We start from the raw sequence: 48,611 nt of genomic DNA on the forward strand, positions 1-48,611 counted from the left end.
GTTTACAGACGAGCTCGGGCGACTCGTCGCGAACACGCGCGGATGACGTGGACGTGGACATACGTCACGATTGATCCCCGGTCGGATAATAACTGTTGGTTTCAGTCGGTGAGTAATAGAAACTACAAAAGTAGTTAGCGCCGCACCGGGACGCCGCGATCGTCGAGGTACGCCTTCGTCTCCTCGATCGAGTAGTCACCGAAGTGGAAGATGGAGGCCGCGAGGCCGGCATCGGCGTCCGCCTCGGTGAACACGTCGTACATGTCCTCGGGACTGCCGCAGCCGGAGGAGGCGATGAGCGGCGTCGACACGGCCTCGCCGACCGCCTTCATCAGGGGGACGTCGTAGCCGTCCTTCGTGCCGTCCTTGTCGATGGAGTTGACGAACAGCTCGCCCGCGCCGCGCTCCTCGGCCTCCTTCGCCCACGAGACGGCGTCGATCCCGGTTCCCTCGCGGCCGCCCTTCTTCGTACACTCGAACCACACCGTCTCCCCGTCCTCGTCCTCGTAGAAGTGCTCGCCGGCGTCGTCGTACCGCCGCCGCGCGTCGACGGAGATGACGATACACTGGCTGCCGAACGCGGCCGCGCCCTCCTCGATGAGCGCCGGGCGCTCCAATGCGCCGGTCGTGATCGAGACCTTGTCCGCGCCCGCCCGGAGCGTCTCCTTGATGTCCGCCTTGGTGCGGATACCGCCGCCGACCGTCAGCGGGATGAAACACTCGTCTGCGACCCGGTTCACCACGTCGAGCATCGTCTCGCGCCCCTCGGCGCTGGCGGTGATGTCGAGGAAGACGAACTCGTCGGCGCCCGCCTCGTTGTACTTCTTCGCCAGTTCGACGGGGTCGCCGGTGTACTCCAGGTTCTCGAAGTTGACCCCGGTGTACACCGCGGCGTCGCCGTCCTCGTCGAGGTCGACGTCGATACAGGGGATGATACGCTTCGTGAGTCCCATTCGTTGTCGGTTCGTTGACCGCGCCCTCGGTTAAAATGCGCGGGGCTCACTCGGCGTCGTCGATCGCGGCCCGCTCGTCGCCGTCCTCCGCTCCTTCCGTTTCGCCGCGGTCCCGCTCCGCCCGCCGGTCGTACTTCGCGACGGCGCGGTCGGCCCGCGTCGAGATGCCGTTCGGGTTCCGGGCGGGGCCGCGGTCCCGGCGCCGCGCGACCAGCCCGTCGGAGGTCCCGCCGGCGAGGCCTAAGAGTACGTCGCGCCCGGTCGCGGCCCACCGCGTGGGGGTCGACTCGCCGCGGACCACGTCCTTCGCTGCGGCAACCGCGTCGGCGAGCGCGTGCGACCCGGTCCGGAGGAGGGCCGTCGGGCGGGCGCCGTAGTTCTTCAGCAGCCGATAGGCGAGCCCCCGGTACTTCCAGCCCCACTCGCTCGCGCTGCGTCCGCCGTCCGCCGCGGTCGGGGTCGGGAGCTCCTCCCGCGCGGCGAGTCCCGGCCGCCATGCCACCTCGCGGTCCATGCGGGCGAGCCGGTGCGCGGCGTCGCGCGCGCCGCCGACCCGGAGGTACTCGTCGAAGCCGTCGAGCTCGTCGAGGGCGTCCCGCCGGAACGCGACGTTCCCGCTCTCGAAGTAGGTAACGTTCTGCCCCGCGATCCGGCTACGCTCAGGCGCGCTCCGGTCGCCGGCGTCCGGGACGTCCGGAATGGCCGACCCGGTCTTCGCGGCGTCGGTCCCGCCCCCCGACTCCACCGCGTCCGCCTCGATTCCCGGCTCCGCGGCGCTCGTCCCGCCCGGCGGGATCGGCGTCACCGGCCCGGAGACCACGGGCGCCGCGTCGAGGCCGTCGTCGACCGCGTCGCGCCACCCCGGCTCGATCCGGTTGTCGTAGTCGACCAGCGCGACCGCGTCGCCCGTCGCAACCTCGATGCCGGCGTTGCGGGCGACGTTCACCGTTCGGTCGGAGATCTCGACCAACACGTCGACGTCGTCGCGGTCGCGAACCATGCCGGTCGTGCCGTCGGCCGAGGGCCCGTTGACGACGATCACCTCGGTGTCGGGCGCGTCGGCCGCCAGCGCGTCGAGGCAGGCGGCCAACCGGTCCCGGCCGTTGAGCGTCGGGACGACGACCGAGAGGTCCATACGTCTCGTTATCGGGGCGAGGAGGTAAAAAGGACTGTGTGTGTGTCCGGTCCGCGTCGGCTCCGAACCGATCGCGGGCCGGGGGCAACGGCGCGCGAGCCGCTCAGACGGTCAGGTAGTACACCTGCTTGCGCGCGTCCTTGAAGCTGTACCGCGAGTCGACGAGACCCTCCTCCTCGAGGCGGTTGAGCGCGTAGCGGACGGTGCGGTCGGGCAGCAGCGACTCGTCGGCGAGGCCGCCCTGCGAGAGGGGGGCGTCCCCTTCCAGCACCTTCGCCACGAGCTTCGCGCTCGGGGGGAGCTCGCGCAGGCGGTCGCGGTACTCAGACTCGGACAGGCGGTCTTGGTCAGCGGTCTCCGCGGGACTGGTACTCATGTCTCACACGAATCCCACGGGTAGTGGTAAAGGTTGGCTACATATAGGGGAATCCGCCTGTGATAATATAATGTGTTAATATCACGTCTCACCGGGCTATCATAGACGATCGATCAGGCGAGTTTTCCGGGGGCGGCCCGTCATTCACCCCGTGATCCCCGAGTCTCACGTCGACATCCTCGAAGCCGAGTCGTACGCCCACTTCGCGACCGTCGGGCCGGACGGCCTCCCGCACGTGACGCCGGTGTGGGTCGACCACGAGGACCGCGAGTACGTCCTTGTGAACACCGCCCGCGGGCGGCAGAAGGAGCGGAACGTCCGCGAGAACCCGAAGGTCGGCGTCAGCGTGCTCGACCCCGACGACCCGTACCGGTACGTCTCCGTCCGCGGCGAGGCCAAGCTGACCGAGGAGGGCGCGCGCGAACACATCGACGAGCTCGCGCGTCGGTACTTCGGCGTCGACGAGTACCCCCACCACGACGAGGAGGAGGGCGCGCGAGTCATCGTCAAGATTCCGGCCGAGAACGTCGCCACGAGCGGCTGACAGTCCGGGCTCTCGGCGAACGTTCGAGCGCTCGCCCCGACCGCCGTCGCGTCGAAGCCGACCGACCGCACCGGGGTCGGCGCCGGACCGCATCCAGTACGGTTTTGTCGGTCCGGCGTTCATCACGGACAACGTGAAGGGACAGGACTGGTACCAGGCCGACGAGGTCGCCGAAGAGTACGACGACGTCCGCTTTTCGGGAGGCGGGCGGCTCATCGACCGCCGGGAGAAGGAGGCCGTCCTCGCCGCGTTGGGGCCGATGGATCCGGGCCACCGCGTGCTGGAGGTCGCCTGCGGCACCGGACGGTTCACGACGATGCTCGCCGACCAGGGCGCGGACGTGGTCGGCCTCGACGTCTCCCGCGAGATGCTCGAACAGGCCCGCAAGAAGGTCGCCGCCGCCGGCCACGCCGACGCAGTCGAGTTCCTCCGCGGCGACGCCTCGCGGCTCCCGTTCCCGGACGACCACTTCGACACGGTCGTCGCAATGCGCTTCTTCCACCTGATGGACGACCCGGTCCCGTTCGCGGAGGAACTGCGCCGGGTCAGCCGCGATCAGGTGTTCTTCGACACGTTCAACAGCCGCAGCCTGCGGACGCTGTACACCTGGCTGCTCCCGATGGGCTCGCGGCTCTACTCGGAGCGACAGGTGGCCGCGATGCTCGGCGAGGCGGGTCTCACGCTCGCGAACGAGGAACACGACTTCGTGTTGCCGTACGGCTTCTACCGCGAACTCCCCGGCCCGGTCGCGAGGCCGTTCCGGGTCCTCGACGAGCTCGCGGGCGACACGATTCCGGGCGACTACGTCGCCTCGGTGTCGTACTGGGACGCTCGGGTGACGGACGAGGAGTGAGCGCGACGCGCCAGGCCTGTCCCGTCGACGACACCGCGGCCTGCCGTCTCGTTTTCACCGGGGCACTTCCCCGCTTCGCCGCCGGTCAGCCGGCCTCTTCGACGACCTCGCCGACGGCGAAGTTGGACTTCACTTCCGTCACTTCGATCTTCACGCGCTCGCCCACCTCGGTGTCGGGGACGATGATCACGTACCCCCGCTCGACGCGGGCGATCCCGTCGCCCTGCTTGCCGAGGTCCTCGATCTCGACGTACCGCATCTCACCCGGCTCGACCGGGGGCTGCGGCCCGTCGTCCGCTTGCGAGGCGGTCTCGTCGGCGTCGCCAGCCGACGCCTCGGTCCCGTCGCGGGCGACGAGCGCGACGCGGTACGTCTCGCCGGGCTCCAGCGATCCGGCGTCGATCTCTCGGTTCGGGACGTCGACGACGTACTCGCCGTCGTCCGTTTCGCGAACTTCCGCGCTGAACAGACAGAGGAGCTTCTCGGAGATTTCCATAGTAGACTCCATCGAAGGCTAGTCGCGGGCCAGTATAGTTGTACCGCCGACACAGTCAGGCCGGATCGACCCGCGTCGCGATCGGGACCGGATATACCCGTCGCGCGTCGCGACGCTACTCCCACCGGCCAACAAACGCGTCGACCAGCGCCGCCTCGGCCTTCCGGAGGTGTGCGCCCGTGGTCGACGGCGAGCAGTCGATGGCCGCCGCGACGTCCTCCACAGATCCGGTCCGCGGGACCTCGTAGTAGCCGACGCGNNGCACGGCCGCGAGCGCGTCGCGCAGCTGCTCCGGCGGGCCGACCAGTCCGAACGACAGCCGGCCCGCCGGCCGGAACACGACGGGCGGGACCGAGAGGAACTCGGTGTCGACGAACGCGTCGAGGAACGTCTCCGTCGGCCCGCCCAGCCGCTCGTACGCCTTGAGGTAGAAGGGTGGCTCGCCGGGAGACGTCTCGAACCGCTCGATCGCGGCGATATCCCGCAGCCGGTCGAGGTACCGCTCGCGCGGGGCCGCGACCCGGAACAGCGTCGCGAGCGTCTCGTCGGGCAGCCGCCGCCACGTCACCAGCTCGCTCCGCCGGTCGTCGCCGCCGTCGAGGAAGTCGTGCATCGGGTGTCTGACTCCCGGCGGAAACTCGAAGTCGACGTGGACGTAGCGCATGGGTCACTCACGCGGTGCCGGTCGCTTCCTGTTAAAATACACGGACAGATGCGTGCCAAGACTCAGTCCGCCGCGCCGCGGATCGATCCGTATGGGCGAGCAGCCGACGCGAGTCGACGACGCCGAACCGCCGCCGAGACGCGCCGCCGACGACGCTGGTCGTTCGACCGATCGCGGCGCCGACGGCTCCAGCCCCGCGACCGATCGCGGCGCCGACGGCTCCGGTCCGTTGCCCGAGCGCGGCGCCGGCGCCGAACCCGACGCGCCGCGTCCGCCGGCGCCCGGGGGGCTTCCGCTGCTCGGAAACGTCCACGAACTGGCGAGCGACGCGCTCGGCTTCTACGGGCGCCGCGCCGCGGCCCACGGCGGCGTCGTCCGGTACGACGTGTTCGGGACGGAGAGCTACCTCGTCACCGATCCCACGGCCGTCCGCCGAGTGCTCGTCGACGACCACGACCGGTACGAGAAGGGCGAGATGCCCCGATCCCGGCTCGGCGGGCTCCTCGGCGACGGCCTGTTCCTCGCGGAGGACGATGACTGGCGGGAGCAGCGGACGACCGTACGCTCCGCGTTCTTCCGCGAGCGGGTGGCCGAGTACGGCGACGCGATGGTCGACCACGCGCGCCGCGCGGCGGCGCAGTGGGACGACGGCGAAGTCGTCGACGTCCACGCCGCGGCGACAGACTACGCGTTCGCCGTCCTCGCCGAGAGCCTGCTCGGGAGCGACGTCGAACGGGAGCGCGAGACCGTGCGGGCGGCCGCCGAGAGCGTCACCGAGCGGTTCGACACCGGGCGGATGACCTCGTTCCTCCCGGAATGGGTGCCGACCCCGGCGAACCGTCGGTACCGGCGGCGGATCGGGGCGCTCCGGTCGACGATCCGAACGCTCGTCGCCGAGCGCCGCGCGGCCGGCCCGCCCGCCGACCCGGGCGCCGCGGACGACCTCCTCGGCACGCTCGTCGCGGCCGCGGAGCTCGGGGCGATGGACGACGACCGGCTCGTCGACAACGCTGTGACGTTCCTGTTCGCCGGCCACGAGACGAGCGCGCTCGGGCTCACGTACGCGCTCTATTGTCTCGCCGACAGACCCGAATTTCAGGAGCGGGTCCGGCGCGAGGTCGCGGCGCTCGACGGCGACCCCCGCCCCGCCGACCTCGGGGCGTGCCCGGCGTTGACCGCGGCCGTCGACGAGGCGCTCCGGCTGTATCCGCCCGTCCACACCTTCTTCCGAGAGCCGACCGAGGCGGTGAGGCTCGGGGGGTACCGCGTCCCCGCGGGGGTCGTCGTGACGCTCTCGCCGTGGGCGGTCCACCGCGACGGGCGGTGGTGGGACGACCCGACCGCGTACCGCCCCGAGCGCTGGCTGCGCGACGGGGCGGCGGGACCCGCCGACGGCGACGAGGCGGGAGGGCCCGTCCACGGCGACGAGGCTCCCGGTCCGGCGGTCGGTGAGCGCCCCGAGTACGCGTACTTCCCGTTCGGGGGCGGCCCGCGACACTGTATCGGGATGCGCTTCGCGAGACAGGAGCTCCGACTCGCGACCGCGACGCTGCTCCGGCGGCTGCGGCTGGAGCCGGTGACGACCGACCTCTCGGTGCGGGCGAGCGTGAACACGCGACCGGACGGACCGGTCCGCGTCCGCGTTCGCACGCTGGAGGAACCGCTCGACGCGAACGAGCCGTCCGATACCAGTTGACAAATACACATATGTACTTCGACAGAGATTCCTCGCGTATGGTCCGCTCAGACAGCAGCACGCGCCGTCGGATCGCCCTCGTCCTCGCGGCGGTGGCGCTCCTCTCGCCGCTCGCGACGGGAGTCGCGGCGGCCCAGTCGGTACAGAGCCCCTCCGGGTCAGTCGTCATCGCCGAGGGCGAGACGGTCGACGGCGTCGAGACCGTGGCCGCGACGATCGTCGTGCGCGGCACCGTCGAGGGGGACGTCTCCGGCGCGGCCGGGTCGATCCGGATCGCCGAGACGGGCCGCGTCGGCGGGAACGTTCAGGCCGCCGCCGGGACCGTCGTCGTCGAGGGGACGGTCGGCGGCGACGCAGAGGTCGGGGCCGGCTCCTTCGAGTTGACGGAGTCCGGGCGGATCGACGGCTCGCTCGACGTCGGCGCGGGCTCGATAACGGTCGACGGGGCGGTTGGCGGCGACGTCCGTGCGGGCGCCGACTCGGTCGTCCTCGGTCCGAACGCGGCCGTCGACGGCGAGTTCCGGTACGACGCCGAGACGTTCACCCGGAGTCCGGACGCGTCGGTCGCCGGCGGCGTCGTGGAGGACCCGAGCCTCGGCGACGGCGGCGGGAGCGGGATCGCCGGCGGCGGTGACCTCCTGCCCTCGTGGGTCGGCACCGTCTACGGCGCCGTCGCCAACCTCGTACTGGGTGTGGTCCTCCTGTTCGCGTTCCCTCGATTCTCTCGGGCAGTCGGAGACCGCGTCGGCACCGACCCGCTCGTCAGCGGCGGGGTCGGGCTCCTCGCGCTCGTCGTCGCCCCGGTCGCCCTCCTGCTCCTCGCGATCACGATCGTCGGGCTCCCGCTGGCGCTCGTCGGCTTCGCGGCCTACGGCGTCGCGATCTGGGTCGGGTCCGTCTACGGACAGTACGCCCTCGGCTCGTTGATCCTCGGCCGGCTCGGCAGCCCGAGCCGGTGGCTCGCCCTGCTCGTCGGCGTCGTCGCGGTCGCGCTGATCGGGCTCGTTCCGTGGGTCGGCGGGATCGCGGAGTTGCTCGTCCTACTCCTTGGGCTCGGCTCGCTCGGGCTCGGACTGTACGACGGGTACCGCGGTCGCGACCGCGGAACCGACCCCGATCCGGGGGCAGTGAGCGTCGACTGACGGCGCGGTCCAGGTCGCGCTTTCGACGCCGACGCTCCCCTCCGTGGCGGCAAGGACTTTTTCTCACCCCGTCGAACCGGGGCGCATGGACGAGATGGACCTCCCGCGCGCCGCCGTGTCGCCCCCGATCGTCACGCCGTTCGACGCCGACGGCGGCGTCGACGCCGACGGCGGCGTCGACGCCGATGCCCTCGCGAACCACGTCGACGCGCTCGTCGAGGCCGGGCTCGACGGGATGGTCCCCTGCGGGACGACGGGCGAGTTCGCCAGCCTCTCCGACGGCGAGCGCCGGACCGTGGTCGAGGCGGTCGTCGACGCGGCCGACGGCCGAGTCCCGGTGATCGCCGGCGCGGCCGACACCGCGGTCTCCCGGGTCCGCGACCACCTGTCGGCCGCCGCGGCGGCCGGGGCCGACGCGGGGCTCGTCACCCTCCCGTACTACCACGCGTCGACCGAACCGGCGGGCCAGCGGGCGTTCCTCGAGGCCGTCGTCGACGACGCCCCGCTCCCGGTGCTCCTGTACGACATCCCGGCGACGGTCGGCGAGTCGATCGACCTCGACGCCCTCGCCGGCCTGGCGCGTCGCGAGTCGGTCGTCGGCATGAAGGACACGACCGGCGACCTCACCGACCTCGAAGCGAAGGTCGCCGCGACGCCGGACTCCTTCGCCGTGTTCCAGGGCGTCGACGCGCAGCTCTACCCGAGCGCGAGCATCGGCGTCGACGGCGGAATACACGCCCTCTCGCAGGTGATCCCGGAGGTATTCGTCGCGCTCGCCGAGGCGATCCGCGACGGGGACGACGACCGCGCGCTTGCGTGCCATCGCCGCGCGGTCGCACCGCTTTTCGCCCGCTGCGCCGACCACGGCTTCGCGCCGGCGACGAAGGTCGCGGCCGCGCACCGCGGGTTCGTCCCCGACCCCCGCGTCCGGCCGCCGCTCACGCTCCCGGACGAGGCCGAGCGCGAGCAGATCCGCGCGGACGTGGACGCGGCGCTGGACGTGGTCTGAGAACGCTGCGGACGGGCCCTCCGAACGACCGCGCCCGCGACCGCACCTCGCCCGCTACCCGTCGCCGATCAGTGTCCCGTCGGCCGCCTTCGGCCCCTCGGAGTCGAAGACGACGACATCGCCGTCGGTCCGCTTGCGGGCGGTCGGGTCGTAGCCGTCGCGGACGCCGATTGCCTCCTCCAGTTCGCGCACCGCGCGCTCTTTCAATGCGGCGGCCAGCTCCTCGGCGTCATCGCGGGAGATGTCGCGGCCGAGCCCCTCGCACTCGTGGGCGCGGACGACGCCCGCCTCGTCGACGGCCTCGCCCATCGGCTGGCTCGTCCCGTCGAGGGCGACGCTGAACGGGTAGGTCCGGCAGATCAGCGGCCGGGCGTCGTGGACCGTACACGCGCCCTCGCCGTCCGACTCCTCGTAGAAGGTACAGTCGCCGCAGCCGTCGGTCGCGAGCGCCCACTCGAACGTCTCGCCGCGCGGCTCGCCGTCGGCGTCCGGTTCCAGCCCGAACGGCATCGGTCGGGCCACGTCGCGCCAGTCGTACGCCTCGCCGGGCTCCGCTTCGGCGGCGTCGGCGACCCGGCGGACCTCGTCCGGGAAGACGGTCGCGGTGTGGGGCTCGCGGTCGCCGTCGTCGTCGTGACAGCCCGACTCGGAACCGGCACCGTCGTGACAGCCCGACTCGGTCTCGTCGACTCCCTCACCCGCGGGCGCACCGCCCGGCTCGTCGGGGGCGTAGCCGGTACAGCAGCCGCCACAGCGCGTACACTCGAAGCCGATGGACTCGATGGCGTCCGCGAGATCGCCGACGTCGAGGTCGCGGGCGGCAGCGAGTTCGGCTTCGAGCGATTCCATACGCCCCCGTTGCGACGCCTCGCGGTTAACCTCGTCCCTTCCGATCACCGGGGCGCCTCGGTGGCAGGCGCGCTCCGGGCGAAGGAGCGAAGTGCGGCCGCTGCCTACCGAGGGGGCGTGAAGGAGTACGAGCGAAAACAGCTCCTAGAACGGGTCAACCGGGAGTCCTCGACGGTCGGCGTCGAAATCCCGGAGTCGATCGAGATCCAGGGCGAGGCGATCGACCTCCGGTCGTTCGTCTTCGAGATCAAGCGCCGCGACTCGATTCCGCCCGGCGAGCGCGACCGCGTCGACCGCGCGAAGCGGAACCTCCGTCGCGAGCGCCTCGACCGGCTCGAACCGATCGAGGAGAACGAGGTGAGCTACGAGGAGGGCGAGGCGCTGGCGTCGTCGATCATCGGGATCGACCGCGCGCTGGAGGCGCTGGAGGGGCTCGACGCCCCCGATCCGGAGACGGAAGCGAAGCGGCAGGAGGCCGCGGACCGGAAGCGCTGGATGAACTTCCTGAAGAAGGCGCTCGGCCGCGACGACGCCGGCGGCGGCGGTCGGACGCGCTTCTGATCGGGGCGCGGCGGCGGCGGCGCTCGCCGGCCGAGGGCTCAGTTCCCGGTGAAGTCGATCCGCGAGCCGCTACCGTCGCCCTTCCCGGCCGAGGGGCCGAGCCGGACGAACTCGTAGGCGTCGTCGTCGAGGTACACCGCGTCGTCCGCCACCGCGACGCCCACCGACTCGAGGACGGCCCCCTCGCAGGGCCCGAAGTTACAGTAGCCGCCGTCGGCCTCGAACGTGGCCCCGTGCTTCTGGCAGAACACCTCGCCGTTGCGCACGAAGGCCCCGTCGTCCTTGTCGAGGCGCACGTCCGTCCAGTGCTGGCAGTAGTTCCGGAACGCGCGCACCTCGCCCGCGGCCCGGGTGAGGACCGCCTCGACCTCCGGCGCGCCGTCCTCGCCTTCGCCGAGGTCGCCCTCGCCCTCGTCGACCGCCTCGGAGTCGACAGGGCGCAGCGTCGCGAGCAGCGTGCTCTCCTCCGGGACCTCCTCGACGCCGGCGATCCGGCGGCTCTCGTCCATGTCCGTGGGAGGCCGGCGACCGGCTTGAACGTTGCGCGTTCCCCGGCCGCCGCCCGTCACAGCCGCTCACCGTCGTAGTACCGCTCTTCGACGCGCCGGTCGAACAGCCGCGAGAGGAGCGTCGTGAGCGGGCCGGCGACCCCCTCGCCGTCGCCGTCGACCGCGATGCCGTCGACGGTCGCCACGGGGCGGACCTCCCACGTGGAGTTCGTGAGGAAGGCCTCGTCGGCTTCGCGGACCGCGTCCGGCGCGTACGTCCCCTCCTCGACCGGGATCCCCTCCGACTCCGCGAGTTCGATCACCGTCGTCCGGGTGACGCCGGGCAGGATCGGTCCGTCCAGCGAGGGCGTCTTGAGCGCTGTCCCGTCGGCGAAGAAGAGGTTCGCGGTCGCGCCCTCCGCGACGTTGCCGTCGGGGTCGAGCATGAGCGCCTCGTCCGCGCCGGTGACGCGGAGTTCGAGCCGGGCCAAGATTCCGTTGAGATAGTTGTGCGTCTTCGCCGCGGCCGGGAGCGCGCGGCTCGCGGGCTTGCGCGTCTTGGTCGTCTGGAGCGCGGCGGGCCCGCCGTGGACCGGATCGCTCCCGACACCGCCCCGGGGGAGCGGCTTCGCGATGACGACCACGGTCGGGTCGACCTCGGGCCGCGGGTCGAGCGTGCCGGGCTGCGTCCCGCGCGTGATCGAGAGCCTGACGTAGGCGTCCGCGAGGTCGTTCGCGGCGAGCGTCTCGTCGACGCGGCGTTTCAGCTCCGCGTCGGTGATCCCGTGGTCGAGCTTCAGCGTCTCGCAGGTGTCGGCGAGCCGGGCCGCGTGCGCGTCCCACCGGAAGACGTCGCCGTCGTACGCGCGTATCGTCTCGAAGGCGGCGTCCCCGTAGGCGAACCCGCGGTCCTCCACCGAGACGGTCGCCTCCGCGGCCGGGACGAGGTCGCCGTCGACGTGGTACAGTCGCTCGCCGTCGCCGGTCGCCGCCGAGCGGTCGGTGTCGTCACTCATGCTCTTCGCACACCTCCACGAAGTTCCGGACCATGCGCTTCCCGCGCGGCGTGAGGATGCTCTCGGGGTGGAACTGGACGCCGACGTGCGGCTTCTCGCGGTGGCGCACGCCCATCACGACCTCGCGCTCCTCGTCGGTTCGCGCGGTCTCGACCAGCTCGTCCGGGAGGGCCTCGCGCTCGACGGAGAGCGAGTGGTACCGCCCGACGCGGAGCCGGTCGGGAAGGCCGGCGAAGACGCCCTCGCCGTCGTGGGTTATCGTCGAGGGCTTCCCGTGGACGACCTCCGGCGCGTGGCCGACCCGACTCCCCCGGCTCGCGCACAGCGCCTGGTGGCCGAGACAGACGCCGAACACCGGGCGGTCGAGCGCGAAGACGGCCGTCGAGACGCCCGCCTCAGCCGGGGTTCCCGGCCCGGGCGAGACGACGACGCCGTCCGGGTCGAGCGCGCGGATCCCCGCGAGGTCGACCGCGTCGTTGCGGCGCACCGTCACCGCGCCGGCGACCTCGCCGACGTACTGGACGAGGTTGTACGCGAACGAGTCGTAGTTGTCGACGACGAGCACCCGCGCGTCGGCGTCGCCAGCGCCGGGACGCCAGCCGGCTCCCGCCGCCGCGGGCTCCGAATCGGGCCCAGCGCCCGTCTCGGCCTCGTCCACCGTCATCGCTCCGCCACCCCCTCAGCGGGTTCGTCGACCGCCATCTCGCCGGCGACGAGCGCCTCGTCGACCGCGCTCACCAGCGCCCGAGCCTTCGCGAGCGTCTCCTCGTACTCGGCGTCCGGGTCGGAGTCATGGACGATCCCGGCCCCGACCCGGAGGTGGTACTCGGCGGCGCGGCGCACGAGCGTCCGGATGACGATGTTCAGCGTCGCGCGTCCGTCGAACCCGGCCGCGAACATCGACCCGGTGTACGGGCCCCGTCGGGTCGGCTCCAGCTCGTCGATGATCTCCATCGTCCGGGGCTTGGGCGCGCCCGTGATCGTCCCGCCGGGGAAGCAGGCCGCGACCGCGTCCGCGAGCCCAACGTCGGGCCGCGCCTCCCCCTCGATCAGGCTCACGAGGTGCATTACCTCGCTGTAGCGGTCGACGCGGCGGTACTCGCTCACCTCGACGGTACCGAACCGCGACACCTTGCCAAGGTCGTTGCGTTCCAGGTCGACCAGCATCGCGTGTTCGGCGCGCTCCTTCTCGTCGCCGGTCAGTTCGGTCTCCAGCCTGGCGTCCGCCGCCTCCGTCTCCCCGCGGGGGCGCGTCCCCGCGATCGGTTCGGTGACGAGGCGGGCGCCGCGGTCGGGGTCGTCGGTCGGCTCGCGCTCCAAGAGGAGCTCCGGGCTCGCGCTCACGAGGTCGACTCCGCTCGGGCGCTCGCCGAACTCGACCAGCCCGGAGTACGGGGCCGGGTTCACCGTCCGCAGGGCGTCGTACGCGTCGAGCGGGTGGACCGCGGCGGGCGCGGTCAGCCGCTGGGAGACGTTCGCCTGAAACGTGTCGCCCTCACGGACGTACGCTTTGACCCGGCGGACCGCGTCGGCGTACCCCTCGCGGCCCACGTCGCTCTCGAAGGTCGCGCCGGCCGCGGCCGGGTCGGGCACTGGCCCCGAACTCGGGTCTCCACCCTCAATACGGTCTATCAGCGCCGCCGCCCGCTCGACGCCCCCGTCGAACACCGTGTCGAGCGCGTCGCGGTCGGCGTCGGGGTCGTCGAGTCCTGCCGGGACGCGCGGACAGGCGGTGACTCGGAGCGTGACGGACTCGGAACCGCCGTCGGCGTCGACAGGGCACTCCCACGCCGCGATCCGGTCGAAGAGCGCGGCCTGGAGCCGCGGGAGGCCGCGGTCGTCGACCGCTCCGGGACCGTCGGACGCCGGCGGCGGGAAGTCCTCGAGCTCGCGGGCGGCGTCGTAGGAGAGCCAGCCGAACGCGCCGCACGGGTACGGCACGTCGCAGTCGCCGCGGGCCAGCGTCTCGCCGTCGAGGAGTCCCTCTAGCGCCGTCAGCGAGGGCGACGGGCGCCGGTAGTCGCCGGTGGAGGCCGTCCGCGCGTCGCCGCCCGACCCCTTCCCCTCGCCGCTCGCGGTCGCGACGACCGCCTCGTCGGAGACGGTCAGCCGCTCGACCGGGTCGACACCGAAGTAGCCCCAACCGGACTGGCCGCCGGTCGTCTCGTAGAAGACGCCGCCGGGGCCGCACCGCGCCCGGCGGTAGGCCGCGAAGGGGTCGTCGACGTCGACCCGGAGTTCGACCGGGACCCGGGCGCCGTCCGGCGCCGCGGCCGCGACCGCGCGGAACCGGCCCCGGTCGGTGCGTACCGTTCGGTTCATGCGACTCTCTTCGGCGGTGGCGGTGAAACAGTTGCGGTCGACCGGACCCGTCCCAGCCGTCAGAACTCGCTCGCGCGGTCGATCCACGTCGCGGCGCGCTTCTCGCCGACGCTCGTCCCCTCGGCCACGGCGGCCGCGTCCGCCGCGGCGAGATCGTCTATCGTCTCGATCCCGATCCCGGCGAGGCGCTCGGCGTACGCCGGGCCGATGCCCTTGATCTCCTCGACACTCGGCCCGCGGTCGTCGTTGTCGACCGCGACTGCGTCCCCCTCGCCGGCCGCGGCCTCCGCCTGTTCGGCCGCCTCGTCGGTCGCGGTCTCATCGGGCTCGGACGCCTCGCCGTCGACGAGCGACCCGGTCGAGGCGGCGGCCTCCGTCTCGGCGGCGACCGGTTCCGCGTCGGCCTCGGCGTCTCCGTCGTCGGCGTCGGTCGCCGCGGGGTCGCCCTCGTCCGCGGCGGCCGCCGACTCGCTCCCGGCGGCCGGCTCCGTAGCCGTCGCGTCAGCGGCCGGTTCCGACTCCCGCTCGACGGTCACTTCTGTCTCGCCGGACTCCCGCTCGCTCGAACCGCTCCCGAAGCCGAGCTTCTCTTTGAGCTTCTGAAGTAGGGCCATTGCCCGCGGCTACACGTGCGAGATATTTAAAAACCGTCGCCGGGATCCGGTCGTCCCGTCTCGCGTGTTTATAAGTGGGATCGGGCCGTTCCGGCGGTATGGACGTTCTCAACCCCGTGATGTGGTCGGTCCACGTCGGCTTTGCCGTCCTCTGGGTCGGCAGCGTGCTGTTCGTCACCCTCGCGATTCTCCCCGCCGCGCTCCGGGGCGACATCGGCACGACCGCGCTCGGTTCGGTCGTCGGTCGGCTGCGCTGGATCACGCGGATCGGCGCCCTCGCGTTCGTCCTCACCGGCGGTCACATGGCGGGGACGCTGTACACCTTCGAGGGGCTGACGGGAACGCCCCGCGGCCACCTCGTGTTGACGATGCTCGGCCTGTGGTTCGTCGGCACCGGCCTCGTCGAGGTCGCCGGCTCGAAGCTGGCCGACGGGCTCGACGTCGACAAGCTCCGCGAGCCCGCCCGCGACGCCAAGCCGTTCCTCTACGGCGCGTCCGCCGTCTCCGTCGGGCTCATCGTCACGGCGGGGCTGCTCGCCAGCCCGGGACTGTTCTGAGGAGCGCGAGCGGCGGCGGTCGCTGACGGATGTCCGCGCCGCACCGGCCGGGCTACGCCTCGAAGAGCCGCTCGGCGTCGTCCGCCTGTCGGCGGTAGATCCCGCGCCCCTTCAGCCGCGGCACCTCGTGGCGGTGGAGCCGCTCCGCCGCCGTGTCGTACACGAGCGGGAAGACGTTCGTCCGCCCCCTCGCAACCGTGAACCCGGACATCGCCCCGAGGAGCGACGCGTCGGGGTCCGGCGTCGCGAACGTCACATAGCCGATCGGGGTGGCCGACTCGCCGCCGTCGGCGCGTTCGGGTCGGGCGTCGATCCGGTCGACGAGCACGTCGCGGAACGCCGACGCGGTGTCGACGAGCGTCTCCGCGTCCGTCTCGTCCGCCTCGACGAGCGCCGCGAACACCGCCACGTCGCCGAGCGTGTCGTCCGTCTCGCGAGTCTCCCACAGGTGGTCGAGTCCGTCTACGTCCGCGTCGACCGCCTCGAAGCCGTGTCGGCGGCGGTTCGCGGCGACCGCCTCCCGGTAGGTTGGGATGTCCATAAGTCGTCCACGATCCGCATGGTAAAAAATGACACAGGTAGCTCCGGACCGGAAGGCGTCCGCGAGACCCGGCGTCTTCCGCGTCGGGTATATACCACTCTATATCCCTCTTAGAAACCCTTAATCGGGCGTGACGGGACGCGCAGGTGTGAGCGAAGACGACGTCGCCACGTTCGGGTTCGTCTGTGTACAGAACGCCGGTCGTAGCCAGATGTCGGCCGCGTTCGCCGAACGCGAGCGCCGCGAGCGCGACCTCGGCGACCGCGTGGAGGTCGTCACCGGCGGGACCCACCCCGCGGACGAGGTCCACCCCGAGGTCGTGGCGGCGATGGCGGAGGTGGACATCGACCTCTCCGACCGCGTCCCCCGCGAGGTCTCGACCGCGGAGCTCGACGCGTGCGACGTGGTCGCGACGATGGGCTGTTCGACGCTGACGCTCCCGGACGGCGTCGAGGGGCGCGACTGGGCGCTCGACGACCCGCACGGGCAGGATATCGATCGTGTCCGGGATATCCGCGACGAGGTCGAGGGGCGCGTGCGCGACCTCTTCGATGAGTTCTTTGGCGAGGAGTAGGCGGCTCCGGCCGCGTATCCGTGCGACTCGGGGGTTTCTCTCGACGGAAATAGTCCCGGGCGGATTCGAACCGCCGTCAATGGCTGACTTCGGGCATCCGACGGGCGTTCTTGATGGAACACCCGACAGCCGCGCGTGAGCCGCAGACGCGGACGGATTCCCTCCAAAGGCCATTATGATTGGCCACTACACCACGGGACTTCGTATTCGGCTAACCGACGGGCACTCAAGTACGTTACTCTCCGCGACGAGACTGGGACGGCCCCGGCTACGCCCCCTCCTCGATCCGGTCGAACCGCTCCTCGAAGTTCTCGCGACAGGAGCCGCAACAGAAGTGGTACAGCGTCCCGTCGATCCGGGCCGACTCCCCCTCGGCGGTGACGGTGTTGCCGCACTCGACGCACTCGACCGCGAGGTCCGCGTCGCCGACCGCGGGCGACCACTCGTGGGCGTCGAGCAGCCGCACCGACAGGTCGCGCACGGCCGCCAGTCCGACCGCGTCGTCGACGAGGTCACGAGCGATCCCCTCCTCGACGCGTGCGACGACCGTCACCTCGCCGTCTGCGGTGAGGAACGCGTGCTCGACGCGCTCGTGGCTCGCGACCGCCGCGTGAACGCGCTCGGCGTCCGCGGGCGCGACAGCGAGCGTCGCGAGGACCCGCAGCCCGTCAGAGAGCGCGTCACCGTCGATCCGAAGCGTGAATCCCTCGATGACGCCCACCTCGCGTAGCCGGTCGACCCGGTCCGACACCGCGGGCGCGGAGAGGTCCACGCGCTCGGCGATATCGCTGTACGGGCGCCGCGCGTCGGCCAGCAGCAACCGGATGATCTCCCGGTCCGTCTCGTCGAGCGTTCGCATGGGCGAGCGTTCACCCGGCGCGGGCAAAAGGCGTCCGGGAGGGGCGGGCGGTCGCGGGACCCGGTCGGCGTCGGGAACACGGGACGGTGGCGGGGAAACCGGTCGGCGTCGGGGGCGACGGAAAGGCAGTTGTGCCCGGGACGCGAACGGGCGCCCATGACGACGATAGACGTCGACGGGATGTCGTGTACCGGCTGCGAGGACAACGTGACCGACGCGCTCGGCGAGCTGCCGGGCGTCGAGTCCGCGAGCGCGGACCACGAGGCGGGCACCGCGACCGTCGAGGGCGACGTGGACGTAGACGCGGTCGTGGCCGCCATCGAGGACGCCGGCTACGAGGCGTCGGCGTAGGAGACCCGACGTGCGGACGGAGCACCGCACACCCCGAACCGCCGACTTTTTTCGCCCGAGCGCGCTCGCCGAGACATGGACAGCGTACTCGTCACCGGGGGCGCGGGCGGCGTCGGCGCGTGGACGGTCGACGCGCTCGCCGACGCGGGCCGCGAGGTCGTCGCCGTCGACCGCGAAGCGCCGCCGACTGAGGAGCGCCGGGACGGCGTCGACTACGTGGCGGCGGACCTCACCGACTACGGCGAGACGCGACAGGTGGTCGACGCGGCCGCGCCCGACGCGGTCGTCCACCTCGCCGCGATCCCGCACCCCGAGGACCACGCCGGGTCGCGCGTGTTCGCGAACAACGTCGAGAGCGCGTACAACGTCTTCGACGCCGCCGGGGCCGCGGGCGCGCGGATCGTCTGGGCGTCGAGCGAGAGCTGCTACGGCACCGTCTTCGCGGCGGACGACTGGCTGCCCGACCGGCTCCCGATCGACGAGGAGACGCCGACCCGGCCCGAGGACCCGTACGGCCTCTCAAAGGTCGTCGGCGAGGAGGTGGCCGCCGCGGCGGCCCGCCGACACGGCGTCCCCGCCGTCTCGCTGCGCCTCTCGTGGGTCACGTTCCCGGGCGACGAGCGGCGCCGCGAGGCGCGCGAGACGTTCGACCCCGCGACCGCGGCTCCGAGCGGGAACTGCTGGTCGTACGTCGACGTGCGCGACGTGGTCGCGGCGGTCGAGGCCGCGATCGACCCCGAAACAGCGGTCGACGGCCACGAGGCGGTGCTGATCGTCGCCGCGGAGAACTTCCTCGGTCGCGACACCGCGGCGACGATCGAGGCGGTCCGCGGCGAACTCCCCGCGGAGTGCGACCTCGACGGCGACGAGTCGATTTTCGACTGCTCGAAGGCGAAGCGCCTGCTCGGGTGGGAACCGGACCACTCGTGGCGCGACGGCGCAGAGCGGGGAGCGGAACGCGACGACGGGTGATCGAGGCGGGGGGATCGCGGTCGAGCCGGGGTGTTCGGGGGACGTCAGGCTCAGTCGTCGGCCGGGTCTTCCGAGTCGGCCGCGTCACCCGGCGAGTCGCCGTCCTCGGCGGGCGCCGCGCCGGCCGCGGTCGAGTCCGCACCCTCGGTCATGGCCGTCATCGAGTCGGCGGCGCCGACCGCTCCCGCGTCGTCGACCGTCTCCTCATCGCCGATCGCTCCCTCACCGCCGACCGTGTCCTCGTCGGCAGTGTCACCGTCCTCGACCGTCGGCTCGGGCGGGCGATAGGTATAGACGAACTCCCCGGCGACGGCGTGGAACGCGCCGGTCTCGGGGTCCTCCACGACGCCGGTGTCGTTGTCGATCGCGAAGTCGACGAGGTCGCGGAGCGACCCCGCCTCGGCGGTCGGACGCTCGTGGACCGACGCGGGGAGGCGGAACGTCGTGATCCACTCCGCGAACTCGGAGCGGTCGTCGCGGTACGAGAGGTACGCGCGCTCCGCGGGCGTGAGCGCGAGGTCGAACTCCCGCGTCGCGTACGCGGTGCCGCCGGCGCCGACGAGCCCCGCGAGCAGGAGGAGGGGACCCCCGAGCGACCGGAGCACGCCGTACTCCCGCTCGACGCTCACCGACTCGGTCCGCTCGGTTGTGTCGGACCGGACGCCGGGCTCGGAGACGGAGTAGGTGTCGCCCCCGTGCGTGACCGTCATGTCGAGCGTCTGCGTCGACGCGGTCGGAACCCCGCCGATCGACCCGTCGACGGCCACCTCGGTCGTGACGAACGTCTCCGTCTCCCCCGGCGAGGCGCCGAGCTGCTCTTCGATCGACGCCACGCGCCCGTCGATCGCGGTGCTGTTGAGTTCGAAGGAGGCGTCCACCGTCTCGCCGGGCGCGACGTTGGCGGCCGTCTCCGACGCGATCGGTTCCGTCTCGCGCCAGTAGACGGTCCCCTCATCGCCGACGTTGCGGATGACGAGCGCGGAGTCGAGCTGGACGGTGACGTTCTCCGCGGTCGACGCCGCGTAGCTCGTCGTCACGTTCACGTCGAGCTCGGGCGCGATCCGCGTGAAGTACGTGTCGCGGCCGTCCAGCACCGCGCCGGTCTCGAAGACGGTGTTCGGCTCCGTCACGGTCGCGCTGTGGCGGTACTCGCTTTCGACGGTCAGCGAGGAGACCGTCCGGCGCTCCGTCTCCGTGCCGGGGTCGACGTGCGTCGTGTACACGAGCCCCGCGCCGGCCGCGGCGAGGAGGAGGCAGACCGCGAGGATCGCGGCGGACTGTGCGTTCAGCACGGCGCGGAGTCTGAGTCGACGTTCGTTTGGTTCTGAAGACATGTGTTACCTGTAGAGCTCGCGGAGGAGTCGCTTGTAGAGCGGGGGGCGCTCGCGGGAGTCGCGAGACCGGATCCGCGCGGGCTCGCCGCGTAAGAGCAGGAGGCCGACGCCGACGATACCGCCGCCGAGCAGCCCGTTTATTTCGACGAGCGGCGCCCAGGGGTGGACGCCGTACAGCTCGTCGACGATGCCGGGCGGCAGCACGGCGAGGTAGCGGTGTTCGACGACGAACAGCCGATAGTATCCCGTCTCGTCGGGCGCGGACAGCGTCACCGTCGTCGAGGCCTCGCCGCGACTGGCGACCGAGAGCCGCTCCGGCTCGACGTCGACGCCCGGGCTCGCCGGCGTGACGTACGCGTACACGGGGACGAGCCCCGCGTTGGGGACGACGTACTCGATCTCTTGGCTCGTGCCGCGCTCGATGACGGTCGGGTTCTCGGACTCGAACTCGGCGCTCACGACGCCGTACTCCTGCGTGCCGGCCGGGAGGACCATCGCCGCCGTCGCGGTGGCCACCAGCACCAGCGCCAGCGCGCCGAGGATCGCCAGCACGGAGGTGCCGTCGTCGCGCGACCGGTCGCGCGAGTCGCGGTCGCGCGAGTCGCGGTCGCGCGAGCCGGCGTTGAGATACCAGTCGACCGCGTAGGCGACGAGCGACAGCCCAAAGATGATGTACGCGAGCCCCTGCGTTCCCTGGAACGAACGGACGCCGAACGTCACCGCGAGCCACGTCTGGACGGACTGTAACGCGGACTGGAACCCCATAGCGACGGTCCCGAGGTGCGGGATCACGACGACGCTGCCGCCGATCTGGAGCGCCTTCGCTACCACGTCCGCGTCCTGAACGACCGGCTCGCCGCCGTCCTGATCGGTGAACGGGTTGTTGTCTCCCCGAGTGATGTAGCCCCGCTCGGCCTCCTCGACGACCCGGTGGGTCGTCAGCCCGCCGCCCTGGATCTCCTGTGCCTCGAACGTCACCACGTCGCCCGGCCCGATCCCGCCCGCGAGCTGTGCCGGGATCGCCACGAACCCGTCGCCGGGAGCCAGCGTCGGCTGCATGCTCCCGGTCTCGACGTAGCTGAGGAGGACCGGTTGGCCGAGGAGCTGTCCGACGACCAGCGAGACGACGACCAGCACCGCGGCCGCTTGGAGCGCGACGGACAGCGTTCGTTTGAGTGACATGGTGTCGAACTCGGCTCGGAGACGGACTCGGGGCGGCGACCGCCGCGAGGCGGTACCTGTCGCGCGGCCGTCAGGTAGTCGTCGATCGCTGAACGGCGGCGTGTCCTTATAACTTCGTGGGTGGCGGCGAACCGGATCGGGCGGCCGCCGTCGGCCCTACTCGTCGAAGGCGCCGGCGGCGAGCAGCGCGAACGGGCCGATGAACCCGAGGCAGAACCCGAGCAGGTGGACATACAGGTTCACGACGCTCCCGCCACCCGAGGGGTCGGACGGGAAGCCGACAACGGGGTAGCCGACGGCCACCAGCCCGCCGACGACCAGCAGTTCCCCGTAGCCGGGACGCGACGCGACGGCGGCCGCGTGCGTCCGGACCGCGGGCGGGAACCGGACCTCGCTGCTGGCCGCGTACAGCACCGCGAGGAGCGCGCCCGCGACGCCGATCGCCAGCCCCGCGACCCCGATGCCCGTCGTCGAGACCGGCAGCGCGAGGAGCGCGATCCACCCGACGAGCGCGAAGAAGACCGCCGGCAGCGCGCGCAGCGAGGCCGCAGGCGCGAAGTGTTCGCGGGCGTAGCAGTACCACAGGATCGGGAGCAGTCCGGCGAGCGCCATGTTGATCCCGGAGAAGCCGAAGCCGATCGCGTCCCGCGGGACGGCGAGGTTCAGCGCGGACAGCGCGAACGGGAAGGCGCCGAGGTACGTCGCGAGCGACGTGAAGAAGAGCCGCCGTCGCCCGCCAAGGACGGCGAGCGCGTAGCCGACGCCGGCGAGGAGCCCGTATCCGACGAGGTTCCCGAGGAGGTGATCGGTTCCGAGGTGGACGTAGTGCGCCGCGAACGCCGACGGCACCGTCGGGTCCGCGTACGCGAACGCGAGCGAGCGGCGGGTCGCCTCCGGCAGCGCGAAGACCGCGAGCAGGACCGCGGGCACCGCGAGCAGGACGAGCAGGTCGGTCGCGCGGACGCCGGCGAGCATCTCCTGACTGAACGTGCGGTCCGGCCGACTACCGTCGACGGAGCGATCCGACGGGCCGCCGTCGACGGAGCGATCGCGCTCGTCGGTCGCAGACGTGCTCACGGCCCGTGGGTCGTCGACCAGCGGTTAAGACCTGTCGGCGCGCGCCCCGGATGCGACCCGGGGCTCACGACCGCGGCATCCGGCGGAACAGCGCGAGTCCGGCCACCGCGAGGGCGAGCGCGGCCAGCAGCCCGCCGAGTTCGACGAACTCGATCCCCCCGGGTTCCTCGGTCGGCCCGGCCTCGGTGTCGGCGGCGCTACTCGCCGCATCGGAGCCGCTCGCCGTCTCGGCGCTCTCCCCGTCGCCGCCAGTCGCCTCGGAGTTACTCCCCTCACCGCCCGCCGGGTCGCCGCCGGGGTCGCCGACGAGCAGGGTCCCGGCGGGGGTCCCGCCGACCGCGAGGTCGTACGCGCCGGCGGCCGAGACCGTCTCGTCGAACGAGAGCGTCGCCGTCTCGTTGGGCGCCAGCGCGACCGTCTCGCTCGCGACCGAGTTACCGTCGACGGTCAGCGTCACCGCGCGCTCGCCCGCCGCGCCGCCCCCGTTCCGCACGGTCGCCCGGACGGTGACGTTCTCGCCGGGGTCGATCGCCTCGGGCGAGACGGTCGCCGCGGTCACGTCGAACCGGGGCTCGCGCGTCGCGACCGCGAACGTCGAGAACTCGGTCGTCGTCGCGCGGAAGTGGACGCGGTCCTCGGGGAGCCCCAGGATATCGACGACCGCCTCGTCGACGACCTCGACCGACACCGCCTCCCAGTCGCCCGCGTCCGTCTGCCGGTAGAGCGTCACGTCCGCGGGGTCGGTCCCGGTCGCGTTGAGATACGCCGGATCCGCGCTGAACCGGATTGTCATCGCGTCGACCGCGTCGGGCGCGAACTCGTGCGCGAGCGAGAGGTACCCGACCGGACGGGGACGCGTGGGCGCGGTCAGCGCGCTCCCGTTCGCGAAGGGGACCGGGCTCCCCGCTGCGTTCAGCTCGACGCGCTCGTTCCGGACGCCCGCCAGGTCGATCCCCTCCAGCGTGACGTTGTCGCGGTCGATGGGCATCCCGTCGGCCCGGAACCGGACCTCCGCACCGGACTCGACGCCGCTCGCGACGAACTCGCGGCGGTCCGCGCTCGGCGAGGCGACCGTCTTTGTCAGGCCCCCGTCGCCGGTCCCCGGAGTCGACGCGCCCGTCACGGTCGCGTCCACTTCCTCGGGCTCCGCGATCTTCGCCTCGATCGAGAACTCGTCGGCGCCCAGCTGCGCCCCGGCGGCCGTCCCGCGCGTGTCGAGTTCGAGCCCGACCGTGACGGTCTCGTTCGGCGCGAGCGTGACGTTGTTCGCCTCGCCTTCGATCGAGTCGCCGCCGGCGACGAAGGTGACGTTCTCGCTCGCGTACTCGATCCACACGTGCGCGTACTCGTCGGCCGTGTACGTGATCGTGAACACGTTGTCGATCCTTCCGGTCGTGTCGACGTTCACGCCCTCGAAGGAGGGATCCTCGATGTTCGGATTTGACGCCGAGACGTCGATCGCGATCTCGTCGTCGTTCAGGTAGGCGTACCGCCCGTTCGGGCCGTCGGCCGGTTGGACCGCGAGGTCGCCGTCGGCGACGGTGTCCGCGTCGCCGTCGATCACCGCCGCACCCGTGGCGAAGGCTAAGGAGCCTGCGGCTACGAGGAGGAGGGCGAGGGTCAGGGTGCGGCGGGTGGCGGTCATCGGTGAATGTATTAACTTTATAACTCAAGTGTCTTGATAACGCGGTGCTTGAAATTACTGAAGGGGTTGCTTGTAGCGGGACATCTACCAGACAAACGTTGGGGTGGTCGCTAAGGAAATGAACTATGAGAAATGATCACCGTCCGACTCTTCATCGGTTCCAAGTACATCGCCAGCAAGCTGGTTTAGTATTAAATCGGGTCCATGCCAATCTCGGGACCTACATTAACCGGTTCGAGTCATAGAGTGCTGTGCTGGACGTCGCTGGGATCGATTGAGACGGGTGTAGCTAGACGATGAATACTCTCGGAGGCAGTCACACCGATCCAAACACACTGTGGGCACATCTTGGTGTGGGGGTGAATTATCTCTGAAGGGACCTCAGGAACACTCGGCCTACACTACCTCCGATATATATTTGAAAACAGTGGCAAATCGGATGAAAAATTACAGCTCAGGGGGATTACTGGGTGAGACAGGCGATGGCTCAGAAACTGGATCTGCGTGAATATCTAAAGAAAGATCATAATCAATTATTTTCGCGTCGTCAGCCTCGATGAGCAACCCTGCCGAGAAGCTCTCACCCGGCGTGAGTTCAGTTGCGTTGTCCTCTTTATTTAGGAGTGTCTGTCGATCGCTGTCGATAAGCAGGAGTCGTTCGAACCCGCTTGGAAGCGTCGGCGCATCGCTGTATACCTCAACAGGATCCTCGCTGCGATTCTCAATTGTAGCAAGATCGTGGAAAGTGTACGTCGAGTTTGGTGCGATACCTTCTCCTTTCGGGCCACCAAGGTCTGCTCGCTTTTTTAGTCCGGGGATATAGAATTCTGTAGGCCCACTCGCCGTCGTGGCCCGAAGAAATTCTGACTTGGCGTCAATCATCAGGTAGGCATCATCATCGTCGGTAACCTGAATAGAGACTTGGCGTTCCGCCGAGACACTCGTGAATGCGCCAGTACCGACGGTACCGGATACTCCAGCTACCCCGGCAAGCGCCGCCAACAAGCTACGTCGTTTCATATTAGATTATTTGGAAGACCCACTACCGGCGTCGAACCGTTGTGGGAATGTGTAGTCGCTGTTTAGGTGTCCGGATTATCACGCGAGATGTCCGGGTCAGCAGCTGCGACGGTGATCCGTTTGCCGCCGCCACCGCCCAGACCCTTACCGTCTACGATGAGATCAAAATCAACGGTCAGACTCTGACCTGGGTTAATGATCTGGTTGTTACTGGTGGGATCGGAGCTACCGTTGCTCTCGAAGTCCAGGTCCACGCGGCCCCCGGAGTCAATCACCATGTTTCCATTCCCGCCGTTGAACGGGAGTCCTGTGCCATTTCCGGTGGTGCCTTCGGCGTAGACGTAGCCACTGAGATTGTTGAAGTCGAACAGGTGGTTGTCTCGGTTGGCAGAACTCACGCTATTCGCGTATACGTCACTCTTTTCGGTTCCGACACCGACATACACCGGATCTTCGCCCCTTTGACGACTTCGAACAGGTCAAGGAACGTCGTCCGTGAATTGGGGTTCAGGCCTTCTGCGTTCGTCGCACCCTTTACATCAGAACTCGCGAAGTCCAACTTCAACTGTCCCCCTTCCTGGTATGCTCGCTGATCAGTCGGATTCAGTCCGAGGAACGAGTTCTCGTCGGTGGCGACAGCAACTGAAACGGAACGTTCTGCGCTAACACTACTTAACGCGCCCGTACCCACTGCAGCCGCGCTACCTGAAGCCAATGCGCCCAGTCCGGCGAGGAACTTGCGTCGGTTTGCCATAGTTGTGTAACCTCGTTGTGTCCGCACGCGACCCGCGGGCCGCCGACGCGAGACATCCCGCGTCACCCGGGGTCGCTCTACTTTACCCATAGGGCCTATCCCATATCGTTATGAATTTCCAGAAACACTTCCGGGCGGGACTGAAGCCCCGCCCGCTCCGTTCCGACCCCGCCTGAACCCCGGTTCGATCGGTTCAGGCCGGTCCTGAGACCCCGTTCAAGCCCGGCCTGAAGCGGCGATCGTCGCCCGTGTAACGAGGGTGGTAGTTACTGAAGCCTGATAATATCGGCTAGAGAGCCCGCGAATAGAATCCGTATTACGCCACGTATCTGCTTCTTAGACCGTCAAAAGCCGACTTACGCGTTCGTGTTGACCCACGAGTGAACGACGAGAAAGTTTAGCAGATTATCATAACCACGGGATTTATGTTGGCGTGTTTATATGTGTCAGACAGAAATGGCGTCGGTACAGCGGCCGGACGGTCGGGGGGCAGAACCGACGACTGAGGTGTCAGAAGACGACCTGTTCGACGTGTTGGCGAACCAGCGCCGGCGGTTCGCGGTCCATCTGCTGAAGCGGGAGGAGGCGGAGAAACTCGAGATCGGCGACATGGCCGAGCAGATCGCGGCGTGGGAGAACGGGACCGACATGGCGGAGATCACGGGCGACGAGCGCAAGCGCGTGTACACCGCCCTCCAGCAGTCCCACCTGCCGAAGATGGACGACGCGGGCGTCGTCGAGTTCAACAAGGACCGGGGGATCGTCGAGCCGACGCCCGCGCTTCAGAACGTCGACCTGTACATGGACGTGGTCGAGGGGAAGGAGATCCCGTGGAGCGACTACTATCTCGGGCTCTCGGGCGTCGCCGCCGCGCTCGCCGGCGCGGTGTGGCTCGGCGCGTGGCCGTTCACACTCCTGCCCGAGATGGCGTGGACGGTCGCCATCGTCGTCGCGTTCGCGTTCTCCGCGATCACGCACAAGTACTACACCGCGGAGATGAAGGTCGGCGAACCCGAGGAACCCCCGGAACTGACGTAGGGCGCAGCGGTTCAGGCGGTGCCTTCTGCGGTTCCGGCGCCGCATAACTTAGGGTCGAAACGGGCTATAAATGACAAACGAAGCGTGACGACACCCTCAATATGAAACGACGAACCCTCATCCTGCTGCTCGGCGGCGCGAGCTCCGGGGCGATGAGCGTCGGGACCGGCGCGTTCAGTAGCGTCTCGGCCGAGCGGGAGGTGTCGGTGAACGTCGTGGAGGACGAGAACGCGTATCTCGGAGTCGCGGTTGACGAGAAGGCAAACGCAGTTCAGATCAAAAACCAGTTCGCCGATCACCTCGACCTGACGGTGGCGCTGAACTCGGCGGACGGCGTGATCGACGAGATCGAGGCCGAGGGGCCGATAACGTTCGTAGACGAGACGAGCCGAGAGAGAGATATCGACGTAGACGACGAGAGCGGTCAGGGTAAACTCGGCCCCGGAAACGAGGCGCACGTGCGGATCGATTTCGGCGAGGCGGGCGAGGGGTCGTTCGTCCTGACGTTCACGGGCGAGGCCGGTGGCGCGAGTGTCGACAAGACCCGAGAGTTCACATTTCGACCGAGGGACGTCACCGGGCAGGTCACGAAGATCAAGTTCCCGGGCAACGACAAGCTGCGGATACTCACGGGAGACAGCAACGGTAACAGCGGCATCGACGGTGTCGCGAGGGTGAAGTTGTACAGTGAGGACGACAACGGTACCGTGACGTCCAGCGATGAGTTCGAGTACGTTCCGGTGAACACGAACCTCAGGGTCGGTGACTTCGCCGGTGAGAGAACTGGATCGATCGCCGGTATCGAAGTCGAGGGCATTGACGGCGTCTTCGAGAAGCCGGACAGCCCGGGCAACGGCTCAGGGAGCACGGTCGATAAAGACGACACTGTAACCGATCCGTTCGACGAATAGTTTCGCCTGACCGAGTCCGTATATTAAACGCGTAAGCGGTGGCTGTGCGGCCGTTCGTCGATTTTATTGTCGGTGCCCGGCAAACCTGTGAATACATCGTACACATAGCAAACAACATGCCCACAATCTCTACTCGCGTCCCCGAGGACCTCGAAGCCGAACTCGAGGAATACCTCGAATCGGAACGCCTCGACCGGAGCACGGCGGTCCGGAAGCTCCTCTCCGAGGGGCTCGAAGCGTGGCGGACCGAACGCGCGCTGGAACGGTTCGCAGACGGCGAAGTCTCGCTCACGAAGGGCGGCGAACTCGCGGACCTGTCGGTCTGGGAGTTCGCGCGACTCGTCGAGGAGTCCGACCGCCCGTGGGTTTCGGACGACCACCTCGAAGCCGACCTCGACGACCTGTGAGCTGGGTCTTCGACGCGACCCCACTAACCTCTCTCGCGAAAGTCGAGCGACTCGGGGTCGTGGAGACCCCCTTGGAACCCCGACTCGTCCTCGAACGGGTGACCACGAGGCCGTAACCGAGGGGATCGAAGCGGGCTACGACGACACGCAACGGATCGAGCGGGCTGCCGAGGACGGAGGCCTCAACGTCGTCGAGGTCGACTTCGACGACTCGCCGGTCGCGACTCGATTGGGTCGCCATCCCGGACTGAGCGACGCGGACGTGGCGGTCCTCACCTGCGCGGACGCACGCGACGCGGTGGCCGTGATGGACGAGTCCGCCGAGCGCTCCGCGGCCGAAGTGGAGGGCGTCGAGACGCGCGGGACCGCGTACCTCGTCCTCGCGGCCGTGAAAGACGGGCAGCTGTCGAAAGCGGAGGGGTGTGACGCAATCGACGCGATGATCGACCACGGCTGGTACGTCGCGCCGGACGTGTACACGAGGGTCGTCGGGAAGCTGGAGTCGTTCGAGTAACGACTAGTACGGCTCGTGAGAGAGTCCTCGGTATGGCATCGCCGCTCCCGTTATCAGAGGAAGAAAAGGAACGAATGCGGCGCGGCCGAGTCAGTTCCGGGGTCGCGACCGACGAGGCGGACATCGACGAGATACTCTACGGCTGAGCTCGGGCGTCGATCTACTCCTCGCTGTTATTTTCCTCGTCGGGCTCACCTTCGGCCCGCAACGTCTCGTCCGCGAACTCCCGGACTCGCTTCTTCTCCTCGACGCTCACGTCGGCCGCCTGCGCGCTCTCGATATGGCCGTTCACGACCGCGTTCTGCTGTGGCCCCCACACCTGCGGCGGCTGCGTTTTGATGTACTCGGCCCACCGGATCACCTGCTCGTAGCGGGGCGGCCGCTCGGGACCGCCGTCGGCATCGGACGAGCCCTCCTCAGGCGTTCGTGAGTCGCTCATAGCGGTTTCCGACGTCGAGTCGTTCGACCTATCTTCCGAGGCGGTCGCGGGAAAGCGTTTCCGGGAGGATCAGAACAGCCCGGGCACGAGGACGTAGCTCAGGAGCATTCCGAACAGCCCGGCGAACAGCGCGAACAGGGCCATCGGGACGATCGCCTTCCGGAGCAGGTCGCCCTCGCGGCCGGTGATGCCGACGACGCCGCAGATCGCGGCGACGTTCAGCACCGAGACCATGTTGCCGAGGCCGCCGCCGACGTTCTGGAGGCTGACGGCGATCGTCCGGGAGAGTTCGACCGTCTCGGCGGCGTTGTACTGGAGCACGCTGAACAGGATGTTCGAGGAGGTGTTGCTCCCGGTCATGAAGGAGCCGATGGCGCCGATCCACGGCGAGATCATCGGGAGCAGGCCGCCCGCGCCGATCGCGAGCGCGCGGCTGAGCGCCTCCATCATGCCGAGGAGGCCCGCGGTGTTCGTCTGCGACTGGATCATCACCTGCGTCATCGACACCGCGATGATCAGCGTGAGCGCGGCGGGCGCGACCTGCTCCGCAGAGCGCCGCCACGCCGCACCCATCTCGTCGATGTCCATCTTGTGGATGAGGCCCGTGAGGACGGCGATCGGGATGAACGGCATCGTGCCCGGGAGGTAGAGGTACTGGAGCGTGTACCCGAGCTCGGTGCCGAGGATCGAGTCGATGCCGACGGTGAAGCTCTGGATCCACGGGAGCACGGCGGTGCCGGCGACCGTGAGGTCGGGCCACCGCGTGGCGAGCAGCGCGAGCGCGACGAGGAGGTACGGCGTCCACGCCAGCAGCACCGACATCTCTTTTTGTGGCTGGTCGCGGGAGATCTCGTCGAGTTCGAGGCCGCCGAGCCAGGTGTCGCTCCACTGCGAGTCGGTCGGGAAGTCCCACTCGCGGTCGGGGATGAGGATATTGTTGTTCGCGAGCAGGAGCCCCACGCCGAGGACGACGAACCCGGCCGCGATGTCGGGGAGCGCGGGCCCGACGAACCACGCGACCACCAGCTGCGTCCCGCCGGTGACGACGCCGAGGAGGAGCGCGAACGGAGCGATGGGGAGCGTGTCGCGGACGGCGCCGCCGACGCTCCGGCCGCCGTCGGCGTCACCGAACCAGTACGTCAGGAAGAACACGCCGAGCAGCCCCCAGAACACGTACGTCACGCCCGTGACGATGCCGGACCACGCGGAGACCATCGAGAGGAACTCGGAGACCCCCATCGAGCCGGAGAGCGCCGGGTCGATGACGGCGCCGGTGCCGCCGATGACGGGGGTCCCCGCGGCGCCGAACGGCGGGTTCGGCGCGTTGAAGAACAGCCCGAACACCGCGGCGGCCAGCGGCGGGAAGCCGAGGCCGATAAACAGCGGCGCGGCGAGCGCCCCGGGCGTCCCGAACCCGGCGGCGCCCTCGATGATCGTCATGAAGCCGAGCCCGATGAGCAGGACTTGGATGCGTCTGTCCTCTTCGATCTGTCCGAAGTACCACCTGATAGTGGCGATGGCGCCGCTCCCCTCGAGGTAGTTCATCAGGAGGATGGCGCCGAAGACGATCAGGATGATGTCGACCGCCTGGAACGCACCGTAGACGGCCGACGCGGCCAGCCAGTCGATCTCCATGCCCCAGTAGGTGAGTCCGATCCCCCCGGCGAGCAGCCACCCGACCCCCATCGCGCGGGCGGCGGACCACCTGAGTCCGGCGAGCAGGACGAACGCGACGCCGATCGGAATGACGCCGACGAACGCCAGTGAGAGTACGTTTGTCATGAGTATGTCTTTCGACCGTGTTTGGGCGTCTCACAACGATCCATATGTAACTTTCTTTTTTGACGATATTACTGGCGAGGAGTTGGGTACTGGCCGGGCGTCCGATGAGAAAGATACGTTATGTATCCCGTTAGGAAACTGCGTATAGGGAAACACCCATTAGGCTGTTACAGCAACCACGGCGTATGTCAGTCGAGTCAATCGCGACCTTCGAGTCGTCGCTCGACGAGGTCGGCGTCGAGTGCGTCCGGACGACCGCCGACGGGTTCGAGTCGGCGCTGGCGCCGCTGCTCGACGACCCGGCGGTCGGCGCGCCGCTCCCGTTCGACGGGGTCTCGCTCCCGGACGCGGTGAACACCGACCCGACCGTCGCCGAGCTCGAAGCCGCGGCGACGGGCGTCACCGCCGCCGGATACGGCATCGCCGACTACGGCTCCGTGGTGATTCAGGGCGGGGCCGCCGGCGAGGAGCCGGTGAGCCTGTACGCAGACGAGCACGTCGCGGTCGTCGCCGCGGACGACGTCCTGCCGGACATGGACGCCGCGTTCGACCGCCTCGCCGCGGACGTCCGCGACGGCGCGGGGCAGTCGATCATCGCGACCGGACCGAGCGCCACCGCGGACATGGGCGCACTCGTGAAGGGGGCGCACGGGCCGATGGACGTGACCGTCGTGCTGGTGGAGGACAGGTAGATGAGCGCCGAGAACCGACGGCGGAAGGCCGAACACATCCGCCACATCCTCGACACCGAGGGCGACAGCGTCCAGCAGAACACGCGCGTGTTCAACGAGGGACGCTACGAGTCGACCGGCGACCTCGACGACTACGAGCGGCTGAAAGACGAGGCGCGGGCGATCAAGGAGGACGCGATCGAGCGGCTGCCGGAGCTCATCGACGAGGTGACCGAGGCCGTCGAGGCCAACGGCGGCACGGTGTACCTCGCCGACGACGCCGCGGACGCGAACCGCTACATCACGGAGGTCGTCGACGGCCGCACAGCCGTGAAGTCGAAGTCGATGACCAGCGAGGAGATCGAGGTGAACGAGGCCCTCGAGGCGGACGGCGCCGACGTGTGGGAGACCGACCTCGCCGAGTTCGTCCTCCAGATCGCCGACGAGGCCCCGTCGCACATCGTCGCCCCGGCCATCCACAAGTCGCGGGAGGAGATCGCCGCGCTGTTCGACGCGGTGTTCGAGCCCGAGGACCCCCCGGAGACCGCCGAGGAGCTGACCCGGTTCGCCCGCGAACACCTCGGCGAGAAGATCCGCGACGCCGACGTCGGGATGACGGGCGCGAACTTCGTCACCGCCGACACCGGGACGCTCGCGCTGGTGACGAGCGAGGGCAACGCCCGGAAGTGCGTTCAGGCGACCGACACCCACGTCGCGGTCGCGGGCGTCGAGAAGGTGATCCCCAGCGTCGAGGACCTCCAGCCGTTCGTGGAGCTCATCGGTCGGTCGGGGACCGGCCAGGACATCACCTCCTACGTCTCGCTTCTCACCCCGCCGACCGACTCCCCGACGTTCGGCGACAAGGCGCTCGGCTCCGGCGACGAGCGCGACTTCCATCTCGTGTTAATCGACAACGGCCGGATGGAGATGCGCGACGACGACCAGCTCCGGGAGACGCTGTACTGCATCCGGTGTTCGGCGTGCGCGAACTCCTGTGCGAACTTCCAGCACGTGGGCGGCCACGCCTTCGGCGGCGAGACGTACTCCGGCGGAATCGCGACCGGCTGGGAGGCGGGCGTCCACGGCGAGGAGAGCGCCGCCGAGTTCAACGACCTCTGTACGGGGTGTAGCCGGTGCGTGAACCAGTGTCCGGTGAAGATCGACATCCCGTGGATCAACACCGTCGTCCGCGACCGGATCAACCGCGGGACGGACGGCGACCTCGACTTCCTCGTCGAGGGGCTCACGCCGGACGCGGATCCGGGCGGGATCGACCTCCAGAAGCGCCTGTTCGGGAACTTCGACACGCTGGCGAAGCTCGGGTCGGCGTTCGCGCCGCTGTCGAACTGGGTCGCGGAGGCCGGGCCCGCCCGATCGGTGCTGGAACGGACGCTCGGCGTCGACAGCCGCCGCGAGCTCCCGCGGTTCGAGCGCGAGTCGCTCGTCGACTGGTTCGCGGACCGGGGCTCGCGGGTCGACCCCGACGCCGCTCGCGAGCGCGTGACGCTGTACCCCGACGCGTACACCAACTACGTGCGCACCGAGCGGGGGAAGGCGGCCGTCCGGGTCCTCGAGTCGCTCGGCGTCCACGTCGACGTGCCGGCGGCCGGCGAGAGCGGACGCGCGCCGCTCTCGCAGGGGATGGTCGCGACCGCGCGGTCGAACGCCGAGGCCGTGTACGAGTCGCTCGCGCCGGCCGTCGCGGCGGGCCGGGACGTCGTCGTCATCGAGCCCTCCGACCTCGCGATGTTCCACCGCGAGTACGGTCGGCTCCTCCCGACGGAGGAACACGAGGCGCTGAAGGAGCGCAGCTACGAGGTGATGGAGTACGTGTACGGCCTGCTGGAGAACGGCGCCGACCTCGGCGCGCTCCCCGACGGCGACGGCGAACGGATCGCCTACCACAGCCACTGCCAGCAGCGCACGCTGGACCTGGAGCCGTACACGACGGCGGTCCTCGACGACGCGGGGTTCGACGTGGTGACCTCCGACGTGGAGTGTTGCGGAATGGCCGGCAGTTTCGGCTACAAGTCCGAGTACTACGACCTCAGCGTCGACGTCGGCGAGACGCTCGCGGACCAGTTCACGACGGACGAGACCGCGGACCGGACGGTGGTCGCCAGCGGCACGTCCTGTCTCGAACAGCTCGACGCCCTGCTCACGCGGCGGCCCGCGCATCCGGTCCGGCTCCTCGACGCGCGGCGTGACCGTCGCTGACGCGCCCGCTCCGGGCGCGTCGCTCCGCGAGTCGGGGCCGTCGAGTTCAGGTGGGCTTATATGTTCCCCGGTCGGATCCGGGACTATGGACGACCACTCGCACGAGCCCGACCCGGACAAGCGCGTGACCGCACCGATGCAGGAATTCGGGAGCCGCGAGGTCGGCGTCGGCGCGGCCGTCACGCTGGTCGGCCTGCTGATCGCGTACGCCGTCCCGTTCCTCGCGACCTTCTGAACGCCGTCGCTCGTCGCGTTTTTCCGTAGTCGTTCGGCCGCCGGCAGGACTCGCCTAGCGCGGGTACCAGGCGAGCGGGTGGTCCGCGGTGAGTTCGAGGGAGACGGGCTCGTCGAGGTCGAACTCCTCGACGTGGTTGTGGAGGCAGTGGACCGCCTCGCCGGAGTCGAGTTCGACCCGGTAGACGAAGGAGGGCCCGACGTACTGCCGCGAGGTGACGACGCCGTCGGCGAGTTCGGAGGTCGCGGGGGTCGCGCGGAGGTCGTCCGGGCGCACGAGCACGTCGACCGGCGCGCCGTCGTAGACGGTGTCGTATCCCTCCAGCGTCACGGCGTCGAACCGGCCGATGCCGGTGTCGACCTTCCCGTCGCGGAGCTCTCCTTCGAGGAACGACGCCCGCCCGAGGAAGGAGGCGACGAACTTCGACTCGGGGCGCTCGAAGACGGACTCGGGGCGGCCGACCTGCTCGATCCGGCCGTCGCTCATCACCGCGACGCGGTCGGAGATGGAGAGCGCTTCCTCCTGGTCGTGCGTGACCGAGACGGCGGTGACGCCCGCCTCCTTCAGGATGCGGCGGACCTCCTCGCGCATCTCGACGCGGAGGCGCACGTCGAGGTTCGAGAAGGGCTCGTCGAGGAGGAGTACCTCGGGCTCGGGGGCGAGCGAACGCGCGAGCGCGACGCGCTGCTTCTGCCCGCCGGAGAGCTGGTCGGGCGTCTTCTCGCCATGGTCGGTCATCTCGACCAGTTCGAGCAGCTCGTCGACGCGCGCCTCGCTCTCGGCGGCGTCGGCGTCGGTCAGCCCGAACGCGATGTTCTCGCGGACGGTGAGGTGGGGGAACAGCGCGAAGTTCTGGAAGACGATGCCCACGTCGCGCCGCTCCGGCGGGACGAACGACCCGTCGCCGGCGACGACCTCGTCGCCGAGGGTGATTTGCCCCTCAGTCGGCTCTTCGAGGCCGGCGATGGTGCGCAGCGTCGTCGTCTTGCCGCACCCGGAGGGGCCGAGGAACGTCAGCAGTTCCCCGGACCGCACGTCGAGCGAGACGTCGTCGACGGCGGTCTCGGGGCCGAACGCCTTCGTGACCTCGGACAGCGACAGGACGGGGTCCGCGGCGGCGGTCGCCCCGTCGTCGGCGGCGGCGCTCGCCCGGTGGTCGGTCGCGGAGTCGTCCGATCGATCGGCCGTCGCGTCGTCCGACTCGGTCGAGCGCGTCGTGCCGACTGGTTCCGTGGATGCCATCGATGAGGGGCGGGCACCGGAATGGCCGGCGTCCCGCGGTTGCCGCCACATACTTTAGGAGCACCTAAAAGCGTATCGCTCGCTCTCGGGGCGTCGAAATCGAGTGACCGCGCGGTGATACAGCACCGTCTCGCCGCTCACCGCGCGCACAGCGACGGCTCAGGCCAGTTCGCGCTCGATTACGTCGCGGTGGTCCCGCACCGCCGCGGCGGAGAGCGCGACCGACTCGTCGCCGACGGTGAGCGAGAGGGCCCCGTCGGTCGTCACGTCGCCGAGCCGGAAGACGGGGAGGTCGCCGACCGCGGCCGCGACCGCCTCGGGCTCGGTCGTCTGGACCAGCAGGCGGCCGGGCGTCTCGTCGAAGGCCGCGACGCGGTCCGGGAGGGTCGCGTCGACGCCCGCGTCGTCGGTCACGAGCTCGGCGAGCGCGACCGCGAGCCCGCCCTCGCTCACGTCGTGGGCCGCGAGCGTCGACTCGTGGCGGGCGGCGGCCGCGAGCGACGCGACGAGGCCACCGAGGTCGTCGGCCGCCCCGGACTCGTCGGGTAGGGTCGGGAACCGGTCGCCGCCACCGGCGTGCGCGAGGTACTCGGAGCCGCCGAGCGCGTCGCCGCCGGACCCGACCAGCAGAAGCTCGGAGTCGGCCGCGCGGTCGGCGTCGAGCGCGGCGGGCGGGGCGTCGTAGCCGCGCCGCGTGCCCAGCACCGCGAGCGTCGGCGTCGGGGGGATCGGCCCCTCGACGCTGTCGTTGTACAGGGAGACGTTGCCGCCGACGACGGGCGCGTCGAGCGCGGCGCAGGCGTCCGCGAGGCCGTCGACGATCCCCTCGAACGCGCCGTACACGTCGGGCTTCTCCGGGTTGCCGCCGTTGAGACAGTCGACCGCGGCGAGCGGGACCGCGCCGGTCGCGGCGAGGTTCGTCGCGTTCTCGAGGGCGACGGCTCGGGCGCCCTCGTACGGCGCGACCGCGGTCCACTTCGGGTTCGCGCCAGAGGCGAGCGCGAGGCCGACGCCGTCGGCGGAGGCGGCCGTTTCGCTCGCTTCGTCGGTCGACTCCGTCTCGCGGACCGCGAGCAGCGCGGCGTCGTCGCCGGGCTTCACGGCCGTGCGCGTCCCGACCTCGTGGTCGTACTGGCGGTACACCCAGCGCTTGCTCGCGGTGGACGGGGCCGAGAGGACGGCCGCGACCGCCTCGTCGAGCGAGGGCTCGTCGGCGGGCAAGTCTCGGTCGGGCTCGCTCGGCGGCTCGCTTTCGAGGTCGTTCATCGGCGCGCCGTCCGCGAGGAACTCGGCGGGCGCGTCGACGACGGTCTCGGGGTCCCGGTCGGTCGCGCCGTCGGCGTCCGCGCCGCCCTCGCCGTCCGCGCCGCCGGCGAACTCGCAGACGTAGTTGCCGTCGGTCACCTCGCCGATGACCGAGCAGCCGAGGTCGAACCGCTCGGCGAGGTCGGCGACGCGCTCGACGTTGTCCGGGGCGACCTCGTAGCACATCCGCTCCTGGCTCTCGGCGAGCAGGATCTCGGTGGCGTTCATGTTCGGCTCGCGCTGGTGGACGGCGTCGAGGTCGATCCGCGCGCCGAGGCCGCCCTTCGCGACGAGTTCAGAGGAGGCGCCGCCGAGGCCGGCCGCGCCGAGGTCGCGGGCCGAGCGGACGAGGTCCTCGTCGATCAGCGCCTCGTTACACTCGATCAGGCGCTTCTCGGCGTAGGGGTCGCCCACCTGGACCGCGGGGCGGTCCTCGGTCTCGGCGTCCTCGGCGAGGTCCTCGCTCGCGAAGGACGCGCCGCCGAGCCCGTCGCGGCCGGTGCCGTTCCCGACGAGGACCAACTTGTTCCCGGGCTCCTGTGCGGTCGCCGTGACGAGTCGGTCCTCGTTCGTGAGGCCGACGCAGGCGACGTTGACGAGGGGGTTCCCCTCGTAGCCGCCGTGGAAGGCGACGCTGCCGCCGACCGTCGGGACGCCGATACAGTTGCCGTAGTGGGAGATGCCCTCGACGACGCCCTCGAAGAGGTACCGGGAGCGCTCGCGGTCGAAGCCGCCGAAGTACAGCGAGTCGAGGAGCCCGATCGGGTACGCGCCCATGCTCATCGTGTCGCGGACGATGCCGCCGACGCCCGTCGCGGCGCCGTCGAACGGGTCGACGAAGGAGGGGTGGTTGTGGCTCTCGACGCCGAAGGTGACGTACGTGTCACCGTAGTCGTCGGCGTCGCGCTCGGCCGCGGGGTCGTCAGCCGCGTCCGGCTCGGGCAGCGCGAGGACCGCGGCGTCGTCGCCCGGGCCGACCACGACCTGGTCGCCCTCGCTGTCGAACGCCGACAGGAGGGGCCGCGAGGAGCGGTACGCGCAGTGCTCGCTCCAGAGGTTCTCGAACAGCGCGGCCTCCGCCGCCGTCGGCTCGCGGCCGAGCTCCGCGGTCACGAGCTCGTGGTCCGCATCGGACAGACTCATTCACTTACGTGGTCATCGAGCCGGTTCTAATGCTTTTCTATACGCACGTTCGTGGTGATACCCCGAGCGGGATCCCGCACAGTTAGCGGTCTCGGAGGCGCGTGCCTGCGAGCGGCCGCCACCGGCGGCCGCGAAGCCAGCACGCGCGAGGGAGTCGGTGGGCCGAAGCGAAGCGGAGGACCACCGACGAGGCTGGGGAGGTGTGAGGTGCGGGGCTGTGCGGAGTGGGACTCAAAGGGGCAGCCGGGAGGCTGAGCTTTGGAGGAGGCTCTCACGGCCGCAACGATCTATAGCCGAGCGGCTGGGGCTTTCGAGGAGGTTCCCACGACCGATCCGCCGGCAATCAGTCACGAATGACCGGCCGGATCGTCAGCAGTGTTCGTCGTCGGTCTGCCGACAGCGATTTAGCCAGAGTGGTCTGGTTATAACTAAACGGCCGGAACGCCGAGCGAGATTTATTACAGAACGGTCACCGCGGCGAAGACGACGACCGTCCCGGCCGCGCCGAGCGCCATCGCCTTCGCGTTGAGCTTGACCGCCTTCCTGCGGTCGGCGGCGAGCGCCTCCTCGTTTTCGATCTCGCTCGTCCCCCCGCCCACGTCGAAGACGCCGATGCCGGCAAAGCCGATACAGAACCGCTCGCGGTACTGTAACGCGCCCATCGCGGCGCCGTACAGCGGGAAGACGGAGAGGATGAGCGACCAGCGCGGCCACGCGAACGAGACGGCCGCCGCGACGAACGCGGCCGCGAGCGCGAGCGACCCGACGCCGAGGAGGAGCCGCCGTCGCTGCTGTGTCGGTCCGATGTTACACACGCCCGGTTGATACTCCATGGGATCGGAAAGAGCGGCAGAAGCAAAGCCTCAACGGATCGCTCCGGCGACCGGTACCGCTACCCCCGAGCGACCGACCCGCCGACGCCCGTCGCTTGACCGGCCGACGCTCGTCTCTCGACTCGCCGACGCCGAGAGACGGTTCATTATCGGCCGCCCGGAACGGGGGATCGAACGCGACGGGCGACCGAGACCCGGACCGTCGAGCGCGGGACCTGGGACGGTACGAGACGATACTGGAGTCGCTCGAACCGGTCGACCTCGGAGCGATTGCGGAGGAGTGCTGGCGGAGCGTCGAGACCGCGGACGCGACAGTGCGCGCGGAGGCGACGGCGACGGTCCGCGCGGACCGTAGTCGGCTCAAACAGGTGCTGGAGAATCCCCTGCGGAACGCCGTCTCGCACGGCGGCGCGGACGTGACGGCACCGTCGGCGACCTCGACGGCGGGTTCTACGTCGCGGACGCCGGCCCCGGACTCCCCGAGGACGAGCGCGGCGAGGTCTCCGAGGCCGGCCACACGACCGACTCGGACGGGACCGGCTTCGGCCTCGCCATCGTCGAGCGGGTCGGCGAGGCGCACGGCTGGGCAGTACGCGTCACCGACGGTCCGGACGGCGGGGCGCGCTCCGAGTTCACCGGCGTCGGTATCGAGTGACGGCGCCGCCGGGGCGGGAGCCGGCGGTGGAAACGGTGAAATGCCCGGCAGCCGACGTGGCTGTGTGAAACGGATTCAGCTCGGCAACACCGTCTTCGAGGGCGAAAACGACGTGTACCTACTGGACGGGGAGACGACGGCGCTCGTCGACACCGGGGTCGCGCTCCCCGAGGTCCGCGAGGAGTTGGCCGACGGCCTCGCCGAGTACGGGCACGCGTTCGGCGACGTGGACGCGGTCGTCCTCACCCACTGGCACCCGGACCACGCGGGACTCGCCGGCGAGGTCCAGGCCGAGGGCGGCGCCGACGTGTACGTCCACGAGGCCGACGCCGGCCTCGTCGACGGGACGGAGACGCCGCTGTTCGCCGACCGCGACCTCCAGCGCGAGACGTTTGAGCGGTGGGGGATGCCCGCCGCCGACCAGGAGCGGCTGATCGAGTTCTTCGACGCCGTCAGCGTGGACCTCTCGGGGCGACCGGCCGACGTGACGACCTTCGCGGACGGCGACGCGATCGAGGCCGGCGGCGTCGAACTCGAAGCCCTCCACCTTCCCGGCCACACCGCGGGACTCTCCGGGTTCGCGTTCGACCCGCGGGCTGTGTCGGACCACGACCCCATCGCTGGTGAAGACGCGACCGAGGAGGCGCTCACGGGCGACGCGCTGCTCCCGAAGTACACCCCCAACGTCGGCGGCGCCGACATCCGCGTCGAGGGTGCGCTCGCGGCCTACGCCGAGAGCCTCGCGCGGATCGTCGACCGCGACTTCGACGCCGCGCATCCGGGGCACCGTCAGCGGATCGACGAGCCGAGCCGCCGCGCGGCGACGATCCTCGACCACCATCGGCACCGGACCCGCCGGGTGATCGGGGTCCTCGACAACTCGGGGCCGGCGACCGCGTGGGAGGTGTCGGCCGCGCTGTTCGGCTCGCTGGAGGACATCCACGTCCTCCACGGTCCCGGCGAGGCGTTCTCGCACCTCGACCACCTCGCCGACGCCGGCGTCGTCGAGCCCGACGGGACCGCCTACCGACTCGTCGACCCCGACCCCGACGTCGACGCCCTGTTCCCGACGACGCCGCTCGACGACGTCGTCGACGGGAGCGACGACGCGTAGGCGGAGAGGATCGGGGGCGTTCCGGCGCGACCCCGAAACCGACCGCCGCCGAAAGCTATTCCCGGCGGCCGGCGTAGTCGGGGACGTGAAGCGGGACGCCCTCGTCGCGGTCGCGGTCGCCCTCCTCGCCCTCGTCGCGCTCGGCGTCGCGGCCGCGACGCTGGACACCGCCGTCGACACCGGCGGCGGCGGGTTCGGCGGGAGCGGCGGAGACGCCCCGAGCGTCGGATCTGACACGGGCGACCCCGGCGTCCTCACGTCGTCGGGGGAGGCGGGCGACTTCTCCGCGCCGGGGCTCTGTCTGCCGTTCCTCAGGGAGCCGCCCGCCGTGATCGCGCTGCTCGTCGGCCTGACGCTGCTCGCGGGGGTCACCTATCGCGACACCGGGTCGCCGTTCGCGAGCGTCGCCGTCGCCGGCGTGATGGGCGCCCCGATCGCGGTCCTGTTCTGGGTGCTGTCGACGTGCCGGTCGGTCGCGGAGAACGTCTCCACCTCGCTCGGGATGGGCAGCAACGGGACGGAGTTACTGTCGACCGGCGCGGCCGGCGGCGGGCTTGGCAGCGGCGAGGGCGCGGCGTCGGCGCCGCAGATCCTGTTCGCGGTCGTCGTCGTCGCCGCGGTGATCGCGAGCGTCGCCGCGCTGCTCCTCGCCGGCGGCGACGACGAGGCGGACGGCGGCGGCGACCGGACCGACGAACCGGTCGAGGAGCCGCCGGACCTCGCCGCGGTCGGGCGGACGGCCGGCGAGGTCGCGGACCGGATCGAGTCCTCGGACGCGGACAACGAGGTGTACCGCGCGTGGCGCGACATGACCGATGTCCTCGACGTCGACCGGCCGGACTCCTCGACGCCCGCGGAGTTCGCGGCCGCCGCGGTCGACGCGGGCGTCGCCGAGGAGCCGGTGACCGCGCTCACCGAGGTGTTCGAGCGGGTCCGATACGGCGGCGAGGACGCGACCGACGACCGAGAGCGCCGCGCCGTCGAGGCGCTGCGTCGGATCGAGGAGCGGCACGGAGGCGACTCGTGACGCGCGCTCTGACGGAGAGCGCGGGCGAGACGGTGGGGACCGACGGTGGTGATCGGTAGTGCGGCCGCTCGCCGTCGCGGGAGTGCTGGCGGTCGCCGTCGGCATCCTCGCGGCGCTCGACCGCGGCGTGGCGTCGGTCCTCTCCCCCACGTCGGCGGTCGTCACGCTGATCGGCGTCCTCGGCGTGGTTCAGGGGATTCGATACGCGAACGCGCGTCGGGACCGTCGGCGGATGCCGACAGACACCGGAGAGCCGGAGCGGCGCGCGCCCGCCGCGGTGCCCGGTGCCGACCTCGACGAGCGGATCGCCCGCGTGGCCAGTCCGGCGCCGGGCGGTTACCGGAACCGTCGCGCCCTCCGCGACCGGGTCCGGGAGGTCGCCGTGGACGCCGTCGCCCGCGACCGCAACTGCTCGCGGGAGGCGGCGGCGACGGCCGTCGACGACGGGACGTGGACGGACGACGCGGCCGCCGCCGCGTTCTTCGACACCCGGACCGCCTATCCCGTCCGGGTCCGGCTCTCCGCCGGGGTCCGGGGACGGTCGAACTACTGGTACGGGCTCCGCGCCGCGATCGGCGAGATCGAGCGGATAGAGGGGGGTGCGGCGTGAGCGACCCCTCAAGCGGCGCCGCCGCGTCCGAGCCGGCATCGACCGACGGTGAGGCGACCGGACGAGACGGCGACGCGGTCGGACGCGACCGCGACGCGACCGAGACTGAATCGGCCGACGCGACCGAGACTGAATCCGCCGGCGCTCCGAGCGACCGGGAACACCGCCGAGCGATCGAGACGGAGCGCTGGCTGGGGGTGGCGGGGGCGGCGCTGGCGCTGGTCGGCCTCGGCGTGCTCGTCCGGCAGTCGTCTCTCGTGCTCGCCGGCGCGGTGGGCGCCGGGTACGCGGTGTACGCGCGGGCGGGCGACGCGTCGGCGCCGGCGCTCGCGGTGACGCGGACGGTGAGCGAGGAGGCCCCGGAGCCGGGCGACGAAGTCAGCGTGACCGTCCGGGCGGAGAACGTCGGCGAGGAGGCCCTGCCGGACCTCCGGCTCGTCGACGGGGTCCCGCCGGGGTTGGCGGTCGTCGACGGCCCCGCTCGGGTCGCGACGGCGCTGCGACCCGGGACGGCGGTGACGTTCGAGTACACGGTGCGCGCGGCCCGGGGCGACCACGAGTGGGAGCCGCTGACGGCGATCACCCGCGACGCGGCCGGCGCCCGCGAGCGCACGACCGCGCTCGACGCGCCGACCGCGATCGCCTGTACGCCGGAGCTGTCCGCCGGCGGCGACCTCCCGCTGCGCGGGCTGACGACCGTCCACCACGGTCGGGTGCCGACCGACGTGGGCGGCGCCGGCGTCGAGTTCCACGCCACCCGGGAGTACCGCCGCGGCGACCCGCTCAAGCGGATCGACTGGAACCGGCGGGCGCGGACGGGGGAGCTGTCCACCGTCGAACTACGCGAGGAGCGCTCCGCGACGGTCGTGCTGGTCGTCGACGCCCGCGAGTCCGCGTACGTCGCCGCCGACCCGGACGCCGAGACGGCGGTGGAGGCGAGCGTCGCGGCCGCGGGACAGGCGTTCTCCGCGCTCCTCGACGGGGGCGACCGGGTCGGGATCGCGGCGCTGTCGCCGATCGACTGCTGGCTGCCGCCCGGCAGCGGGACCGTCCACGCGGCCCGGGGACGCGAGACGCTCGCGACCGACCCCGCGCTGGCGCCGACGCCGAGCGACGACCGGTTCTACCGGTCGCTGTGGCTCCGGCGGTTCCGGCGGCGGCTCCCTGCCGACGCGCAGGTGCTCTTCTTCACCCCCCTCGTCGACGAAACCGCGACGGCGATCGCGCGGCGCGTCGACGCGCACGGTCACCTCGTAACGGTCCTCTCGCCGGACCCGACGACGGCCGAGACGGCGGGCGAACGGTTGACCGCCTTCGAGCGCCGCCAGCGGCTCCGGGCGCTCCGGGCGGGCGGGGTCCGCGCGCTGGAGTGGGGCGACGACTCCTTCCCGGCCGCGGTCGCGGCCGCGACGAGGCGGTGGTCGCGATGAGCGGCGACGGCTCGGCGCCCGGAACGACTGGCGACGGATCCGCGATTGCGACGGGGGGCGACGAGTCGGCGTCCGAAGCGCCAGCCGACTTCCACGAGGCGGACGCCCGGCCCCCGACGGTCGCGGTCGTCGCGAGCCTCGCCGCCGCGGGCGTCGCGGCGACCGCCGCGCTGATAGCGAGTCCGACGGGCGGCGCGCTGGTCGGGGTCGGCGCGCTCGCGTTCCTCGGCGGCTCGCTCCGGGGGTCGGCGCGAGTCCTGACGTGGGGCGCGACCGCGGGCGTGGCGGGGATCGCGCTCGCGGGGTACCGCGGCGCCCCGCCCGAAGCCCTGCTCGTCGCCGCCGTCGGGCTGGCGGTCGCGTGGGACGTCGCCGACCACGGGGTCGGCCTCGGGGAGCAGGTCGGACGGGGCGCTCGGGTCCGGCGGAACGTCGCGGTCCACGCGGGGGCGAGCCTGCTCGTCGGCGCGCTCGCGGCCGGCCTCGTGTACGGCGTCTCGCTCGCGGTCGGCGGCGGCCAGCCCGTGGCCGCGCTCGCGCTCCTCTTGGCGGGCGGTATCGCGCTGATCTCCGCGCTGCGGTGACAGTGCGAGCGCCAGGTTTACCGGGCCGCCCGCGCGCTGCGCGGCGATCGCGGACGCTTTTGTGCTGGCCCGGCGACGGCCGAGTATGCGAACCGAAGGGTGGTCGGCGTGACCGACCTCGTGACGTTCGGCGAGACGATGCTCCGCCTGTCGCCCCCGCGCGGCGAGCGGCTGGAGACGACGGACTCGCTCGACGTTCAGGCAGGCGGCGCCGAGAGCAACGTGGCGGTCGGCGCGTCGCGGCTCGGCGTCGACGCCGTCTGGCTCTCGAAGCTGCCGGACTCCCCGCCGGGGCGCCGAGTGACGAACGAGCTGCGGAGCCACGGAGTGACGCCCGAGGTGGCGTGGACCGACCCGGCTGAGGGCCGCGTCGGGACGTACTACTTCGAACGCGGCGGCGCGCCGCGGGGGTCGAACGTCGTGTACGACCGCGGGGACGCCGCGATCACGACGGTGACGCCCGGGGACCTGTCGACGGCGTCGTTCGCGGACGCGAGCCGGTTCCACACCACCGGGATCACGCCCGCGCTGTCCGACCGCGCCGCGGAGACGGCGGCCGCGCTGCTGCGCGAGGCGGGCGACGCGGGGCTCACTCGCTCGTTCGACCTGAACTACCGGGAGAAGCTCTGGGACCCGGAGACCGCGCGAGCGGCCTACGAGAGCCTGTTCGAGCACGTCGACACGCTGTTCGTCCCGCGGCGGGACGCCCGCGAGGTGTTGGACCGCGAGGGCGACGCGGTCGCGATCGCGCACGGACTGGCCGCGGAGTTCGGCGTCGAGACGGTCGTCGTCACCCGCGGGACGGAGGGCGCGGTCGCGCTGCGCGACGGCGAGGTGTACGAGCAGGGCGTCTTCGACGCGGAGACGATCGACGCGATCGGCACCGGAGACGCGTTCGTCGCGGGCTACCTCGCGAAGCGGATCGACGGCGGCGACCTCCCGGCCGCGCTGGAGTGGGCGGCCGCGGTCGCGGCGCTGAAACGCACCGTCGCGGGCGACGTCGCCGTCGTCACGCCCGGGGAGGTCGAGGGCGTGGTGGCCGGCGGCGGCGGCATCGATCGGTAGTCGACCGGCGCGGGGCGAGCGCCGGAGCTAAACCCTTATCAGCGCGCGGGTGGCAGGTACGCCCGTATGAGCGACCTCCCGGACGACTTCGACTGTACGCTCACCAACTGGGAGTACATCTACGGGCTCTGCCGCAACGTCTCCGACGCGGTGAAGCGGGCCGACTTCGAGCCGGACGTGGTCGTCGCCCTCGCCCGCGGCGGCTGGTTCGCGGGGCGGTGTATCTGCGACTTCCTCGGGCTCAACGACCTCACCAGCCTCAAGATGGAACACTACGTGGGGGCGGCCGAGAAGAGCGACGAACCGCAGATCCGCTACCCGATGCCCGAGGGGAGCGTGGAGGACAAGAACGTCCTCATCATCGACGACATCGCCGACACCGGCGGCTCGATCAGCCGCGCCGAGGAGTACGTCGAGGACCGCGGCGCGGGCGAGGTCCGCACCGCGACCCTCCAGCTCTTGGGCACCTCCGAGTTCCAGCCCGACTTCGTGGGCGAACGGCTCGAACAGTGGACGTGGGTCGTCTACCCGTGGAACTTCCTCGAAGACATGATCGACCTCACGGAGGGCGCCATGGAGCGCGCCGACGACTCGACGTTCTCGCGGGAGAACCTCCGGCACTACTTAGAGGAGTACCACGGCATCGGCCGGATCGAGATGGAGGTCGCCCAGCCCGGCCGCCTCGACGAGGTCATCGACGAGATGGTCCGGCGGGACGTGGCCGAGCCCGTCGGCGACGAGACGTGGGCGCTCGCCGAGTAGTCGGACCGAGCGATGGCCCCCGGAGACGACGCCGACGCTGACCCCGCAGACGACGCGGTGCTCGACGCCCTCCTCGACGCCTACGCGCTCAAAGACGAGCGGCGCACGGGGTGGCAGCTCCGCGGGGTCGACGAGCCCGAGTCCGTCGCCGCCCACTCGTGGGGCGTCGCGTACCTCGTGTTGACGCTCGGGGACCGGTTCCGCGAGGATCTCCCGGGCGTCGACCGCGACCGCGCCCTCCGGCTGGCGGTCGTCCACGACGTCGCCGAGGCGGAGACGGGCGACGTGGCGACGCGGGCGGCCGACGTGACGGCCGACGACGACGCGGCCGGGGACGCGGTCGATCGCGAGGCGAAGGTCGCCGCCGAGCGAGAGGCCATGCGCGACCTCGCCGGCCCGCTCCCGGAGCGCGTGCGGGACGCGTGGGAGGCGTACGAGGCCCGCAATTCGCCGGAGGCGGTCCTCGTCAAGGAGTGCGACCTGCTCGACACCTGCCTTCAAGCCCTGCGTTACGAGTGCGGCGACCGGTACGACCCGGAGCGCGGCGATCCCGATGCGTTCCGCGAGTACGACGACCTCGACGAGTTCTTCGCGACGAGCGAGCCGCGGCTCCGGACCGACGCCGGGGAGGAGCTGTTCGCGTCGATCCGCGAGCGGTACCGGGCGGCGCGCGACCGGTAAGCGCTCTCGCAGTCCGGTAGCGCCCGCGACCCCGACCGTTCAGCGGTTGCGAGGCCATCGACGGGACGGCGCTCGACCGTCACCGGCGCGAGCGACACCAGTAAGTGTCGGCCGGACCGATTCGGGCCATGGCATCGAACCGCGACGACGGGGTCGCGTCAGACGGCCCGGCGACCGGAGCCGGCCTCGTCGACCGCTGGACCGCGCTCGACCGCGGCTGGCAGGCGCTCGCGCTGGGGCTCGGGATCGTCGCCGCGCACCTCGTCGGGCAGGCGCTGTGACGGGGATCGGCGAGGCGGTCCGCGCGTACCTGCCCGGCCTCGCGCTGCTCGCGGGCGGCGCGGTCGCCGCGACGCTCGTCGCGGACGCGGTCCCCGGCCTCCAGCCGCTCGTCGTCGCCGTCGGGATCGGCGTCGGGCTCGGCAACACCGTCGGGATCCCCGAGATCGCGGAGCCGGGCGTGAGCGCCGACAAGCTGTTCTTAGAGACCGGCATCGTGCTGCTCGGCGCGGCGGTGGCGGTCGAGGAGTTCCTCGCCGCGGGACCGACCGTCCTCGGGCTCGTGGTGGCGGTCGTCGCCGGCGGGCTCCTGTTCGCGGAGGTCGTCGCGCGCGGGCTCTTCCGGATCGGGTCGCCCACGTCCTCCCTGTTGGCGGCCGGCGCGAGCATCTGCGGGGTCTCCGCGGTCGTCGCAATCGGCCGGGTGCTGGACGCGCGCGGGACCGCGATCACCTTCGCGGCCGCGACGATCCTGCTGTTCGACGCCGCGACGCTCGTCGCGTTCCCGCTCGCGGGCGAGTGGCTCGGCCTCACCGGTCGACAGTTCGGCGTCTGGGCGGGCGTGAGCATGTTCTCGACCGGCCCCGTCGCGGCCGCCGGGTTCGCCTACTCGCCCGAGGCGGGGCAGTGGGCGACCGTGACGAAACTGGCGCGCAACTCGCTCCTTGGCGGCGTCGCGGTCGCGTACTCGCTGGCGTACGCGGCGCGGTCGGCCGCCGACCCCGGCGTCCGGCGGCTGTGGGCGGAGTTCCCGAAGTTCCTGCTCGGCTTCCTCGCCGTGGCGGCGGTCGCCAACAGCGGGCTGCTCTCGCCGGCCGCGCTGGCGTCGATCGGGCGCGTGTCGGACGCGCTGTTCGCGCTGGCGTTCGTCGGCCTCGGGCTCTCGATCCGGGTCGACGACATGCGTGCGGTGGGCGCCGCGCCCGTCGGCGCGGTGCTCGTCCACCTCCTCGCCGTGAGCGCGGTGGCGCTCGCGGCGGTCCGCTGGCTGCTGTGAGACGGGTTCTCCGCGGAGCCGTCGACGACGCGCCGGGCCGTCGACCGCGGCCGCCGACCGCGTTCACTCCTTATAAGTAGCGAGCGGGCGCACTCGGGGTATGGGAACCATCGGATTCATCGGCGGCAGCGGCATCTACGAGGCGCTCCCCCTCAACGACGTGCGCGAGGTCGCGTTCGACACGCCGTACGGCGAGCCGAGCGACGCGGTGACGATCGGCGAGTTCGGCGACACGGGCCGCGAGGTCGCCTTCCTCCCGCGCCACGGCTCGAACCACGGCGTCTCGCCGACCGACCTCCCGTACCGCGCCAACATGTACGCCCTGAAGCAGGCGGGGGTCACCCACGTGTTCGCGTCGAACGCGGTGGGGAGCCTGAAGGAGGAGTTAGCGCCCGGCACGCTCGTCGTTCCCGACCAGATCTACGACCGGACGAAACACCGCGACCTCTCCTTCTACGGCGACGGGGTCGTCGTCCACCAGCCGTTCGCGGACCCGTACAGCCCCGAGCTCGTCGACCACCTCACCGAGGCGGCCGAGTCCGCCGTCGGCGGCGAGGGGGACGACGGCACAGACGTCGTGAAGGGCGGCACCTACGTCTGTATCGAGGGGCCGCAGTACTCGACGCGCGCGGAGTCGGAGTTCTACAAGAGCCAAGGCTGGGACCTCGTCGGCATGACCGCGATCCCGGAGGCGAAGCTGGCCCGCGAGGCCGAGATCGCGTACGCGACGATCGCCGGCGTCACCGACTACGACGTGTGGAAGGCGGACAGCGAGGTGACGCTCGAAGAGGTGCTCGAGAACGCCGAGCAGAACCAGGCGGCGATCAAGGCCGCCGTCGAGGAGGCCGTGCGGACCCTGCCCGAGGACTTGGAGTGTGACGCGCACACGTCGCTCGAAGGCACCGTCAACACGCCGACGGAGGCGATCCCCGAGGAGACGAAGGAGCGCGTTGAGCCCCTGCTCGGCGACTACTTGTAAATAGACGCGCCGTGCGGTGGCGCGTGCCTGTGAGCGGCCGGAGCGAAGCGGCGGCCACGAGGAGCACGCGCGAGGGAGTCGGTCGCTCGGAGCAGCGCGGAGGGCGA

At 70.9% G+C, this 48,611-nt stretch carries 54 protein-coding genes, 1 tRNA gene and 1 pseudogene (1 of these 56 only partly in view); 29 read left to right on the forward strand and 27 right to left on the reverse strand.

The window, feature by feature from the left end; genetic code table 11:
- From Z052_RS11495 to Z052_RS11510, 4 genes are all read right to left on the reverse strand, one after another.
- Nucleotides 1-61: the 5' end (the start) of a hypothetical protein gene (locus Z052_RS11495; RefSeq protein ID WP_099289029.1), read on the reverse strand. It extends 125 nt beyond the left edge of the window; 61 of the gene's 186 nt are visible here — the first part of the coding sequence; the start codon lies at nt 59-61; its stop codon lies beyond the left edge, outside the window.
- Between the two features lie 73 nt (nt 62-134).
- The gene (gene hisF, locus Z052_RS11500; protein ID WP_099289030.1) at nt 135-953 is read right to left on the reverse strand and encodes an imidazole glycerol phosphate synthase subunit HisF; all 819 of its coding nucleotides are present in this window, start codon (nt 951-953) and stop codon (nt 135-137) included.
- Nucleotides 954-999: 46 nt separating this feature from the next.
- Nucleotides 1,000-2,088 carry a glycosyltransferase gene (locus Z052_RS11505; RefSeq protein WP_099289031.1) on the reverse strand — a complete coding sequence of 363 codons (1,089 nt, stop codon included), beginning with the start codon at nt 2,086-2,088 and terminating at the stop codon, nt 1,000-1,002.
- Nucleotides 2,089-2,191: 103 nt separating this feature from the next.
- Nucleotides 2,192-2,464 carry a helix-turn-helix domain-containing protein gene (locus Z052_RS11510; protein ID WP_008004753.1) on the reverse strand — a complete coding sequence of 91 codons (273 nt, stop codon included), beginning with the start codon at nt 2,462-2,464 and terminating at the stop codon, nt 2,192-2,194.
- A 151-nt stretch (nt 2,465-2,615) separates the two neighbouring features.
- Here Z052_RS11510 and Z052_RS11515 point away from each other — a divergent pair, with 151 nt between their 5' ends.
- The gene (locus Z052_RS11515) at nt 2,616-3,008 is read left to right on the forward strand and encodes a PPOX class F420-dependent oxidoreductase (RefSeq protein WP_049932365.1); all 393 of its coding nucleotides are present in this window, start codon (nt 2,616-2,618) and stop codon (nt 3,006-3,008) included.
- A 133-nt stretch (nt 3,009-3,141) separates the two neighbouring features.
- Nucleotides 3,142-3,861 carry a class I SAM-dependent methyltransferase gene (locus Z052_RS11520; RefSeq protein ID WP_094580187.1) on the forward strand — a complete coding sequence of 240 codons (720 nt, stop codon included), beginning with the start codon at nt 3,142-3,144 and terminating at the stop codon, nt 3,859-3,861.
- A gap of 85 nt (nt 3,862-3,946) precedes the next feature.
- On the opposite strand, the gene Z052_RS11525 is transcribed toward Z052_RS11520, so the two are convergent.
- Together Z052_RS11525 and Z052_RS11530 are read right to left on the reverse strand one after the other, a co-directional pair.
- The gene (locus tag Z052_RS11525; RefSeq protein ID WP_049932362.1) at nt 3,947-4,357 is read right to left on the reverse strand and encodes a TRAM domain-containing protein; all 411 of its coding nucleotides are present in this window, start codon (nt 4,355-4,357) and stop codon (nt 3,947-3,949) included.
- Nucleotides 4,358-4,472: 115 nt separating this feature from the next.
- Nucleotides 4,473-5,021 (reverse strand): helix-turn-helix domain-containing protein, encoded by a 549-nt coding sequence (locus Z052_RS11530; protein WP_099289032.1) that lies wholly within the window; start codon nt 5,019-5,021, stop codon nt 4,473-4,475.
- 91 nt (nt 5,022-5,112) lie between these two features.
- On the opposite strand from Z052_RS11530, the gene Z052_RS11535 reads away from it, so the two are divergent.
- The 3 genes from Z052_RS11535 (at nt 5,113) to Z052_RS11545 (ending at nt 8,868) form a co-directional block, all read left to right on the forward strand.
- Complete coding sequence (locus tag Z052_RS11535; protein WP_094580186.1) at nt 5,113-6,717, forward strand: cytochrome P450; 1,605 nt, start codon at nt 5,113-5,115, stop codon at nt 6,715-6,717.
- 38 nt (nt 6,718-6,755) lie between these two features.
- Nucleotides 6,756-7,859 carry a polymer-forming cytoskeletal protein gene (locus Z052_RS11540; protein WP_094521399.1) on the forward strand — a complete coding sequence of 368 codons (1,104 nt, stop codon included), beginning with the start codon at nt 6,756-6,758 and terminating at the stop codon, nt 7,857-7,859.
- Between the two features lie 85 nt (nt 7,860-7,944).
- Nucleotides 7,945-8,868 (forward strand): dihydrodipicolinate synthase family protein, encoded by a 924-nt coding sequence (locus Z052_RS11545; protein WP_094521398.1) that lies wholly within the window; start codon nt 7,945-7,947, stop codon nt 8,866-8,868.
- A 54-nt stretch (nt 8,869-8,922) separates the two neighbouring features.
- Here Z052_RS11545 and Z052_RS11550 read toward each other — a convergent pair whose 3' ends face one another.
- On the reverse strand, nt 8,923-9,717 hold the full coding sequence (locus Z052_RS11550; RefSeq protein ID WP_094521397.1) for a YkgJ family cysteine cluster protein: 795 nt from the start codon (nt 9,715-9,717) through the stop codon (nt 8,923-8,925).
- A gap of 117 nt (nt 9,718-9,834) precedes the next feature.
- Here Z052_RS11550 and Z052_RS11555 point away from each other — a divergent pair, with 117 nt between their 5' ends.
- Entirely contained in the window at nt 9,835-10,278 is a 444-nt protein-coding gene (locus tag Z052_RS11555; RefSeq protein WP_049932494.1) for a DUF5788 family protein, read from the forward strand.
- A 38-nt stretch (nt 10,279-10,316) separates the two neighbouring features.
- On the opposite strand, the gene Z052_RS11560 is transcribed toward Z052_RS11555, so the two are convergent.
- The 5 genes from Z052_RS11560 to Z052_RS11580 are packed head-to-tail and all read right to left on the reverse strand — an operon-like array spanning nt 10,317 to nt 14,718.
- Nucleotides 10,317-10,787, reverse strand: a complete 471-nt coding sequence (locus Z052_RS11560) for a Rieske 2Fe-2S domain-containing protein (protein WP_049932353.1) — start codon at nt 10,785-10,787, stop codon at nt 10,317-10,319.
- Nucleotides 10,788-10,843: 56 nt separating this feature from the next.
- Nucleotides 10,844-11,782, reverse strand: coding sequence for an aminotransferase class IV (locus Z052_RS11565; protein ID WP_094521396.1), 939 nt, complete (start codon nt 11,780-11,782; stop codon nt 10,844-10,846).
- Nucleotides 11,775-12,446, reverse strand: a complete 672-nt coding sequence (locus Z052_RS11570; RefSeq protein WP_241897931.1) for an aminodeoxychorismate/anthranilate synthase component II — start codon at nt 12,444-12,446, stop codon at nt 11,775-11,777. Before Z052_RS11570 ends, Z052_RS11565 begins: the two co-directional genes overlap by 8 nt.
- Nucleotides 12,443-14,104 carry an anthranilate synthase component I family protein gene (locus tag Z052_RS11575; protein ID WP_099289033.1) on the reverse strand — a complete coding sequence of 554 codons (1,662 nt, stop codon included), beginning with the start codon at nt 14,102-14,104 and terminating at the stop codon, nt 12,443-12,445. Before Z052_RS11575 ends, Z052_RS11570 begins: the two co-directional genes overlap by 4 nt.
- Nucleotides 14,105-14,163: 59 nt before the next feature.
- Nucleotides 14,164-14,718 (reverse strand): helix-hairpin-helix domain-containing protein, encoded by a 555-nt coding sequence (locus tag Z052_RS11580; protein ID WP_094580182.1) that lies wholly within the window; start codon nt 14,716-14,718, stop codon nt 14,164-14,166.
- A 98-nt stretch (nt 14,719-14,816) separates the two neighbouring features.
- Between Z052_RS11580 and Z052_RS11585 the strand changes: the two genes are divergently transcribed.
- The gene (locus Z052_RS11585) at nt 14,817-15,275 is read left to right on the forward strand and encodes a hypothetical protein (RefSeq protein ID WP_049932345.1); all 459 of its coding nucleotides are present in this window, start codon (nt 14,817-14,819) and stop codon (nt 15,273-15,275) included.
- A 52-nt stretch (nt 15,276-15,327) separates the two neighbouring features.
- Here Z052_RS11585 and Z052_RS11590 read toward each other — a convergent pair whose 3' ends face one another.
- Entirely contained in the window at nt 15,328-15,816 is a 489-nt protein-coding gene (locus Z052_RS11590; protein ID WP_049932342.1) for a hypothetical protein, read from the reverse strand.
- Between the two features lie 148 nt (nt 15,817-15,964).
- Between Z052_RS11590 and Z052_RS11595 the strand changes: the two genes are divergently transcribed.
- A complete protein-coding gene (locus tag Z052_RS11595) occupies nt 15,965-16,390 on the forward strand; it encodes a low molecular weight phosphatase family protein (RefSeq protein ID WP_094580181.1) in 426 nt (141 codons plus the stop codon).
- 50 nt (nt 16,391-16,440) lie between these two features.
- On the opposite strand, the gene Z052_RS11600 is transcribed toward Z052_RS11595, so the two are convergent.
- A tRNA-Gln gene (locus Z052_RS11600) sits at nt 16,441-16,591 on the reverse strand.
- 67 nt (nt 16,592-16,658) lie between these two features.
- Nucleotides 16,659-17,249, reverse strand: coding sequence for an AsnC family transcriptional regulator (locus Z052_RS11605; protein WP_099289034.1), 591 nt, complete (start codon nt 17,247-17,249; stop codon nt 16,659-16,661).
- Between the two features lie 156 nt (nt 17,250-17,405).
- On the opposite strand from Z052_RS11605, the gene Z052_RS11610 reads away from it, so the two are divergent.
- Nucleotides 17,406-17,600: a heavy-metal-associated domain-containing protein gene (locus Z052_RS11610; RefSeq protein ID WP_007344879.1), complete on the forward strand. Its 195-nt coding sequence runs from the start codon at nt 17,406-17,408 to the stop codon at nt 17,598-17,600.
- A 75-nt stretch (nt 17,601-17,675) separates the two neighbouring features.
- A complete protein-coding gene (locus Z052_RS11615) occupies nt 17,676-18,572 on the forward strand; it encodes an NAD(P)-dependent oxidoreductase (RefSeq protein ID WP_094580180.1) in 897 nt (298 codons plus the stop codon).
- A 50-nt stretch (nt 18,573-18,622) separates the two neighbouring features.
- On the opposite strand, the gene Z052_RS11620 is transcribed toward Z052_RS11615, so the two are convergent.
- From Z052_RS11620 to Z052_RS11645, 7 genes are all read right to left on the reverse strand, one after another.
- Nucleotides 18,623-19,906 carry a DUF5305 domain-containing protein gene (locus tag Z052_RS11620; protein ID WP_049932335.1) on the reverse strand — a complete coding sequence of 428 codons (1,284 nt, stop codon included), beginning with the start codon at nt 19,904-19,906 and terminating at the stop codon, nt 18,623-18,625.
- 3 nt (nt 19,907-19,909) lie between these two features.
- Nucleotides 19,910-21,088: a signal peptidase I gene (locus Z052_RS11625; RefSeq protein ID WP_099289035.1), complete on the reverse strand. Its 1,179-nt coding sequence runs from the start codon at nt 21,086-21,088 to the stop codon at nt 19,910-19,912.
- 156 nt (nt 21,089-21,244) lie between these two features.
- Nucleotides 21,245-22,165 (reverse strand): hypothetical protein, encoded by a 921-nt coding sequence (locus Z052_RS11630; RefSeq protein ID WP_049932333.1) that lies wholly within the window; start codon nt 22,163-22,165, stop codon nt 21,245-21,247.
- A gap of 64 nt (nt 22,166-22,229) precedes the next feature.
- Nucleotides 22,230-23,810: a CARDB domain-containing protein gene (locus Z052_RS11635; RefSeq protein ID WP_094579860.1), complete on the reverse strand. Its 1,581-nt coding sequence runs from the start codon at nt 23,808-23,810 to the stop codon at nt 22,230-22,232.
- A 447-nt stretch (nt 23,811-24,257) separates the two neighbouring features.
- Entirely contained in the window at nt 24,258-24,830 is a 573-nt protein-coding gene (locus tag Z052_RS19770) for a hypothetical protein (RefSeq protein ID WP_141212111.1), read from the reverse strand.
- Nucleotides 24,831-24,892: 62 nt separating this feature from the next.
- On the reverse strand, nt 24,893-25,228 hold the full coding sequence (locus tag Z052_RS11640) for a hypothetical protein (protein WP_094579861.1): 336 nt from the start codon (nt 25,226-25,228) through the stop codon (nt 24,893-24,895).
- Complete coding sequence (locus Z052_RS11645) at nt 25,225-25,584, reverse strand: hypothetical protein (RefSeq protein WP_094579862.1); 360 nt, start codon at nt 25,582-25,584, stop codon at nt 25,225-25,227. Before Z052_RS11645 ends, Z052_RS11640 begins: the two co-directional genes overlap by 4 nt.
- A 456-nt stretch (nt 25,585-26,040) precedes the next feature.
- On the opposite strand from Z052_RS11645, the gene Z052_RS11650 reads away from it, so the two are divergent.
- The 4 genes from Z052_RS11650 (at nt 26,041) to Z052_RS20525 (ending at nt 28,454) form a co-directional block, all read left to right on the forward strand.
- Nucleotides 26,041-26,622 (forward strand): hypothetical protein, encoded by a 582-nt coding sequence (locus tag Z052_RS11650; protein ID WP_049932329.1) that lies wholly within the window; start codon nt 26,041-26,043, stop codon nt 26,620-26,622.
- Nucleotides 26,623-26,837: 215 nt separating this feature from the next.
- Nucleotides 26,838-27,533: a hypothetical protein gene (locus Z052_RS11655; protein ID WP_241897932.1), complete on the forward strand. Its 696-nt coding sequence runs from the start codon at nt 26,838-26,840 to the stop codon at nt 27,531-27,533.
- Between the two features lie 116 nt (nt 27,534-27,649).
- Nucleotides 27,650-27,940 (forward strand): hypothetical protein, encoded by a 291-nt coding sequence (locus Z052_RS11660; protein WP_099289036.1) that lies wholly within the window; start codon nt 27,650-27,652, stop codon nt 27,938-27,940.
- 229 nt (nt 27,941-28,169) lie between these two features.
- Nucleotides 28,170-28,454 carry a DUF3368 domain-containing protein gene (locus tag Z052_RS20525; protein ID WP_241897933.1) on the forward strand — a complete coding sequence of 95 codons (285 nt, stop codon included), beginning with the start codon at nt 28,170-28,172 and terminating at the stop codon, nt 28,452-28,454.
- 160 nt (nt 28,455-28,614) lie between these two features.
- Here the strand turns inward: Z052_RS20525 and Z052_RS11670 are convergent, their stop codons facing one another.
- Together Z052_RS11670 and Z052_RS11675 are read right to left on the reverse strand one after the other, a co-directional pair.
- Nucleotides 28,615-28,893, reverse strand: coding sequence for a hypothetical protein (locus Z052_RS11670; protein WP_094579865.1), 279 nt, complete (start codon nt 28,891-28,893; stop codon nt 28,615-28,617).
- A gap of 69 nt (nt 28,894-28,962) precedes the next feature.
- Complete coding sequence (locus Z052_RS11675; RefSeq protein WP_086216746.1) at nt 28,963-30,675, reverse strand: L-lactate permease; 1,713 nt, start codon at nt 30,673-30,675, stop codon at nt 28,963-28,965.
- 185 nt (nt 30,676-30,860) lie between these two features.
- Between Z052_RS11675 and Z052_RS11680 the strand changes: the two genes are divergently transcribed.
- From Z052_RS11680 to Z052_RS20530, 3 genes are all read left to right on the forward strand, one after another.
- Entirely contained in the window at nt 30,861-31,367 is a 507-nt protein-coding gene (locus tag Z052_RS11680; RefSeq protein WP_049931506.1) for a lactate utilization protein C, read from the forward strand.
- Nucleotides 31,368-33,563 carry an LUD domain-containing protein gene (locus tag Z052_RS11685; protein ID WP_094579866.1) on the forward strand — a complete coding sequence of 732 codons (2,196 nt, stop codon included), beginning with the start codon at nt 31,368-31,370 and terminating at the stop codon, nt 33,561-33,563.
- Between the two features lie 85 nt (nt 33,564-33,648).
- Complete coding sequence (locus Z052_RS20530; protein ID WP_167373067.1) at nt 33,649-33,798, forward strand: hypothetical protein; 150 nt, start codon at nt 33,649-33,651, stop codon at nt 33,796-33,798.
- Nucleotides 33,799-33,852: 54 nt separating this feature from the next.
- On the opposite strand, the gene Z052_RS11690 is transcribed toward Z052_RS20530, so the two are convergent.
- From Z052_RS11690 to Z052_RS11700, 3 genes are all read right to left on the reverse strand, one after another.
- On the reverse strand, nt 33,853-35,040 hold the full coding sequence (locus tag Z052_RS11690; RefSeq protein WP_089307993.1) for an ABC transporter ATP-binding protein: 1,188 nt from the start codon (nt 35,038-35,040) through the stop codon (nt 33,853-33,855).
- Between the two features lie 159 nt (nt 35,041-35,199).
- Entirely contained in the window at nt 35,200-37,488 is a 2,289-nt protein-coding gene (gene purL / locus Z052_RS11695; protein ID WP_094579867.1) for a phosphoribosylformylglycinamidine synthase subunit PurL, read from the reverse strand.
- 458 nt (nt 37,489-37,946) lie between these two features.
- The gene (locus Z052_RS11700; RefSeq protein ID WP_089307995.1) at nt 37,947-38,321 is read right to left on the reverse strand and encodes a hypothetical protein; all 375 of its coding nucleotides are present in this window, start codon (nt 38,319-38,321) and stop codon (nt 37,947-37,949) included.
- Nucleotides 38,322-38,826: 505 nt separating this feature from the next.
- On the opposite strand from Z052_RS11700, the pseudogene Z052_RS21290 reads away from it, so the two are divergent.
- The 12 genes and pseudogenes from Z052_RS21290 to mtnP all read left to right on the forward strand — a co-directional run.
- A pseudogene (locus tag Z052_RS21290) lies at nt 38,827-38,976 on the forward strand (PAS domain-containing sensor histidine kinase); the annotation flags it as partial.
- Nucleotides 38,977-39,040: 64 nt separating this feature from the next.
- On the forward strand, nt 39,041-40,090 hold the full coding sequence (locus Z052_RS11710) for an MBL fold metallo-hydrolase (protein WP_099289037.1): 1,050 nt from the start codon (nt 39,041-39,043) through the stop codon (nt 40,088-40,090).
- 85 nt (nt 40,091-40,175) lie between these two features.
- Nucleotides 40,176-41,117 (forward strand): DUF4129 domain-containing protein, encoded by a 942-nt coding sequence (locus Z052_RS11715; RefSeq protein ID WP_086216740.1) that lies wholly within the window; start codon nt 40,176-40,178, stop codon nt 41,115-41,117.
- A gap of 58 nt (nt 41,118-41,175) precedes the next feature.
- On the forward strand, nt 41,176-41,727 hold the full coding sequence (locus Z052_RS11720; RefSeq protein ID WP_086216739.1) for a hypothetical protein: 552 nt from the start codon (nt 41,176-41,178) through the stop codon (nt 41,725-41,727).
- Nucleotides 41,724-43,157, forward strand: coding sequence for a DUF58 domain-containing protein (locus Z052_RS11725; RefSeq protein WP_099289038.1), 1,434 nt, complete (start codon nt 41,724-41,726; stop codon nt 43,155-43,157). The genes Z052_RS11720 and Z052_RS11725 overlap by 4 nt, the downstream gene beginning before the upstream one ends.
- Nucleotides 43,097-43,741 carry a hypothetical protein gene (locus Z052_RS11730; protein ID WP_049931498.1) on the forward strand — a complete coding sequence of 215 codons (645 nt, stop codon included), beginning with the start codon at nt 43,097-43,099 and terminating at the stop codon, nt 43,739-43,741. The genes Z052_RS11725 and Z052_RS11730 overlap by 61 nt, the downstream gene beginning before the upstream one ends.
- A gap of 99 nt (nt 43,742-43,840) precedes the next feature.
- Complete coding sequence (gene kdgK1, locus Z052_RS11735; RefSeq protein WP_176450720.1) at nt 43,841-44,806, forward strand: bifunctional 2-dehydro-3-deoxygluconokinase/2-dehydro-3-deoxygalactonokinase; 966 nt, start codon at nt 43,841-43,843, stop codon at nt 44,804-44,806.
- A gap of 66 nt (nt 44,807-44,872) precedes the next feature.
- Nucleotides 44,873-45,568 carry a phosphoribosyltransferase gene (locus Z052_RS11740; RefSeq protein ID WP_094580474.1) on the forward strand — a complete coding sequence of 232 codons (696 nt, stop codon included), beginning with the start codon at nt 44,873-44,875 and terminating at the stop codon, nt 45,566-45,568.
- Between the two features lie 12 nt (nt 45,569-45,580).
- Nucleotides 45,581-46,249, forward strand: a complete 669-nt coding sequence (locus Z052_RS11745; protein WP_094580473.1) for an HD family hydrolase — start codon at nt 45,581-45,583, stop codon at nt 46,247-46,249.
- Nucleotides 46,250-46,377: 128 nt separating this feature from the next.
- Nucleotides 46,378-46,530, forward strand: coding sequence for a hypothetical protein (locus Z052_RS20535; protein WP_167373068.1), 153 nt, complete (start codon nt 46,378-46,380; stop codon nt 46,528-46,530).
- Nucleotides 46,527-47,525 (forward strand): YeiH family protein, encoded by a 999-nt coding sequence (locus tag Z052_RS11750; RefSeq protein ID WP_049931496.1) that lies wholly within the window; start codon nt 46,527-46,529, stop codon nt 47,523-47,525. Before Z052_RS20535 ends, Z052_RS11750 begins: the two co-directional genes overlap by 4 nt.
- Before the next feature lie 100 nt (nt 47,526-47,625).
- The gene (mtnP, locus tag Z052_RS11755) at nt 47,626-48,504 is read left to right on the forward strand and encodes an S-methyl-5'-thioadenosine phosphorylase (RefSeq protein WP_094519460.1); all 879 of its coding nucleotides are present in this window, start codon (nt 47,626-47,628) and stop codon (nt 48,502-48,504) included.
- Nucleotides 48,505-48,611: the final 107 nt, after the last annotated feature.

The organism is Halorubrum sp. C191 (assembly GCF_002727095.1).
In the GTDB taxonomy this organism is placed as follows: domain Archaea; phylum Halobacteriota; class Halobacteria; order Halobacteriales; family Haloferacaceae; genus Halorubrum; species Halorubrum ezzemoulense.

What these genes read in the sequence shown, in the direction of transcription:
- hisF (WP_099289030.1), bottom strand. Translation starts at nt 953, where the DNA reads ATGGGACTCACGAAGCGTATCATCCCCTGTATCGACGTCGACCTCGAC.
- Z052_RS11505 (WP_099289031.1), bottom strand. Translation starts at nt 2,088, where the DNA reads ATGGACCTCTCGGTCGTCGTCCCGACGCTCAACGGCCGGGACCGGTTG.
- Z052_RS11510 (WP_008004753.1), bottom strand. Translation starts at nt 2,464, where the DNA reads ATGAGTACCAGTCCCGCGGAGACCGCTGACCAAGACCGCCTGTCCGAG.
- Z052_RS11525 (WP_049932362.1), bottom strand. Translation starts at nt 4,357, where the DNA reads ATGGAAATCTCCGAGAAGCTCCTCTGTCTGTTCAGCGCGGAAGTTCGC.
- Z052_RS11535 (WP_094580186.1), top strand. Translation starts at nt 5,113, where the DNA reads ATGGGCGAGCAGCCGACGCGAGTCGACGACGCCGAACCGCCGCCGAGA.
- Z052_RS11540 (WP_094521399.1), top strand. Translation starts at nt 6,756, where the DNA reads ATGGTCCGCTCAGACAGCAGCACGCGCCGTCGGATCGCCCTCGTCCTC.
- Z052_RS11545 (WP_094521398.1), top strand. Translation starts at nt 7,945, where the DNA reads ATGGACGAGATGGACCTCCCGCGCGCCGCCGTGTCGCCCCCGATCGTC.
- Z052_RS11550 (WP_094521397.1), bottom strand. Translation starts at nt 9,717, where the DNA reads ATGGAATCGCTCGAAGCCGAACTCGCTGCCGCCCGCGACCTCGACGTC.
- Z052_RS11560 (WP_049932353.1), bottom strand. Translation starts at nt 10,787, where the DNA reads ATGGACGAGAGCCGCCGGATCGCCGGCGTCGAGGAGGTCCCGGAGGAG.
- Z052_RS11565 (WP_094521396.1), bottom strand. Translation starts at nt 11,782, where the DNA reads ATGAGTGACGACACCGACCGCTCGGCGGCGACCGGCGACGGCGAGCGA.
- Z052_RS11570 (WP_241897931.1), bottom strand. Translation starts at nt 12,446, where the DNA reads ATGACGGTGGACGAGGCCGAGACGGGCGCTGGGCCCGATTCGGAGCCC.
- Z052_RS11575 (WP_099289033.1), bottom strand. Translation starts at nt 14,104, where the DNA reads ATGAACCGAACGGTACGCACCGACCGGGGCCGGTTCCGCGCGGTCGCG.
- Z052_RS11580 (WP_094580182.1), bottom strand. Translation starts at nt 14,718, where the DNA reads ATGGCCCTACTTCAGAAGCTCAAAGAGAAGCTCGGCTTCGGGAGCGGT.
- Z052_RS11585 (WP_049932345.1), top strand. Translation starts at nt 14,817, where the DNA reads ATGGACGTTCTCAACCCCGTGATGTGGTCGGTCCACGTCGGCTTTGCC.
- Z052_RS11590 (WP_049932342.1), bottom strand. Translation starts at nt 15,816, where the DNA reads ATGGACATCCCAACCTACCGGGAGGCGGTCGCCGCGAACCGCCGCCGA.
- Z052_RS11605 (WP_099289034.1), bottom strand. Translation starts at nt 17,249, where the DNA reads ATGCGAACGCTCGACGAGACGGACCGGGAGATCATCCGGTTGCTGCTG.
- Z052_RS11610 (WP_007344879.1), top strand. Translation starts at nt 17,406, where the DNA reads ATGACGACGATAGACGTCGACGGGATGTCGTGTACCGGCTGCGAGGAC.
- Z052_RS11615 (WP_094580180.1), top strand. Translation starts at nt 17,676, where the DNA reads ATGGACAGCGTACTCGTCACCGGGGGCGCGGGCGGCGTCGGCGCGTGG.
- Z052_RS11620 (WP_049932335.1), bottom strand. Translation starts at nt 19,906, where the DNA reads ATGTCTTCAGAACCAAACGAACGTCGACTCAGACTCCGCGCCGTGCTG.
- Z052_RS11625 (WP_099289035.1), bottom strand. Translation starts at nt 21,088, where the DNA reads ATGTCACTCAAACGAACGCTGTCCGTCGCGCTCCAAGCGGCCGCGGTG.
- Z052_RS11635 (WP_094579860.1), bottom strand. Translation starts at nt 23,810, where the DNA reads ATGACCGCCACCCGCCGCACCCTGACCCTCGCCCTCCTCCTCGTAGCC.
- Z052_RS19770 (WP_141212111.1), bottom strand. Translation starts at nt 24,830, where the DNA reads ATGAAACGACGTAGCTTGTTGGCGGCGCTTGCCGGGGTAGCTGGAGTA.
- Z052_RS11645 (WP_094579862.1), bottom strand. Translation starts at nt 25,584, where the DNA reads ATGGCAAACCGACGCAAGTTCCTCGCCGGACTGGGCGCATTGGCTTCA.
- Z052_RS11650 (WP_049932329.1), top strand. Translation starts at nt 26,041, where the DNA reads ATGGCGTCGGTACAGCGGCCGGACGGTCGGGGGGCAGAACCGACGACT.
- Z052_RS11660 (WP_099289036.1), top strand. Translation starts at nt 27,650, where the DNA reads ATGCCCACAATCTCTACTCGCGTCCCCGAGGACCTCGAAGCCGAACTC.
- Z052_RS11670 (WP_094579865.1), bottom strand. Translation starts at nt 28,893, where the DNA reads ATGAGCGACTCACGAACGCCTGAGGAGGGCTCGTCCGATGCCGACGGC.
- Z052_RS11675 (WP_086216746.1), bottom strand. Translation starts at nt 30,675, where the DNA reads ATGACAAACGTACTCTCACTGGCGTTCGTCGGCGTCATTCCGATCGGC.
- Z052_RS11680 (WP_049931506.1), top strand. Translation starts at nt 30,861, where the DNA reads ATGTCAGTCGAGTCAATCGCGACCTTCGAGTCGTCGCTCGACGAGGTC.
- Z052_RS11685 (WP_094579866.1), top strand. Translation starts at nt 31,368, where the DNA reads ATGAGCGCCGAGAACCGACGGCGGAAGGCCGAACACATCCGCCACATC.
- Z052_RS20530 (WP_167373067.1), top strand. Translation starts at nt 33,649, where the DNA reads ATGGACGACCACTCGCACGAGCCCGACCCGGACAAGCGCGTGACCGCA.
- Z052_RS11690 (WP_089307993.1), bottom strand. Translation starts at nt 35,040, where the DNA reads ATGGCATCCACGGAACCAGTCGGCACGACGCGCTCGACCGAGTCGGAC.
- purL (WP_094579867.1), bottom strand. Translation starts at nt 37,488, where the DNA reads ATGAGTCTGTCCGATGCGGACCACGAGCTCGTGACCGCGGAGCTCGGC.
- Z052_RS11700 (WP_089307995.1), bottom strand. Translation starts at nt 38,321, where the DNA reads ATGGAGTATCAACCGGGCGTGTGTAACATCGGACCGACACAGCAGCGA.
- Z052_RS11740 (WP_094580474.1), top strand. Translation starts at nt 44,873, where the DNA reads ATGAGCGACCTCCCGGACGACTTCGACTGTACGCTCACCAACTGGGAG.
- Z052_RS11745 (WP_094580473.1), top strand. Translation starts at nt 45,581, where the DNA reads ATGGCCCCCGGAGACGACGCCGACGCTGACCCCGCAGACGACGCGGTG.
- Z052_RS20535 (WP_167373068.1), top strand. Translation starts at nt 46,378, where the DNA reads ATGGCATCGAACCGCGACGACGGGGTCGCGTCAGACGGCCCGGCGACC.
- mtnP (WP_094519460.1), top strand. Translation starts at nt 47,626, where the DNA reads ATGGGAACCATCGGATTCATCGGCGGCAGCGGCATCTACGAGGCGCTC.